The 55,833-nt window shown below is 62.8% G+C and carries 58 protein-coding genes and 1 tRNA gene (1 of these 59 only partly in view); 42 read left to right on the plus strand and 17 right to left on the minus strand.

From position 1 onward, the window contains the following. Window positions 1-284: 284 nt before the first annotated feature. Both AB4Z00_RS12725 and AB4Z00_RS12730 read right to left on the minus strand, forming a co-directional pair. Window positions 285-626, minus strand: coding sequence for a helix-turn-helix transcriptional regulator (locus tag AB4Z00_RS12725; protein WP_442046220.1), 342 nt, complete (start codon window positions 624-626; stop codon window positions 285-287). Between the two features lie 11 nt (window positions 627-637). Then, window positions 638-886 (minus strand): type II toxin-antitoxin system RelE family toxin, encoded by a 249-nt coding sequence (locus AB4Z00_RS12730; protein ID WP_442046221.1) that lies wholly within the window; start codon window positions 884-886, stop codon window positions 638-640. Window positions 887-1,161: 275 nt separating this feature from the next. On the opposite strand from AB4Z00_RS12730, the gene AB4Z00_RS12735 reads away from it, so the two are divergent. Both AB4Z00_RS12735 and AB4Z00_RS12740 read left to right on the plus strand, forming a co-directional pair. Further along, window positions 1,162-1,232 (plus strand) — tRNA-Gly (locus AB4Z00_RS12735). A gap of 32 nt (window positions 1,233-1,264) precedes the next feature. Continuing rightward, window positions 1,265-1,474, plus strand: coding sequence for a hypothetical protein (locus AB4Z00_RS12740; protein WP_442046222.1), 210 nt, complete (start codon window positions 1,265-1,267; stop codon window positions 1,472-1,474). Window positions 1,475-1,546: 72 nt separating this feature from the next. Here the strand turns inward: AB4Z00_RS12740 and AB4Z00_RS12745 are convergent, their stop codons facing one another. Continuing rightward, the gene (locus tag AB4Z00_RS12745) at window positions 1,547-2,026 is read right to left on the minus strand and encodes a hypothetical protein (protein WP_442046223.1); all 480 of its coding nucleotides are present in this window, start codon (window positions 2,024-2,026) and stop codon (window positions 1,547-1,549) included. 1 nt (window position 2,027) lies between these two features. On the opposite strand from AB4Z00_RS12745, the gene AB4Z00_RS12750 reads away from it, so the two are divergent. The 25 genes from AB4Z00_RS12750 to lysC all read left to right on the plus strand — a co-directional run bounded on the left by AB4Z00_RS12750 (window position 2,028) and on the right by lysC (window position 26,549). Further along, a complete protein-coding gene (locus AB4Z00_RS12750) occupies window positions 2,028-2,654 on the plus strand; it encodes a hypothetical protein (protein WP_442046224.1) in 627 nt (208 codons plus the stop codon). A 46-nt stretch (window positions 2,655-2,700) separates the two neighbouring features. Continuing rightward, complete coding sequence (locus AB4Z00_RS12755) at window positions 2,701-4,707, plus strand: phage terminase large subunit family protein (protein ID WP_442046507.1); 2,007 nt, start codon at window positions 2,701-2,703, stop codon at window positions 4,705-4,707. Further along, the gene (locus tag AB4Z00_RS12760) at window positions 4,707-4,922 is read left to right on the plus strand and encodes a phage head-tail joining protein (RefSeq protein WP_442046225.1); all 216 of its coding nucleotides are present in this window, start codon (window positions 4,707-4,709) and stop codon (window positions 4,920-4,922) included. The genes AB4Z00_RS12755 and AB4Z00_RS12760 overlap by 1 nt, the downstream gene beginning before the upstream one ends. Beyond that, complete coding sequence (locus AB4Z00_RS12765; RefSeq protein WP_442046226.1) at window positions 4,919-6,433, plus strand: phage portal protein; 1,515 nt, start codon at window positions 4,919-4,921, stop codon at window positions 6,431-6,433. The genes AB4Z00_RS12760 and AB4Z00_RS12765 overlap by 4 nt, the downstream gene beginning before the upstream one ends. Before the next feature lie 17 nt (window positions 6,434-6,450). Beyond that, complete coding sequence (locus AB4Z00_RS12770; RefSeq protein WP_442046227.1) at window positions 6,451-8,643, plus strand: prohead protease/major capsid protein fusion protein; 2,193 nt, start codon at window positions 6,451-6,453, stop codon at window positions 8,641-8,643. Window positions 8,644-8,720: 77 nt separating this feature from the next. Beyond that, a complete protein-coding gene (locus AB4Z00_RS12775) occupies window positions 8,721-9,050 on the plus strand; it encodes a hypothetical protein (protein WP_442046228.1) in 330 nt (109 codons plus the stop codon). 25 nt (window positions 9,051-9,075) lie between these two features. After that, entirely contained in the window at window positions 9,076-9,402 is a 327-nt protein-coding gene (locus AB4Z00_RS12780) for a DUF2190 family protein (RefSeq protein WP_442046229.1), read from the plus strand. Window position 9,403: 1 nt separating this feature from the next. Continuing rightward, window positions 9,404-10,024 carry a head-tail joining protein gene (locus tag AB4Z00_RS12785; RefSeq protein ID WP_442046230.1) on the plus strand — a complete coding sequence of 207 codons (621 nt, stop codon included), beginning with the start codon at window positions 9,404-9,406 and terminating at the stop codon, window positions 10,022-10,024. Beyond that, window positions 10,024-10,458: an HK97 gp10 family phage protein gene (locus AB4Z00_RS12790; RefSeq protein WP_442046231.1), complete on the plus strand. Its 435-nt coding sequence runs from the start codon at window positions 10,024-10,026 to the stop codon at window positions 10,456-10,458. Before AB4Z00_RS12785 ends, AB4Z00_RS12790 begins: the two co-directional genes overlap by 1 nt. 3 nt (window positions 10,459-10,461) lie before the next feature. Next, entirely contained in the window at window positions 10,462-10,866 is a 405-nt protein-coding gene (gene gp17, locus AB4Z00_RS12795; protein WP_442046232.1) for a tail completion protein gp17, read from the plus strand. A gap of 11 nt (window positions 10,867-10,877) precedes the next feature. Beyond that, window positions 10,878-11,324, plus strand: coding sequence for a phage tail tube protein (locus AB4Z00_RS12800; protein WP_442046233.1), 447 nt, complete (start codon window positions 10,878-10,880; stop codon window positions 11,322-11,324). Window positions 11,325-11,326: 2 nt separating this feature from the next. Beyond that, window positions 11,327-11,686 carry a hypothetical protein gene (locus AB4Z00_RS12805; RefSeq protein WP_442046234.1) on the plus strand — a complete coding sequence of 120 codons (360 nt, stop codon included), beginning with the start codon at window positions 11,327-11,329 and terminating at the stop codon, window positions 11,684-11,686. Window positions 11,687-11,748: 62 nt separating this feature from the next. Beyond that, window positions 11,749-11,991: a hypothetical protein gene (locus tag AB4Z00_RS12810; protein WP_442046235.1), complete on the plus strand. Its 243-nt coding sequence runs from the start codon at window positions 11,749-11,751 to the stop codon at window positions 11,989-11,991. Then, window positions 11,984-15,520 carry a phage tail tape measure protein gene (locus AB4Z00_RS12815; protein ID WP_442046236.1) on the plus strand — a complete coding sequence of 1,179 codons (3,537 nt, stop codon included), beginning with the start codon at window positions 11,984-11,986 and terminating at the stop codon, window positions 15,518-15,520. The genes AB4Z00_RS12810 and AB4Z00_RS12815 overlap by 8 nt, the downstream gene beginning before the upstream one ends. A 3-nt stretch (window positions 15,521-15,523) precedes the next feature. Further along, entirely contained in the window at window positions 15,524-16,123 is a 600-nt protein-coding gene (locus tag AB4Z00_RS12820) for a hypothetical protein (protein WP_442046237.1), read from the plus strand. A 3-nt stretch (window positions 16,124-16,126) separates the two neighbouring features. Further along, the gene (locus tag AB4Z00_RS12825; RefSeq protein WP_442046238.1) at window positions 16,127-16,765 is read left to right on the plus strand and encodes a hypothetical protein; all 639 of its coding nucleotides are present in this window, start codon (window positions 16,127-16,129) and stop codon (window positions 16,763-16,765) included. Next, window positions 16,762-17,187, plus strand: a complete 426-nt coding sequence (locus tag AB4Z00_RS12830) for a DUF6950 family protein (protein WP_442046239.1) — start codon at window positions 16,762-16,764, stop codon at window positions 17,185-17,187. The genes AB4Z00_RS12825 and AB4Z00_RS12830 overlap by 4 nt, the downstream gene beginning before the upstream one ends. Next, window positions 17,187-23,135, plus strand: a complete 5,949-nt coding sequence (locus tag AB4Z00_RS12835; protein ID WP_442046240.1) for a phage tail protein — start codon at window positions 17,187-17,189, stop codon at window positions 23,133-23,135. Before AB4Z00_RS12830 ends, AB4Z00_RS12835 begins: the two co-directional genes overlap by 1 nt. A gap of 1 nt (window position 23,136) precedes the next feature. Continuing rightward, on the plus strand, window positions 23,137-23,424 hold the full coding sequence (locus tag AB4Z00_RS12840) for a hypothetical protein (protein ID WP_442046241.1): 288 nt from the start codon (window positions 23,137-23,139) through the stop codon (window positions 23,422-23,424). Further along, on the plus strand, window positions 23,424-24,146 hold the full coding sequence (locus AB4Z00_RS12845) for a hypothetical protein (protein WP_442046242.1): 723 nt from the start codon (window positions 23,424-23,426) through the stop codon (window positions 24,144-24,146). The genes AB4Z00_RS12840 and AB4Z00_RS12845 overlap by 1 nt, the downstream gene beginning before the upstream one ends. Before the next feature lie 39 nt (window positions 24,147-24,185). Next, entirely contained in the window at window positions 24,186-24,866 is a 681-nt protein-coding gene (locus AB4Z00_RS12850; protein WP_442046243.1) for a DUF4376 domain-containing protein, read from the plus strand. 114 nt (window positions 24,867-24,980) lie between these two features. Continuing rightward, on the plus strand, window positions 24,981-25,568 hold the full coding sequence (locus tag AB4Z00_RS12855) for a hypothetical protein (protein ID WP_442046244.1): 588 nt from the start codon (window positions 24,981-24,983) through the stop codon (window positions 25,566-25,568). Between the two features lie 18 nt (window positions 25,569-25,586). After that, a complete protein-coding gene (locus tag AB4Z00_RS12860; protein ID WP_442046245.1) occupies window positions 25,587-25,952 on the plus strand; it encodes a phage holin family protein in 366 nt (121 codons plus the stop codon). Continuing rightward, complete coding sequence (locus AB4Z00_RS12865; protein ID WP_442046246.1) at window positions 25,949-26,341, plus strand: hypothetical protein; 393 nt, start codon at window positions 25,949-25,951, stop codon at window positions 26,339-26,341. Before AB4Z00_RS12860 ends, AB4Z00_RS12865 begins: the two co-directional genes overlap by 4 nt. After that, window positions 26,268-26,549, plus strand: a complete 282-nt coding sequence (gene lysC / locus AB4Z00_RS12870) for an Rz1-like lysis system protein LysC (RefSeq protein ID WP_442046247.1) — start codon at window positions 26,268-26,270, stop codon at window positions 26,547-26,549. Before AB4Z00_RS12865 ends, lysC begins: the two co-directional genes overlap by 74 nt. Window positions 26,550-27,342: 793 nt before the next feature. Here lysC and AB4Z00_RS12875 read toward each other — a convergent pair. Beyond that, window positions 27,343-27,837, minus strand: coding sequence for a hypothetical protein (locus tag AB4Z00_RS12875; protein ID WP_442046248.1), 495 nt, complete (start codon window positions 27,835-27,837; stop codon window positions 27,343-27,345). Window positions 27,838-28,124: 287 nt separating this feature from the next. Next, entirely contained in the window at window positions 28,125-28,343 is a 219-nt protein-coding gene (locus AB4Z00_RS12880; protein WP_442046249.1) for a hypothetical protein, read from the minus strand. Window positions 28,344-28,417: 74 nt separating this feature from the next. Between AB4Z00_RS12880 and AB4Z00_RS12885 the strand changes: the two genes are divergently transcribed. The 7 genes from AB4Z00_RS12885 (at window position 28,418) to AB4Z00_RS12915 (ending at window position 34,497) form a co-directional block, all read left to right on the plus strand. Beyond that, entirely contained in the window at window positions 28,418-28,564 is a 147-nt protein-coding gene (locus tag AB4Z00_RS12885; RefSeq protein ID WP_442046250.1) for a hypothetical protein, read from the plus strand. Window positions 28,565-28,614: 50 nt separating this feature from the next. Continuing rightward, window positions 28,615-28,782: a hypothetical protein gene (locus AB4Z00_RS12890; protein ID WP_442046251.1), complete on the plus strand. Its 168-nt coding sequence runs from the start codon at window positions 28,615-28,617 to the stop codon at window positions 28,780-28,782. A 35-nt stretch (window positions 28,783-28,817) separates the two neighbouring features. Beyond that, window positions 28,818-29,477 carry an SOS response-associated peptidase gene (locus tag AB4Z00_RS12895; protein ID WP_442046252.1) on the plus strand — a complete coding sequence of 220 codons (660 nt, stop codon included), beginning with the start codon at window positions 28,818-28,820 and terminating at the stop codon, window positions 29,475-29,477. 147 nt (window positions 29,478-29,624) lie between these two features. After that, entirely contained in the window at window positions 29,625-30,005 is a 381-nt protein-coding gene (locus AB4Z00_RS12900; protein WP_442046253.1) for a hypothetical protein, read from the plus strand. Between the two features lie 22 nt (window positions 30,006-30,027). Further along, the gene (locus AB4Z00_RS12905) at window positions 30,028-31,380 is read left to right on the plus strand and encodes a KGGVGR-motif variant AAA ATPase (protein WP_442046254.1); all 1,353 of its coding nucleotides are present in this window, start codon (window positions 30,028-30,030) and stop codon (window positions 31,378-31,380) included. Then, the gene (locus tag AB4Z00_RS12910; protein WP_442046255.1) at window positions 31,370-32,827 is read left to right on the plus strand and encodes a hypothetical protein; all 1,458 of its coding nucleotides are present in this window, start codon (window positions 31,370-31,372) and stop codon (window positions 32,825-32,827) included. Before AB4Z00_RS12905 ends, AB4Z00_RS12910 begins: the two co-directional genes overlap by 11 nt. A 446-nt stretch (window positions 32,828-33,273) precedes the next feature. Beyond that, complete coding sequence (locus AB4Z00_RS12915) at window positions 33,274-34,497, plus strand: NADP-dependent isocitrate dehydrogenase (protein WP_132263724.1); 1,224 nt, start codon at window positions 33,274-33,276, stop codon at window positions 34,495-34,497. A gap of 117 nt (window positions 34,498-34,614) precedes the next feature. Here the strand turns inward: AB4Z00_RS12915 and AB4Z00_RS12920 are convergent, their stop codons facing one another. Together AB4Z00_RS12920 and AB4Z00_RS12925 are read right to left on the minus strand one after the other, a co-directional pair. Then, entirely contained in the window at window positions 34,615-35,460 is an 846-nt protein-coding gene (locus AB4Z00_RS12920) for a TauD/TfdA dioxygenase family protein (RefSeq protein WP_442046256.1), read from the minus strand. 125 nt (window positions 35,461-35,585) lie between these two features. Next, on the minus strand, window positions 35,586-36,173 hold the full coding sequence (locus AB4Z00_RS12925; protein ID WP_442046257.1) for a TetR/AcrR family transcriptional regulator: 588 nt from the start codon (window positions 36,171-36,173) through the stop codon (window positions 35,586-35,588). Window positions 36,174-36,277: 104 nt separating this feature from the next. Between AB4Z00_RS12925 and AB4Z00_RS12930 the strand changes: the two genes are divergently transcribed. From AB4Z00_RS12930 to AB4Z00_RS12940, 3 genes are all read left to right on the plus strand, one after another. Then, window positions 36,278-37,360 (plus strand): PA0069 family radical SAM protein, encoded by a 1,083-nt coding sequence (locus AB4Z00_RS12930; RefSeq protein ID WP_442046258.1) that lies wholly within the window; start codon window positions 36,278-36,280, stop codon window positions 37,358-37,360. Between the two features lie 34 nt (window positions 37,361-37,394). Beyond that, window positions 37,395-37,928: a hypothetical protein gene (locus AB4Z00_RS12935; RefSeq protein ID WP_442046259.1), complete on the plus strand. Its 534-nt coding sequence runs from the start codon at window positions 37,395-37,397 to the stop codon at window positions 37,926-37,928. A gap of 69 nt (window positions 37,929-37,997) precedes the next feature. Continuing rightward, entirely contained in the window at window positions 37,998-38,288 is a 291-nt protein-coding gene (locus tag AB4Z00_RS12940; RefSeq protein ID WP_132263733.1) for a hypothetical protein, read from the plus strand. Window positions 38,289-38,305: 17 nt separating this feature from the next. Here the strand turns inward: AB4Z00_RS12940 and AB4Z00_RS12945 are convergent, their stop codons facing one another. Next, entirely contained in the window at window positions 38,306-39,940 is a 1,635-nt protein-coding gene (locus AB4Z00_RS12945; RefSeq protein WP_442046260.1) for a long-chain fatty acid--CoA ligase, read from the minus strand. 136 nt (window positions 39,941-40,076) lie between these two features. Further along, entirely contained in the window at window positions 40,077-43,676 is a 3,600-nt protein-coding gene (dnaE, locus tag AB4Z00_RS12950) for a DNA polymerase III subunit alpha (protein WP_134095355.1), read from the minus strand. Window positions 43,677-43,985: 309 nt separating this feature from the next. Between dnaE and AB4Z00_RS12955 the strand changes: the two genes are divergently transcribed. Then, window positions 43,986-44,729 (plus strand): RcnB family protein, encoded by a 744-nt coding sequence (locus tag AB4Z00_RS12955; protein WP_442046261.1) that lies wholly within the window; start codon window positions 43,986-43,988, stop codon window positions 44,727-44,729. Window positions 44,730-44,763: 34 nt separating this feature from the next. On the opposite strand, the gene AB4Z00_RS12960 is transcribed toward AB4Z00_RS12955, so the two are convergent. The 4 genes from AB4Z00_RS12960 to AB4Z00_RS12975 all read right to left on the minus strand — a co-directional run bounded on the left by AB4Z00_RS12960 (window position 44,764) and on the right by AB4Z00_RS12975 (window position 47,546). Continuing rightward, on the minus strand, window positions 44,764-45,261 hold the full coding sequence (locus AB4Z00_RS12960) for a glutathione peroxidase (protein WP_442046262.1): 498 nt from the start codon (window positions 45,259-45,261) through the stop codon (window positions 44,764-44,766). After that, window positions 45,245-45,529, minus strand: coding sequence for a hypothetical protein (locus AB4Z00_RS12965; RefSeq protein WP_132263740.1), 285 nt, complete (start codon window positions 45,527-45,529; stop codon window positions 45,245-45,247). Before AB4Z00_RS12965 ends, AB4Z00_RS12960 begins: the two co-directional genes overlap by 17 nt. 84 nt (window positions 45,530-45,613) lie before the next feature. Further along, on the minus strand, window positions 45,614-46,312 hold the full coding sequence (locus AB4Z00_RS12970; protein WP_134095353.1) for an ABC transporter ATP-binding protein: 699 nt from the start codon (window positions 46,310-46,312) through the stop codon (window positions 45,614-45,616). Beyond that, window positions 46,305-47,546, minus strand: a complete 1,242-nt coding sequence (locus tag AB4Z00_RS12975; protein WP_442046263.1) for a lipoprotein-releasing ABC transporter permease subunit — start codon at window positions 47,544-47,546, stop codon at window positions 46,305-46,307. The genes AB4Z00_RS12970 and AB4Z00_RS12975 overlap by 8 nt, the downstream gene beginning before the upstream one ends. Before the next feature lie 308 nt (window positions 47,547-47,854). Between AB4Z00_RS12975 and purF the strand changes: the two genes are divergently transcribed. From purF to AB4Z00_RS12990, 3 genes are all read left to right on the plus strand, one after another. Then, window positions 47,855-49,303: an amidophosphoribosyltransferase gene (gene purF, locus AB4Z00_RS12980; protein ID WP_132263746.1), complete on the plus strand. Its 1,449-nt coding sequence runs from the start codon at window positions 47,855-47,857 to the stop codon at window positions 49,301-49,303. Continuing rightward, complete coding sequence (locus AB4Z00_RS12985) at window positions 49,300-50,031, plus strand: SDR family NAD(P)-dependent oxidoreductase (RefSeq protein ID WP_134095351.1); 732 nt, start codon at window positions 49,300-49,302, stop codon at window positions 50,029-50,031. The genes purF and AB4Z00_RS12985 overlap by 4 nt, the downstream gene beginning before the upstream one ends. 92 nt (window positions 50,032-50,123) lie before the next feature. Then, window positions 50,124-50,462: a PilZ domain-containing protein gene (locus AB4Z00_RS12990; RefSeq protein WP_132263750.1), complete on the plus strand. Its 339-nt coding sequence runs from the start codon at window positions 50,124-50,126 to the stop codon at window positions 50,460-50,462. A gap of 8 nt (window positions 50,463-50,470) precedes the next feature. Here AB4Z00_RS12990 and AB4Z00_RS12995 read toward each other — a convergent pair whose 3' ends face one another. Then, window positions 50,471-51,775, minus strand: a complete 1,305-nt coding sequence (locus AB4Z00_RS12995; protein WP_442046264.1) for a class I SAM-dependent methyltransferase — start codon at window positions 51,773-51,775, stop codon at window positions 50,471-50,473. A gap of 53 nt (window positions 51,776-51,828) precedes the next feature. Further along, on the minus strand, window positions 51,829-53,205 hold the full coding sequence (locus AB4Z00_RS13000; RefSeq protein WP_442046508.1) for a cryptochrome/photolyase family protein: 1,377 nt from the start codon (window positions 53,203-53,205) through the stop codon (window positions 51,829-51,831). A 41-nt stretch (window positions 53,206-53,246) separates the two neighbouring features. Between AB4Z00_RS13000 and AB4Z00_RS13005 the strand changes: the two genes are divergently transcribed. Then, window positions 53,247-53,963: a phosphatase PAP2 family protein gene (locus tag AB4Z00_RS13005; protein WP_442046265.1), complete on the plus strand. Its 717-nt coding sequence runs from the start codon at window positions 53,247-53,249 to the stop codon at window positions 53,961-53,963. A gap of 10 nt (window positions 53,964-53,973) precedes the next feature. On the opposite strand, the gene AB4Z00_RS13010 is transcribed toward AB4Z00_RS13005, so the two are convergent. Continuing rightward, a complete protein-coding gene (locus AB4Z00_RS13010; RefSeq protein ID WP_442046266.1) occupies window positions 53,974-54,987 on the minus strand; it encodes a 2-oxoacid:ferredoxin oxidoreductase subunit beta in 1,014 nt (337 codons plus the stop codon). Window positions 54,988-55,010: 23 nt separating this feature from the next. Next, on the minus strand, window positions 55,011-55,833 hold the final stretch of the coding sequence (locus tag AB4Z00_RS13015) for a 2-oxoacid:acceptor oxidoreductase subunit alpha (protein ID WP_442046267.1). The gene runs 1,160 nt beyond the window's last position; the window shows 823 of its 1,983 coding nt (coding positions 1,161-1,983); its start codon lies off the right edge, out of view — the gene reads right to left on this strand; it ends in the stop codon at window positions 55,011-55,013.

Genomic DNA, 55,833 nt, shown 5'->3' on the forward strand with positions numbered 1-55,833 from the left:
CCAGACGTACCTTCAGATAGAGTTCCACGCTGACCAGACGTACCTTCAGATAGAGTTCCACGCTGAAAATCCCCAGTCCTCCCTGCCAAGCAGAAAGGCTTCAAGGTGGACGACTTTTACGCCGCCCGCAGCGGACCTATCCCGCCGCTACCGTGGCCGACTATTCCACCGCCGTTCTCAGGTCCCGAAGTCGGGCACTCACCGGCAGATCATCAAGGACGAGTTCTTCACCGGGCTGCGGCTGCTGATCGATGCTGCAGGGCCTTACCTGTCCCGGGCTGGAATCAGATCAGATCGTCAACCGTGACGCCCAGATGCTCGGCCAGGCTCTTGAAGGTCTGGACCGAGCCGCCGCTCCTACCACCTTCGATCTGTGCGATCTGGGCACGGGTCACGCCAGCCACCTTCGATAGCGTGAGCTGCGTTAGGCCGCGATATTCACGCCAGACCCGCAGCGGGTTTTCGCCAGCGAGGATGCGGTTGACCAGTTCGGCCGGCACATACTCATCGTCGCCGCGCTCGACGGCAGCTTTCACGCGCTCGGAAGCACGGATGTCTGCCAAGTCTTCGGCTGCCTCCTGGAGCGCTCTGTATTCTTCGATCGGTATCGAAACCATCTCACCCATGTGAGCCTCCATCATTCATAAATGCTGCCGCGAGGGCCAATTTTCGTCACCGTCAGAACGACGCCATCGTTCATAATGACCCGCCAGTCGCCGACCCGAAGGCGAATGTCGTCGCTGCCCTTGAGGGCTTTGACGTTGTTCGCCTGCGAAGCCGGGTCTGCGGCGTAGGCTTCGACCTTCGACACGATCCGCGCCGACGTATTTGCAGGCAACGAGCGGAGCGTCTTGAGGGCTGAGCGGGCGTACTGGATCGGCTTCATGAACGGGAATGTAACTCTGACTTACATCGGTGTCAATCAGAATGTTAGTCTCAGTAACATCGAAATACCGGTTGCACTGGGCACGGAAACAGGGCAAGTAGATACAGTTGGAATTTGATGCGCCCGCAGCCGAAAGGTGAGCGGGCCTTTTCATATCTGTCCCGCGTTGGTGTAGCTCAACTGGTCAGAGCGCCGGTCTCCAAAACCAGAGGCTGTAGGTTCGAGTCCTACCGCCCTCGCCAACAGTTCTCGCCAGATCGGGCGTAAACCTCCAAGCGGCCATCGTCTAACGGTAGGGCCTCAGCCTTCCAAGCTGATGATGCCGGTTCGATCCCGGCTGGCGGCTCTACCACTGCACCCTCGGAATAGGAGCCGCTGATGCTCGTGAAGTGCGGACCTGAGTGTCATGTCAACCCCGCACTGATCGCGTCCATCCACTGGGATCGCGGTCACACCTATACCAACCTAGTGGTCACGCTTGCCGATGCGCGAGAAATCCGCATCCCACACAACCCCCACCATCTCGGCGGCAACGACTGCTACGCGATCGAGCGGGAGTTGATTGCGGCCTCTGCCAACCCCGCCTGATGTGGTGCTGCCCCACTGACGCTTGGATCGAGTTGCTCTAAGGCAGGGGCAACTGCTCCTACGCTGGTTCAGTCAGCCACCTACTTTTCCCGAGCAATCCAGTTTGCCTCGCGTCTTCCCATCGTTCGACGGCAGCTCGTCCACCACTTTGCAACCAGTCGCTTCGACAACAGCCTTGCGCTGTCTGTCGCGTTCATACGGATCGTAGGCAACGACCAAAGACTTGTTCGCGACGAGAACTATTTCATTGTTGTAGACGGCCACACGATATCTTGTACCGTCAACTTCAACGAAATGATTGACCTTGGTCGCCTTCGCAGAACCAGGTGCGGATGCGACGATAGCGGCGAGAGCGGTGGCGACAAGAAAGGCTTTCATAAGCGTTTGATGCCAGTCGCCAGTTAAAAAGCCAATAATTGATCTTGCCAAGGGAGCCTGACGCTTGCTGCCGTCGACATCAGCGTTTTGGGTCCTTCCTGGCCTCTCTCTCACGCGGGTGTCCAACGCGCGATAAAAGCCCAGCTCCAGGTTGTAAAAGGTGTCCGCACCCAAAATGTCCGAACCACCTGTTCTAGTCAGCGTTCGCGAATTTGCCCGGCTTGACGGCTGCGACGACAAGCTGGTTCGGCGCGCCATAAAGGCCGGAAAACTGCCAATTTCCGCCGACGGAAAGCTGGATCCGTCGCTAGCGGGATCCGGGTGGCGGAAGAACAACAGAAGGTCTCCGAGGGCTGCGGACACAAGTGCGGACATTTCGAAAAGTGTCCGCACTAGAAAAAAGTCCGCACCGACCGCTGCCGAGACCGAGGAAGCCAGCGAGGAGCTGTTCTCCGAGGAGGTGGAAGGCTTCCTCGATAACGTCCTTGCCGGCACCTACGCCGACACGGCCACCGCCGAGCGGGTCAAAGAGAATGCGCTCGCAGCCAAGCACCTGCTCGCCGCGCGGCGCGATGCTGGCCACCTTGTTGAAATTGAACAGGCGGAAATGGTGCTGTTCGAAACACAGCGTTCCCAGCGAGACGCTTGGATGAACTTCCCGACCCGAATTGGACCTTTGCTGGCAGCGGAGATCGGCGTGGACGCGGACAAGGTCGTGGAGGCCCTCACGGTCCATGTTCACCAGCAACTCGACGATCTCGGCGAGCCAGAGGCAGACTTCAGCGCCAAACGCGAAGCTTGACCGGCTCCGCGCCGCCGCGCGCAAGGGGTGGACACCCCCGCCTAGAATCAGCGTCCCGGATTGGGCAGACAGGTACCGCAGGCTAGCCAAGGAAGCTGGCAGCACTTCAGGGAAGTGGCGGACATCGACGGTAGAGGTCGCGCGCGGCGCCATGTTGGCAGTGACCGAGCCCGGCGTTCACAAAATCAGCGTCATGGTCTGCACGCAGCTCATGAAGACCGCGCTGCTCGAGAATACGTTCGGGTACTTCGCCCACCTTGATCCCGGACCCATGCTTATCGTGCAGCCGAAGGAAGACGCTGCAGAGCAGTTTTCGAAGGAGCGCATCACTCCGCTGATCCGGGCAACACCCGTTCTCCGGGGCATTTTCGGCGGCAGTCGCACGCGAAACGCGGATGATACGCTGCTCTATAAGGCGTTTCCGGGCGGATTTGCCGCACTCGCCGGTGCCGGTAGTCCGGATAACCTTGCCCGCCGACCGATCCGGGTTGGCATGTGCGACGAGGTGGATAAGTACCCGATCACCAAGGAGGGTAACCCGCTCGACCTGGTCGACGAGCGCATGGCAACTTTTGCGAACTGGCTATCGGTGCGGGCCTGCTCGCCGACGATCGCCGACGAAAGTCTGATCGAGGCAAGCTACAACGAAGGTGACCAGCGCCAAGCCTCGGTTGAATGCCCGCATTGCGGCCACCGCAATTTTCTGGACTTTTTCAAGCACGTCCATTGGGAAAAGGACGAACATTCCGGCGATCACCGCCCCGCTACGGCTGCCATCCACTGTGAGGCTTGTGGCTCCGCCTGGTCGGAGGGGCAGCGGCTCATGTCCCTCCGCACCGTCCGCTGGCATCAGACCCGCCCGTTCAACTGCTGCGGCAAGCGCCACGAGCCGCTGCTGAGCTACGAGCAGGCATGGTCCAGTGATGATGTGGCCGATGCTGTTGCCGCTGTGTGGGAATGGTGGTCCGCTGACCGATGGGCCGTATATCGCGCCCGCTGTCCGGATTGCGGGCAATGGACGGTACCGAACGAACACGCATCGTTCACCGCGTCGAAGCTGTTCAGTCCATGGCCAAAGGATGCGCCGCCCAAGATCGCTGCAAAATGGCTCGCCGCGAAGGAAGATCCCGATAAGCGGGTCACCTTCGATAACACCCAGCTTGGGAGGCCCCACAAGCGGCAGGCAGCGAAGGACATCGCCGCAGAGGCGCTGATGCGCCGGGCGGAGAACTGGCCTGGCGAAGTGCCCGAGGGCGTGGGTATCATTACCGCCGGGCTCGATACCCAGGATGATCGCGTCGAGATCGAGTTTGTCGGGTGGGGTCGCGGGGAGGAAAGCTGGTCGATCGAACATGTTGCCGTGGAGGGTGACCCGGCTACGGATGAACTCTGGCAACGCGTCGACCGCGAGCTTTTACGCAGGTTTCAGCGCGCCGATGGACGCGTGTTCGTAGTTCAGGCTGCCTGCATCGATTCCGGAGGTCATCACACGCAGGCCGTCTACAAGTTTGCCAAAGCCCGCCTCGGCAGGCACGTCTGGGCGATCAAGGGTCAGAGCAGCCGCAACGGTGAGCGAACGCCTGTATGGCCCACCGCCCGCCCCAGCGCCGCGAACCGGTCTAAGTTCAAGCCGGTTATCATCGGCACGAACGCAGCTAAGGATTCGATCCGCTGGCGGCTCGGCCTCGAAGAGGCTGGCCCCGGATACATGCACTTCCCGGCCTCTCGCGATCTCGGCTGGTATGTTCAGCTGACAGCGGAACGCCTGATCACAAAGGTAGCAGCAGGAAGGCGCTACACCGTCTGGGATCTGCCGAAAGGCAAGGCGAACGAAGCTCTCGACTGCCGCGTCTATGCCTATGCTGCACTCGCTGGCTTGATGCAGCGGGGCATGAAACTCAACATGGTGACCGACGCCACATCGCCTGCGCCGGAACTCCTGCCGCCACAAGCGACGCCACCCACCCCTTCTCCGCCGAAGGTGTCCGCGAAGCCCAAACCGAAGAAGTTCGCGCCCCGCAAGGGATCGAGCTGGATGAAAAGGAGAGGCTGATGGCCTTCCAGCAAAGCGACCTCGACGGACTGGATGCGGCCATCGCCACCGGCGTACGCAAAGTCACGTTCGCCGATGGCCGCTCGACCGAGTATCAGAACCTCGACCAGATGCTTACCGCCCGCGACCTGATCGCGAACGAAGTGGCAGCACCCATCAATACCGCTGCGCGGCGTCGGCGCAGGGTCATTATCGGCCGGGTTGGCCGCCTGTGAAACTGATCGACCGCGCAGTCGCCTACGTTTCGCCGATGGCGGGACTGCGGCGGCAACAGGCCCGCCGCGTTCTCGAGCGCACCGAGGCTGTCGCAGCCGCGACAGATGGGCACCGCCGCTTCGCTGGCGGAAACCGGTTTGCCGACAAGAACTGGGACGTGAACACCGGCAACCCCAACGACGCCAGGCCGAGGCGCCACGTCAACCGCCAAGCCGTTTTGCGTCTGGTGGCGGAGAACCCGTTCGCACGCAAAGCCATGAACGCCCTGCTCAACAGCGTGGTCGGCTGGGGAATCAAGGGCGTTCCCGGAGGATCGAAGGCGTTAAAATCCGCTTGGTCGGAATGGTGCAGGACCTGCGATTTCTATGGCCGTCTCGATCTCTACGGCCTGCAAGAACTGTGGGCCCGCTGCATGTTCCGCGATGGCCGCGTGTTCGTGGTGAAGCGCTTCCTTACCAATGGCGGGAAGGACGGCCTGCGGTTGCAGACGTTTGATCGCGGCATGCTTGCCGTCAACAAGGTCGGAGACAGAATCGAGGGCGGTGTCGAATATGACGCTGACGGGCGTCCGGCGCGGTACCACTTCTACCGTACCCGGCCGGGACAGCGTTGGTGGACCGGCGAGACGGTGGACTTTCCAGCTTCGGACGTGATCGACCTGTTCCACGCCGAGTATGTGGGCCAGACCGACGGCGTGTCGATCTACGACAGCGTGATCAAGCGCCTGGGCGACGTTGAAGAGGGCATTGAAGCCGAGGTGGTCAAGGCCAACATCTCGGCGTGCATGGTCGGTTTTCGCTACCGCCCGCCGCCGAAGGACGGCGATGACGACCAGACGATCGGCCTCCCCGTCGATGGCAGCGAGAATGAACGCGCGCCGATCGAGGAATTCGTTCCTGGCATGATCGAGCAGTTGGAGGACGGGGAGCAAATCACCTTCTCCAATCCGCCCCGCTCGGGAGGTATCGCCGATCTTGCCCGCATCGCACTGCTCGCATCAGCAGCTGGAATCGGCATCACTTACGAACAGATGACCGGCGACCTCTCGAATGTGAACTATTCCAGCTATCGCGCCGGGCGGCTGGAATTCAACCGCACCGTCGGACGTGTCCAGTTCCTCACCATCATTCCGGTGTGCCTAGATCGCGTCTGGGCGTGGTTCCACAATTTCGGCGTCGAAGTCGGGCGCTTTCCCGCCCGGACAGTCCCGATCACATGGACGCCGCCACCGATCGAATCCATCGACCGTCTGGGTGATGCCGAAGCCGACGTCCTTGAGATGGAAGCCGGCCTAGAAAGCCGAGAAAACCTGCTCGCTGGACGTGGATACGACCAAGACGAACTGATCGCGCAGGTCAAAACCGGCCGCGAAAAGGCCGCTGCAGCTGGTCTCACCTTCAAGGGCGATGTGACGGAAGTCACCGAACCTGCGCCGGTCGACGGCGATCGCAGCCTACCGATCCTCGCCCGCATGGTGGGGCGGTACATGGAGCGCGCACGCTCGCGCTGACTGACAGGAGCTTAATGATGTCCGAAGATAAGTCCGCTTCTGGGCGCGATGGCGCGCGTCAGCGCCGCACTGAACCCCCGTTCGAGCCGGCGGCAACGCCGGCGCCACGGACTCCCGAAACGCCGGTGCGGACGCCCGAAGATCCGTCCGGCACGCCTCCCGGAATGTTCACCCGTGATGCGCCGGACTCCGGGGGTGAAATTGCCGAGCGCCGGCAGCCGCAGGTGGGTGGCCGCGGCACTCGCAGCCTCGCCATCACCCCGGCCAGCTATGACAGTTCCAGTCGATCTGTTGAGGCTGTCCTCTCGGTCGGTGCGCCAGTGCGCCGGCACTATTTCACTGAAGAGCTGGAGATCAGCGAAGAGGCCATCGACCTCAGCCGCGTCACTGCCGGCGTCTGCCCCCTTCTCGATACGCACAATCAGTACGAACTCGATGCCGTCCTTGGCCGCATCACCAATGTGCGGATCGAGAACAGCCAGCTGGTCGGGACCCTTAACTTTGCCGACACCGATGCTGGGCGCGCCGTTGAAGCGCGCGTCGCCGCTGGCGAATTGCGGGCAATCTCGATCGGTTACCGCGTCACCAAGTGGCAGATCACTGCCACCGATGAAAACGAACACGAGACTTGGCGCGCCGTCGCCTGGGAATTGCTGGAAGCCAGCCTCGTCCCCGTTCCCGCCGATCCGAACGCCGTGGTTCGATCTGCACCAGGGACCACCGCCCACGGAAATCAAGAGGAAGACGAAATGAACCGGAACCTGCCGGGCGGCGGTGTCGCCCACCCCAATGCCAACCGTGGGGCCGCACCGGCCGCAGCCGCTATCACTGTCGTCGTCGAAGAGGACGGCACCACCCGCACCGAACCCAACGCCTCGGCCGCGCCGGTCGCCCAGCGTAGCCCGACCGTCCCCGCATCACGCATTCTCGAGCTTTGCGGTCGATCCGACGAGCTTGGCTCGGCCTTCGCGACGGAGCTTATCCGCGACAGCGAAGCCGGAACGCTCACCGAAGCGTCGATGCAGGAGCGCATTGCCAACCGTCTCATCGATGCACGGCAAACCCCGACCATCGATGCCCGCGCGGCGTCTCATGGTACGGACGAAGCCAGCTACCGCCAGGCCCTCGCGGACTCGGTCACCTTGCGCGCTCACCCTTCGGACCAGCTGAACGACGACCCGAGCCGCCCGGCCGCGCAGCGCATCGCGGCGGCGCGCGACTTCCGCGGGATGACGCTTATGGAGCTCGCCCGCTTCCATCTTGGTCGCTCCGGCACCGATACGCGCGGGATGGGACGTCTTGAAATCGCAGGATCTGCTCTCGGTCTTCAGCGCTTCGGCGCGCTGACCACCAGCGATTTCGCTTACGCCCTGGCATCGGCCACCAACCGCCGCGTGCGTCAGGCCTTCGCTGCAGCCCCGCAGACTTTCCGCGCCTGGGTTGGCACGGACACCCTGCCAGACTTCAAGCCGACGCAGATCATCGGGCTTGGCGATGCCCCCGCCCTCTTGCTGGTGCCCGAGATGGGCGAATTCCAGCGCGGCGCGATCAGCGACACTGGCTTGAACTATCGCCTGCAGACCTACGGCCGCGTCATCCCGATCAGCCGCCAGGCGATCGTGAACGACGACAAGGGTCTGTTCGGTCGTATCCCAACCATGTTCGGCCGGAAGGCAGCGGACCTAGAATCCGATCTCGTCTATGGCACCCTGCTTTCCAACCCGACCATGGGCGACGGCAAGGCGCTGTTCCACGCCGATCACGGCAACTTGGCCGCGGCCGGTACCGCGATCACTGTGGCATCGGTGGCCGCCGGTGAAACGGCGATGCTCGAGCAGAAGAACGACGAAGGCGCTTCTCTGTCGATCCGCCCGGAATTCCTCATCGTCGGCCCGAAGCAGAAGGTGGCGGCGCAGATCTTCCTGACCGCCGTCAACGCAGCCGAAGCTGCCAACGTCAACCCTTACCCTGGCAACCTCACGCTGATCGTCGAGCCGCGCATCACGGGTTACCAGTGGTTCCTGTCGGCCTCTCCGGACGCATTTGACACCCTCGTCTTGGCCCATCTCGACGGTCAGGAGGAGCTGTTCACGGAAACCCGTGTAGGCTTCGATGTCGATGGCGTCGAAGAGAAGGCCCGCCTCGATGTTGGCGCGGCCGCCGTCGATTGGCGTGGCCTGTACCGGAACCCCGGCGCCGCCCCGGCCTGACGCTACGGGCGCCGTCGAGCGACGGCGCCCGACCGCTGACAACGCCTCGCGCCCAGCGCAGAGGCAGGAGACCTCACATGAAAACCATTCTTTTGCTGGCCACGGCCGTGATTGCCGGTGCCGTTCGCTATCCCACGGAAGGCGCCATCCCGGTTCGGGATGAGGAAGAGGCAGAACGCCTCATCGACATGGGACTGGCCGTCGATCCTGACGACGAAGGCGAAGACGACCAGGAAGGTCCCGATTACGAGCGGGACGGGCTCGCCAACCTCGACCTGAAGAAGGCCGACAAGGACCAGCTCTTGGCCATCGCCGAGCACGAGCAGGCGACTGTCTCCCAAGACAACCCCACCAAGGCCGATCTCGTCAAGGCGATCGAGGCCAAGCGCAGCGCTGCGGCCTCGTAAGCCCGGCATTCGAGGAAGATAGACCATGAAGAACTTCATCCAGCCCGGCGATAATCTCGCCTGCATCGCCCCGTATGACGTCAAGAGCGGCGAAGGCTTGCTCGACGGTGCCGAGTTCTCGGTTGCGTCGACCGATGCCGAAGCCGGTGCGCCGGTCATCGGTGTCACACGCGGCGTATTCTCGCTCAAGAAGGGCGCGGTATCGATCACCCGCAAGACGGTCGCCTACTGGGACAACACGGCGAAGGCCGCGACCAACGTCGCCACCGACAACACCAAGATCGGCATTTTCCAGGCTTCCGCCTTGAGCGCGGATGCCGAGGTTGCTGTGAAGCTGATCCCCGCGATCTGACATGAACCCGTTCGCCGCAGCGCTGGACGCGCTTTTCTATGCGCCTGGCTCTGCGGCGGCGGTCTACGTTTCCCCCAGCGGGGAGCAATCGGAAATCCGCGTCATTGAGCGGCAGCGGATTGGATCAGAGGGCACCGTCAGGAACCGCCCCGTCAGCGTGGGCAAAGTCTTCGACGTTCGTGTGAGTGATGTGGCTGCGCCGGAAGTCGGCGCCGTCTTCCTCCTCGACGGCCGGATTCTCGTCCTTACCCTGCCGCCTGAACTTGATGCTGAAGGGCTCACCTGGTTCTGCGACCTGCCCGGTCTCGATCGCGACTTGGAAATTCTCGGGCCTACGCGCGCGAAGAACGAATACGGCGACCTGGTGGACACGTTCGGCGTGATCATGACGCTGCCCGCCGCGCGCCTGGACCGCTCCGGCACCGAAAGCGACCAGACCGACGCCAATCAGGTTGCCGCTTGGCAGCAGGCCACATTTTTCATTCCTTGGAGCGAAGCGGCCGCAGCGATCACGCCGGCCTATCAGCTCCGTGAGGGCGGGCGGACTTTCGACATTCAGACGGTGGCTCAGGTCGGCACTCGTGCCGCCTTGGAAATCACCGGCATCGCAAAGGCAGCGTAATGCGCACCGGTTTCAGAATTGAAGGTCTCGACGACCTCGACGACAATCTCGCGCGCGCTGCGGAGCTTATGAACGATCCGGATGTCGTCCGACCTGTTCTCGAGGATGCTTTGGGACCTGTTTCTGATGCCGCTAAAGCAATCGTCCATGTTCGAACCGGACGCTTGCGCGATGCCATCGGGGTATCGGACCGGGCCGACGGCGGCAGCAGCGAGCGCGGTATAGCTGCCTACGTCGGCCCATCTGTCGACGCAGACTATGCCGTTGACGTCGAGATCGGCCGACTGCCCAGCGTTGGCGCCGACGGCCGGGAATACGATGCGACGCGTGCATATCCATACATGCGCCCGGCATGGAACCAGAACAGCGACGGCATCCTGCCTGCAACTGCCGATGGCCTTAGCAAGGTTCTCGCCCGCGAACTAAAGGGCTAACCCATGGCAATCTCCGCCGTCCTGCGCGACGTCCTGCGCGATGCGGACGCCGTGCAAAGCTTGGTGGCCGAACGAGTCTACCGCGACGAAAGGCCGCAATCAGATCCGCTGCCTGCGATCGTCGTTCAGCTGATCAGCGACCCGCGCCCTCTGACCTTCAGCGGCCCCCAATCCATTCGACGGGCTTGGCTCACCATTGAGTGCCTGGCGGCGAGCCGAGGCGAGGCGGATGCGATCGGCGAACGCATTGTCACCGAAATTGATGGCCGCGCCTTGGTCGAGCGACCCGAAGTCGAGAGCACGCGCATCATCGACGTGAGGAACGACAGCAGCCGTGCCAACGGCGGCCTGGCAACAACCTTCCGAACCGCCATCGATGTGATGGTCTGGCACTACCCAAGCAACTGAGGAGAATGAGCATGGCAGGAAACAGCCAGGCGATGACCGGTCTCGGCATCATCATCGAGATGAAGACGACGCCGACCGGCACCACCTATGAGCAGATTGGCGAACCGTTCGAAATTACGCCGCCTGAGCAGATGGACGATGAAGTCGAAGTCACCCATTTCCTGTCGCCGGACGGCGTCAAGGAATACATCGGAGGCCTCACCGATCCAGGCGAGTGCACCTTCAACATCAACTATATCCCCGGCGGCGCCACGGAGACGCTGATCCTCGGCGCCAAGGCTACTCGCCGCCCGCGCGGTTTCCGTATCACCTGGCCGAACGGCGCCACCTGGGAATTCGATCTGCTGATCCGAGGCTATCAGCCGACCGCTCCGCTCAATGATCGACTGACCTGTCAGGTCACTGGCCGTGTGAGCGGTTCCATCGTCCGCGCCGCACCGCCGGCCGGAGGCGCTTGACCATGGGTACGCAGATCAAAGGCGAAGTCGGCTTCCAGGTCGAAGGGCAGCCTTGGACGCTTGTTTTCGACTTCAACGCACTCTGCACGATTGAAGAGGATCTGGAGATCGACGTTGCGGACGTGGGTGATCGTCTCGGCAGCCCGACGATGATCAGGTCTATCTTCCGCATCGGGCTCGCGGCACACCACGGCGCCATGAGCGACCTGGAAGCGGGCCGCCTGATCCATGGCTTGGGCGTAAACGAAGCCGCTCAGCTGATTGCCCGAGCGTTTAAGGCGGCGTTCCCGGAATCCAAGGACGACGGGAGCCAGGCGGGAAACGCGAAGCCGAAGAGCCGTGGGACTGGGCGAAAGCCCTAACGACCTGGGTCGAGTTAGATCTGGGTTCTCACGAATCCTTCTTCCGCTCGACCCCCCGCCTCTTGTCCTTGCTGGTCGAGGGTAAAAAGCGCGCTGCTGAGGCAGACCACCATAATCGCGCTTGGCTGGCGTGGACCACGGCTGCGCTAGGCCGGGCGAAGAAAATGCCGCCTCTGAAAGATCTCGTCGGGACCAAAGCAAAGGCGAAGAAGCCGACGGCCATGTCCGCCGATCAGATGATGACGATGGCGCGGATGTGGTCGGCCGTTGCCGGACCGCCAATGGAAAAGGGCAGCCATGAATAACGTCGTTGTCGGCGCCCTTCGCGGTGTCCTGACGCTGGATACTGGCGATTGGACGCCTGCGGTCAGGGGTGCCAGGGGGGATTTGGCCTCCCTGCGCACCGCGTTCGAGCAGATCGGGCGAGTTCTCGATGACGTCTCGCAGAAGGCCCGCAACTGGGGTCTCGGCCTAACGGCTGGCGTCACCGTTCCGCTGGGGGCGCTCGCTGCGACGTCGAATAAGACCGCCAGCGGCTTCGAGGCGTCGATGAAGCGCGTCGAGGCAGCCTTGCGCGGTGTCACCGGCAAGGAACTGAAGCAGCTATCGGACCAAGCGCGCGAGCTTGGCCCGCGCGTTGGCAAAGGCGCCACCGAGGCTGCCGACGGGATCGAGGCATTGGGCCTCGCTGGCGTTTCGACCGCAAACATCATCGGCGGGGCGTTGAAATCGTCGCTCGACCTCGCGGCGGCTGGCGCGGCCCCGGTTGCCGACGCGGCCGCCCTCGTCACAGACGTCATGGGGCAGTTCAAGGTCGAGGCCTCTGCCTTGCCGACGGTGGTCAATGATGTGGTCGGTTCACTCGACGCATCGAAATTTGGCTTCATCGACTTTCAGCAGGCGATTGCCCAAGGCGGCGGCGTCGCAGCGTCGGCGGGCATCAACTTCCGTGACTTCGCCACGGCGATCGCGGCCACCAGCATGCAGTTCTCGAGTGGCTCCGATGCAGGAACCTCGTTCAAGACTTATATCCAGTCGCTAGTTCCGGTCTCAAAAGAGGCCGAATATGCCATGAAGACGCTCGGCATCGAGTTCTTCGACATGCAGACGGGCCGGATGAAGCCGCTTGCCGAACAGGCAGAAGTCCTGCGGAAAGCTTTCGACGGCCTGTCCGACCAGTCCAAGACGGACGCGCTCAAAACCATCTTCGGATCTGATGCTGCACGCACCGCCATCGGCCTCATGGAGCAAGGCGCCAAGGGCATTGCAGACCTGCAAAACGAGATCGCCCAAGGCGACGTCGGCGCGAAGATCGACAAGCGCCTGGAAGGTGAGGCGGCCGCTACAAACCGGATGGCGAACGCTTGGGAAAGCCTGAAAATCGCGATTGGCGAAGCGGGCCTAACGGCAATCATCACCAGCGTGAAAAACGCGGTCGCAGGCTTTCTGGAATCGCTCTCCCGCGCCAGCCCAGCATTACTGAAGGTGGGAGTGATCATCGGCGCCGTTGCCGCGGCACTGGGTCCGCTTGCCATTGCATTCGGCGCGATCGCGTCCTTCATCTTCGCGAAGCTTGCGCGCGGCTTCGGCGCGCTCGGCTGGGCGATCAGCGCTGTCATCGAACCGATCGGCACGCTGGGCGCGGCGCTGGCTCGATTGCTGGCGGGAGCCGGCATTAAGCAGGGCCTTGGCATCCTCGCCCGTGCTTTTCTCGGGATCACCGGCCCCATCGGGTGGGCGGTAACCGCCGTTATTACTTTCGCAGATTCGATCATTCCGGCGCTGCAACAGGTCTGGCAGATGGCGACCCAGACGCTCGGGCCGCCGCTCATCGCGCTGTTCGAGAAAGTTGGCGATGTAGTGTCCAAGATCGCCTCCGGTCCTATCGGGGCCGGCTTCGGCGCACTGATCGAGATCTTCGGCACGGTGCTGGATGTCGCAGGCACTTTCGTCGCCGGGATCGTTGAGCTTCTCGGCGCCGGGCTCGTGAATGCGCTTGAGATCGCCATCCGGGCTATCTCCGGAATCGTCGACGCCGTCAGCTCAGTCGTGGACGTGGTCAGCGCGTTGCTGTCGGGCGATTTTGCCGGAGCTTGGGAAGCCGCTGGCAACGTCGTTGACGCGGTCTGCCAGACCATCGTCGACATCATAGGCATGATGTACCCATCGATCGCAGGGCCGGTCAAAGCGATCTACGATGCTGTGAAGGCAGCCCTGGTCGACGGCTTCAGTGAGATCGCGACGGCATTCACCGCTATTGTGGCATCGGCGGTCACATGGGTCGCCACCGCCTTTCCTGGCATCACAGCTGCGGCGAAAGCCGTCTATGAAGGCGTGAAGGGCTGGCTGGTTGATAAGTTCGGCGGCCTGATGACGTGGATCGGTAACGCCGCGAAATGGATCGGCGACAAGTATGGAGCCCTGAAGGATCGCCTCGGGCTTGGCGGCGCCAAGGCAGACAGCACACCCGCGTCTCCGGAAGCCACTAAGCCCACCGCCGCGCCGCCAGCGTCGGGCGGCAGTCGTATCATCGACTTCACCCCGCCGAAGAACAGCCGGGCAAAGCGCACCCCCAAGGGCCGCGACTCCACTTACGACGCAGGAAACCGTGATCAGCTGCGCATCGAGGCCGAGCTGGATGCCGCTCGCGCCCGCAGCGACAAGGAAGCCGAGCAGCGCATCCAGGATCAGCTGGCCCTCTCCAAGCAAGTGGAAGCCTACCAGCGCACCGGCCTGACACTCGATCAGGCGCGCGTCGCGGCGCAGCGGGACATGACCGAAATCCATGCCGCGCGTGCCCAGGCCGCAGCGCGCGAGATCGCTGACGAGCAGGCGGCAAACGCCATCGACGTAGCGCGCCTCAACAATGACCGCGCGCTCGAAGAAAGTCTCGAACGTCAATCTGAACTGAAGCGCCGCATAGCCTTTTACTACGAGCAGACGAAGAACTTGGCCGAGGCTACCGCGCTCGCGGAGGCCGATCAGGCGCAGATCGACGACGCACGCGCGCAAGCACGGCAGCGTTGGTTTGCTGACGACGCCCAGGACCGGGAATTGCGGCTGGCACAGCAGCGCGGGGATAGCGAGGAGCACATCCGCCAGCTGCAGCGTGAGGTCGATATCCGGGAGCGAATCCGAGATCTACAGGACCAGGGCATGTCGGCCCCCGATGCTGCCGCGAAAGCCGTTTCAGAAGCGAGCGATGAGGAAAAGGCCCGCATCACCGGCGTCTGGCGCTCCACCATCCAGGACGGGATGCGGGCAGCGCTCGACGGGAACATCGGCGATTGGATGAAGAACTGGTGGAAAGACCGGATTGCGAAGGGGATGGAAGAGGCGATCAACAGCCTCGCTGATCTGATCTCGAAGCTGTTCTCGCGCGCTGGATCATCAAGCGGCGGTGGTGGCGGCCTGTTCGGGTCGATCGGGAGCATCGTCGGCGGCATCTTCGGCGGCAGCAAGGTGACCCTTGGAAGCAACGCAGCGGCGGGCGCCGCGGCGGCGGGGGTAAATTGGAATGACCTCCCCGGTTTCGCCACCGGCGGTTCCTTCAAGGTCGGCGGCATGTCCGGCATCGACAACAACCTGATCGCTTTCCGCGCGACGCGTGGGGAAATGGTCGACATTCGCAAGCCCGGCATGGACGGCGGCGCGCGACGCGGCGGTACCGTGCAGAACTTCTACGGACCAGGCGCCGACGTGTTCTGGGGCCAGGTCGACAATCGCGCAGCCGGTGTGGCCGCCCCGATGGCAGCCGCTTCCGGCGCGCATGCTCGTGCAGCAGCTGGTGGCGACATTATGCGGCAAGGCCGCCGGCGTATTCCGGGGAGATAATACTTGGCCGTAATCACCATGCCGGATTCGGCCGTTCCGAACTCGGTAACACCGTATCTCCGCGACTTCAGTACCATCCTGACGCCGTTCATGGGAGGCCCGGAACAGCGCATCATCCGCCTTGGCACAAGGTTCGGCTCGCGGGTCGCTTTGCCCCCCAAAGACGCGGATGACGCGCTTACGATCCAGTCCCGCTTGCTCCGCGCTCGGTACGACCGCCTTTTGATGCCGTGGTACCAGCCCGGGTTGGACACCGGCGCACCGGGAGCCCCGGTGGTGTCCGCCACCGTCGCCAGCGGGACCACTATCCCTCTATCCGGCGTCGCGGCGGGATACCGCATAAAAGAAGGTCAGTTTGCCTCCATCATCCACGCTGGGCGGCGGTATCTCCACATGTTCGCCGCTGATGTCGTGATTCCTTCGAGCGGTTCGGCGACCATATCCGTGTGGCCGATGCTCCGCGTCTCCCTTTCCGCCGGTGACGTCGTCGAAATCGCCAAGCCCATGATTGAGGGCTTCGTGAACCCGGGCGAGGAGCTCAGCTGGCAAACCGCAGTCGATCACCTGTCGGCCTTCAACTTCACCATAGCAGAGGCAGCCTGATCCATGGATCCGACCCTCAAGAATGCCTTGGCGCAATCGGCCGTCGTGCTGTTCGGCGCTGTCAACATCCAGCTCCCAAGCTATGATCTACGACTGCTGGACGGCGCGGCAGTCGTTGTTGCCGAAGGCCTGACCTATGCGGGCCTCGATCCTGCTTTCGGCTCTATCGCTGACCTGTCGGAGTTGAGCGAAGAAACTGGTGACGCCGCGCCGGAAATCACGGTCACCCTTAACCCGCCCGACCTCGCCGCCTCCGCAGCACTGGCCAATCCGCTGAATCAGGGCAGCACCATCCGGGTGCTTGCCGGAGCAGTAGACCCGGTCACGGGCCTGACGATCGGTCAACCCGAGACCCTCTTCCTGGGTGAAATCGACGTTCCGACCATCAATGTCGACCAAAGCGGCGCGCGCACGGTCGAAATTACGGCGGTGAGCGTCTTCGAGCGCCTGTTTGAGGTCGAGGAAGGCCAACGCGCCTCGAACGGCTGGCACCAGTCCATATGGCCCGGCGAAAAGGGCTTGGAGTTCATGACTGGTACCAACGTTAACCTGTACTGGGGCGTGAAGCCTCCCAAAAGCAGCGACCTCTCGAAAGGTGGTTCGCTATGGTCGCCCAACAGCGCAAACGTGTCAGTCGCATGACGCCGCTCGAGCGCCGGCACGCCGCCATTGAGGCGACCATGGCCAAGTTCCGTGCCGAGCCCTTTCAATGGGGCCAAGTCGATTGCGCACGCGTCGCGGCTTTCCACTTGAAGCAGCTCGGGCACAAAATCGCGATCAGCAAGGCAGGCCGGTACCGCACTGCGCTCGGCGCCGCAAAGGCGTTGAACCGGCTGGGATATGCAAGTCTCGCTGAAATGGCTGACGGGCTTGGCCTCATGCCGATCGCGCCGGCGCGCATGCTGATCGGCGACATCGCTGAGCTCGAAGGTGACAGCCCGGTCGGCACGATCGCCCTGTATGCTGGCTCCGGCAACGTCTTCGCCTTCCATGAAGATTATCCCGGATTGGTAACCGCCGCGCCGCACGCGGCTTCCATCCTGCGCGCCTGGAGTGTCCTGTAATGGCCAAGATGCTCAAGACCGCTGGCATAGTCGTGGCGGCCGTCGCGCTCGTGGCAATGACAGCTGGTGCCGCTGCTCCTGCTGTTGTTGGAAGCGCCACAGCGGCGGCTAGCGCTGGCGGTGTCGCCGGTGTCTCTGCCGCGACCCTTACCGCGATCGGTGCCTACGGAGGCTTGGCTGCGTCGGTGCTCACGGCCGCCGCATCTGCGACCGCACCGGGAGTCACTTCCCAAGGCACCGCGACTAAGTTCCAGACGAACCCGCAGAGCGGTTTGCCTTACGCAATGGGCCGCACCCGCATGTCGGGCCTGCGGTTCTTCGCCGCGACCAACACCCGGCCGGGCTACACCAAGTTCAACGACCTGCTCTGGTTTGGCGCCCTGCTGAGCATCGGCGGCCCGATCGGGGGCATCGAGGAGTTCAAGGCCGACGGGGAGGTCGTGACGTTCGACGCTAGCGGCAACGCTGTCGGCAACTTCCGAGACTACATGGCGCAGAAGGTCCACCTCGGCGGGCCTATGTCGACTGCGCTCAACCTTTCACTGGGCGGGGGCACGGCACCCGGCTGGACCGCGCAGCATAAGCTGTCCGGCATCACACATGCGATGTGGTGCCTGCGCTACAACAAGCAGGGCGAGATGTACGGTGCGGGCGCGCCGGAACCCGCCTGGATCGGTAAATGGGTCAAGGTCTACGACCCGCGCCTCGACAGCACATATCCCGGCGGCTCCGGGCCCTGTCGTGCTCTCGACGAATCGACTTACGTCTGGTCGGATAACCCAGGCCTCCACGCGCTCACCTGGGCGCTGGGCCGCTGGCAAAACGGCGAACGCACCTGCGGCATCGGCGCGCCGGTCGAGACGATCCGGATGGCGGAGTTCGTCGAGTGCGCCAACGTCTGCGAGGCAAATGGGTGGACGGTCGGCGGTGTCGAGTGGACCACGGACAGCAAGTGGGACTCGCTGAAGCGCATCCTTCAGGCGGGCGGTGCCCGGCCGACCCAGACCGCCGCGATGATCGGGTGCCTGGTCAACATGCCGCGCACTGCGATTGCGACGATCGAGAGCTGGCACCTCCATGACGGCCTGTCTCTCGCTGCGACGAAAAGCCGCCGCGAGCGTATCAGTTCGGTCATTCCGCGTTACGTGGATGAGGACAGCGACTGGGAGCTGATCAGCGGTACCGCGATCACGGTGGCCGAATACGCCACGGCGGATAAAGGCAAGCGCACCAAGGAAATCGACTTCCCGCTCGTGCAGGTGTTCTCCGGCCAGGAAGCCAAGCAGCCGGGCCAGCTAGCCGCCTACGAGATCGTCAACAGCCGCGAAGCCGGACCTTGGACCTTCACGACCGGACCCGAGTGGATCGGCCTGAAGACGGGCGACGTCGTTTACCTGAACGTCCCTGAAGAGGGATTGGTCAACCAGCCGGTGATGATTACGCGCCGGGCGATCGATCCTTCCACCGGCAAGGTTTCCTTCGCGGTCGAGACCGAGACCTATTCGAAGCACGCTTATGCGTTAGGACAGTCGACCACCCCACCCGCGCCTTTCACCCTATCTGCCCCAGACCTGAAGCCGCCTGCGCCCGTTGCCTCGGGCTGGACGGTCGCCGGCACCACATCAGGCGAGGGTTTCCCGGCCCTGCTCATTGCCGGTGAGAGCGAGATGCCCTCCGCCGACGCGGTCGTCATCGATTACCGCCTCCATCAAGGAAACGAAACGGCGACGGACGGCTGGACGAACTCGGCCATTCTCTCGGCTGTCGACACAGTGCGCCACGTCATATCGCCGCTTCAAAGCGAGACGCGATACGATGTCCGCATCAGCTACCGCGTCGAGGCCATAGATGGCGCCGCTACAATTTTTGAACAGGTGCTCACGGGCGTCGGCAAGATCACGACGATCGAGAACCAGATCGATGATATCGCTCAGGCCGGTAAGGTCACCGCTCACCTCAGCGTGCCCGCCGTCAGCCTCTATGCCTATGCCAACGGCGGCATCCTCGATTACTCGGCCGCCTCCGGMAAATTCTTGGTGCTCCGCGGTACCCAAGACATCAGTGCGAGCTTCTCTTTCGAGATCCTTTCTAACCCGGCGAATCTCGACGTCGCGTTAGATGGTAACGCCTATGCGGTGACGGGCGGTCTCGATGCGGACAGCGCCTCCCTCACTATGCGCGCCTCGGGAACGGGTGCGTATGCCGGGACCAGTTTCGATCTGGTGTTCACCGTCTCGCGCATCATGGGTGGCTACGAGATCGTTTCCGCCCTACCGACGGCGAACTTGTTCGAAGGCCGGATCGTCTACAATAGCGCGGACGGCAAGCTCTACACCTACACCAGCGGCGCCTGGAAGACGGGCGTGAATGCGGCGGACATCGCCGGCGACATCGTGGCGGATCAATTCGCCCCCACCATCGAGCCGGTCACGCTGGTGACCTCGGTCCCGACCGAGAAGAGCACGAACGTCGTCTTCAACACGGCCAACGGCAAGACCTACCGCTGGAACGGACAGGTCTATGTTGCGACGGTCGAGGCCAGCGACATCGCCGGTGGCATCACCGCATCGCAGTTCGCCTCGGGCATCGAGCCGATTACCAACGTCACCTCGCTGCCGTCGACCAAGGTGACGACGGTCGTCGCCTACAACGGCAAGCTCTATCGTTGGAACGGGTCCAGCTACACCGCCTCCGTCGCGACCACGGACCTTTCGGGCAGCATCGTCGCGGCGCAGTTTGCCTCCGGGATCGAGCCCGTCACGCTGGTGTCCGGCGCTCTGCCGACGTCGCGGGTCACCAACGTCATCACCTACGGCGGCAAGCTCTACCGCTGGAACGGCGCCGCCTACGTGGCGAGTGTCCCGACGACCGACCTCACGGGGACCATAACCGACGCTCAGATTGCGGCCATGAGCGCTGCAAAGCTCGCCGGGCAGATCACGTCTACGCAGATCACCGACGATGCGGTGACCACCCCCAAGATCGCGGCCGGGGCAGTGACTGCGGCTGAGATCGCCGCTGGCGCCGTCACCGCGTCTAAGATCGCTGTCGGGGACTTCAGCAACCTGATCCTCAACGGCGACCTTGTGTCCGGCGCCCTCGATGGTTGGTCGCGTGTCACCGCGTCCGCAGTGGGAGCGGCCGGATCGTCCATTATCTGTGACGGTCCAGCTAACGGATGGCCTACCACCTACGGCATCAACATGTACCGCGCCTCCGGCGCCACAGGCGAGATATCGATCGTCAACGGCAACGTGTCGTTCGACAATGCCAATTATATGAACGGCGGCGTGGACCTCGCGGCCGGAGAGCAGATCTACTTCGAATGCTATACGTGGGGCACCAACACCACGGCGGGCCTCCTCGTCGAAATGCTGATGCGCCTGCCCGGCAACGCGACCACTTACGGTAGCCAACCCGCCGCCGCCCTCTCCAATTGCACGGGGGGCTTCTACCTGGTGGCCAAGCCTGGTCAGAACGTGATCAAGATCTCGGGCTATTTCACCAACAACACCGGCGTGGCGGGTAAGGCCTACCTCCGCTTCGTGCACACCGGATTTTCGGGGGTAGCGGCCGGCGCGCAAAATACGAACGTCTACGTGTGGAGCGCCAAAGCGACCCGCCGTAATGCGGGCAAGCTGATCGTCGATGGGGCGATCACAGCGAACCAGATCGCCGGACAGACGATCACGGCTGCGCAGATTGCCACGGACACGATCACGGCCGCCCAGATTGCGGCCGGCGCTATCGCCGCTTCTGAGCTAGCTGCTGGCTCGGTTACCGCATCCAAGATGGCGATCCAGGGTGAGAACCTGTGGCCCGACCCCTTCGTGCAGGACCTTAGCTGGTGGAAAGGCCCTTCCCAAGGGTCGCCAGTCGACAGCGGGTACGTCAACCCGGCCAACAACTCCAATGGACAGTCTGCTGGTTGGCAACTCGTAGACTCGGGGCTAGCCGTATTCGCTGATCGCGTCGGCGGCTCCAAGGGCATGTGGCAGCTCTGGTCGGGTAACAACAACGACCAATTTACGAGCACGGCGATTGCTCAGGTGGTCCCGCCGTCCTTGTGGGCGAAATCCAATACGACATATGAGCTGGGGATTGGCTGCTACAACCAATCCAACCGAAGCCTTACCGTGCAGGTCCAGTATTTTGATACCTCGGGCGCCTATATCGGCGGTACGCAGCTGATCGTATTTGCGCCTGGGGATGTCTCCAGCAAGATCAAAAGGGCGAAGTTCACGACGCCTGCGAATTGTGTGACCGTCCGTATCTACTGGGATAGTCAGGCTGGGGTCGCCTTCAGCGGCGTCTGCAACGTCGGCAACATCACCCTGCGCGAGGCGGCGTCGGGTACGATGATCGTTGATGGGACGATCACCGCCGGGCACATAGCCTCGCAGACCATCACAGCCGCACAGATTGCCACGGACACGATCACGGCCGCCCAGATTGCGGCGGGTGCCATCAACGCGGCTGAACTCGCAGCGGGCTCGGTCACCACGGCAAAGCTGGCCGTAGTTCCAAACAACCTCATACCGGATCCCTACTTCGCCGATACCGCATGGTGGTCGGCGACGCGGCTGGACGCAGGCGGCTGGTATTTCGAGGGCAACAATGGGTCTTCCGGCGGCGCCTTCGAGATGGGTGTGCCAAAGTGCGTTGTGCTCGGGCCGCAGGCCAACTTGCGCAAGCACTGCTGGTCGGCCAGCGTCCCGTTCTCCGGTCAGGGCCAGGTGCTCCGCTTGCGAGCGATGGGCACTAACGGCTCGAACGACCGCATGTACCTTACCGTGCGTTTCCGCGGCGCGGCAGGAGACCTGGGCGATCTGGGCGTCAATTGGGAGCCGCTCGCAGGGAACAATATACTGCGCTCGGCGCAGATGGCGGTGCCCACCGGAACGACGCACTATCAGGTGATCGTCTTCAACGAAGGCAACACCGTATCAAACGGGTACATGTGGATCGGAGCGCCGAAGCTCGACATCGCCGCATCTGCTGACCTGCTGGTTGATGGGTCGATCACCGCAAGCAAGATCGCCGCCGACACCATCACCGCCGGACAGATCGCCGCCGGGGCTATCTCGGCCTCGGAGATCGCTACCGGCGCTGTCACTGCCGCCAAGATGACGGTCGCGGAATTCGAGAACTTGCTTCTCAACGGCGACCTCGCTTCCGGCAACCTCGACGGTTGGTCTCGCAGCTACAACGGCGTCGGGGGAATGATTGTTCAATGCGAGGATGGCGGGGTCGGTACTGGCTGGCCGAGCCGCTACGCGGTCCATATCCTGCGGAACGGCAACACGAGCGTGAGCGAGCTCAGCATCACGAATGGCGTGGGCAACTGGGACAACAACGACAAGCGTTACGGCATCCCCGTAAATCCGGGAGATGAGTTCGCCTTCGAAACCACATGCTGGTGCGCGAATGGGGCCACCGTTCAATTTGACATGATCATGCTGGATACCAGCGGCCAGCTTCAATGGATGGCGTGCGAGTCGGTCCAGAATACGTACCTAAACAGCACCACCAACCTCGGTGCCACGCCGGGAGAGGGATACGTCGTTCTCAAGGGCACGTTTAGAAATGTCAGCGGTAGGCAGGGCCGGGCAAACGTCCGATTCATTGGTCCGCTGGCATCCACGCCCAATGCGCACTGCTATTTCTGGAACAGCAAGATGCGCCGCCGCAACGCGGCCGAGCTGATCGTTGACGGCAACATCACGGCCACCAAGATCGCCTCCAGCGCGGTTACCACGGACAAGATCAGCGCCGGCGCGGTGACGGCGGCGAAAATCGCTGTGACTGAGCTGTCGGCTATCACCGCTAACCTCGGTCTGATGCGCACCGCGACCACCGGTAGGCGGACCGAGATCGATAGCAATGGCATGCGCGCTTACGATGCCAATGGGACCCTACGGGTTCGCGCCGGGGTCTGGGCGGTCTGACGTGGCCGAAGATGCAGGGTTTCTCGTCCAGAACGAGCTCGGGCAGATCGTCTTCAACAGCAACGACAAGATCCTTCGGGAGGCAGGATCGTTTGTTGTGACCGACAGCGGGTCGTTCAACGCCTCCGCCTGGCAGGCGCCCACGAATAACATCATCGCAGCTGTGACGGACGCGGGCCCGACCGAGAGCCCGCTGACCTTCACTTATACCGGCAACATCCAGGTCAATGCGGCGCGGGCTGACACAAGCCGGCCTGTCAACGCCACCGTTAGGGTCCAGCTTTTCTAATGGTCGATTTTGCAGGAGCTCAGACGTTTGCGGCCGACGGCCGGATTCAGTTCGACAGCGAAACGATGATGTTCGGCCTGGTCGGCAAGGGGCAGGTCGGCTTCACCTCCAACGCGGCCGTCGTGAATCCGAACAAGCACCCGATCTACTCGGCGTTCGTTGGCAGTCTGCCATACCATCAATTCGCTGTGCTGGCCTGTACTGCGCCTTGCTCGCTCCAGATCGCCAGCGCCGCCAACACGCCGGTCAACGGCTTCACCGCCAATGTGAAGGCGCTGAGCGGGGTCTCGTTCACGCTCAGCTATTGGCTCTTCAGCGCCTACGCTCTGCTTCCGGATCTCGGCTACGGGTTCCAGGCCTTCAACGCCAACAGCCAGAAGTGCCTCGATCTCGCTTATTCCCCGCTTCGGATAATCGCGAACACGCCGGTTTCCATCAACAACGGCCACAACACGAACCAGGACTATGCCGTGCCAGACACGGCCGGAAAGACCCTTGGTTATCTGCGCTACGGGACCGTCGAGAACCGGACGAGCGAGGTGCTGGTGTCACCCGGGCCCAACGATCCGGCAACCGCCCAGCGCAACTTCCGCGGAGTGCCCGTGGTCGCCGCGCGCTCCAACGGCTTCAACTTCCAGGAGGGCCAAGCGACCTGGCGCGACGGGAGCCCGATCAATGTGGCGGCCGGCGGCATCCTGACCTGCGACATGACGAACCTGTAGCCCGCGGGCTGCCCTACCTACTTCACCAGGAGACTGAAAATGTACATCATCCAGGACATCCCTGGGGCTACGCCCATGTTCCATAAGGTCGGCGCGGTGACGATCGACGGCCCCTCGATCACCGTGGCCGTGGAAACCACGTCCGCGGAGCCGCAGGCAGTCCCCGGCGGCGCGCCCACCACTTTCTATGGCGGCCGGGTCTACACGCTTCCGGAAGGCGCGATCCCCGCAGAGACGGTGTCGCAGCTCGCCGTGAGCCAGTGGATGGTCTCTGCTACCGGGTTCTTCCCGCGCTGCGAGCTCTCCACCGATGCTGCGTTCGCACACATCTCGAAGCGGGCGACTTTCGGCGCCAAGGTCCGCAACGAGCGGGACCAAGTCCGCGACGGAGGCTGTGTCGTTGAGGTCCAAAGCGAGAGCTACCGCGTCGAAACGGATGCCACGAGCCGCGTGAATATTTCCGGGTCTGTCGTGATGGCCATGCTCTCGATGCAGGCCAGCGAGGCATTCCTCACGGACTGGCGGATGGCCGATAACTCGATTGTCTCGCTCGATGCTGCCGAAATGATCCAGCTGGGCAAGACCGTCGCGAACTTCGTCGAGGCTGGTCAGCGTCGCAAGAACGAGCTCGATGCCCTGATCGCCACCATTTCCGAAGCGACTACGGACGAGGAGCTGGCTGAAATCGAGGCCCAGCTCCTCACCGGCTGGCCAGAATAACGGCCGCCCAGCTCACCTTCATCCCAGATCAGCGATCCGATGCCGCGCGGCTGCTGCCGTCGCGGACGAAGGCTGCTGCCTGATGCAGATCTCACCGTAACCAGCGAGGCCAGCATGACCGACCCCCGCGATACGATCTTCAATGCCGCCCGCGCCGCCAAGGGCAGCGGCTTCACTCAGGCACAGGTGGATGACCTCCACGGCGCCCTCGACCGGGCCGGAGTGCCAAGGGAGACGAAGTTGACGGACATCCCCGACGACTACTGGCCCATGCTTTCCAAGATCGAGAGCAATGACCGGCCATACGTGAAGGCGGCCAGCTCCAGCGGCTCCGGCCTTTACCAGTTCCTGAAAGCGACCTGGATCGGCGAAGGCGGCAAGTGGGGCTCGGACATGCGGCTGGCATTCGGCGGTCTGAAGCCGTCCGCCGAGGAACAGCTCACCAGGGCAAAGACCTTCACCGAGAAGAACGCCGCATCCCTGCGCCGCAAGAACATCCCGATCAACAAGGCCTCGCTCTACGCCGCCCACTTCTTCGGCGCCGGCACTGCGGCCGAAGTCATCTCGGCGGACGTCGATGCCCGCGCCGACCTGATCGCTGGCGAGGCCGCCACCAAAGCCAATCCTTCGATCCTGAAGGGCAAGACCGTGGGCGAGTTCCTCACCTGGCTACACGGCAAAACCGGCGCATGGGCCCGGTAAGAGGAGATAGGGGGCACAATGGAACACTTCTCGCTATCCGACTGGCTCACGTCGCTTGGCTATGCCCTGCTGTCCGCCTTCGCGGGCGGCCTCGGCTACGTCATGCGTGAGAACGACAAGGGCAACAAGCTGAACGGATGGCGGGCGCTCACCGAGATCGCTTCGTCAGGTCTGGTGGGCTTCCTGGTCATGCTCCTGTGCCAGGCGATGAAGGTCGACCCGCTGTGGACCGGTTTCATCGTCGGCATTTTCGGCTGGCTCGGGGCGAACGTCTCGATCCGCCTGTTGGAGCGCATCGTCTACGAACGCCTTGGGATCAAGCTTCGCGCGAACACAGACAAGCGTATCGAAGCCGCCAAGGCCCAAGAGGAGGAACGGCCATGAAATGGCTCATCAACCTGCTGACCCCGTTCAAATCCGAGCTCTTCGCCATGGTGGGGGTGCTGGCCGTCTGCGGCATTGGTGCCACGATCGCGGCCTACCTGCACATCCAGCGGCAGAACGACCAGATAGAGACCTTGGACGGACGGGTCGGGGATCTCGTGATCGCCAATAAAGGCTGGGCCGCGCGATACGCGGAGCAAGACCGTCTCCGCGTCCTAGAGCAAGAGAACGTCCTGCTGCTCCAAGACAAGCTCGACCTCATCGAACAGCAGGGCGTGGCTTCGGCCGCCCAGCTGAAGCAACTGGAGAAGACCAATGCGGAAGTTCGCGAACTCATGGCTCGGCGCCTGCCTCCTGAGCTGCGCCGCCTGCTCGAACAGCAAAAGTGATATCGCCTCGGCACCACCGCCCGCCTATCAGGGCATACCGGCCGGGCTGATGGAACGCTGCACCGTTCAGGACGTGCAGCAGGAGACAGTCGCATCGATCATCGAGAGCCGAGGAATCTACATCAAGGCGTTCAACAAGTGCGCGGCGAAAGTCGATGCAATCCGGGAGCACGACGCTAAAGCGAGGGCTCGACCCGTCACAAACTAGTGCGCCCAGCTTCAAGAAACCCTTCACCTGTATTCGCTATCCCTCGGACGATAGGCTGGCTGCGCGCTTCCTGCCGTGCCGCTGACCTCCCCTTGCGCGCTATTGCGCTTGGAACGCAACCTGGCCCCGGAGCGCGACCTCGAGTGCGCCCCGGGGCCTCTTCCGAACAGAGAGCGTAGGGAAGCGCCGTTGCGTGGACGCTGTGACGCCGTATAAGCCGGTTTGCAGCTCCGGCCTCTAAACAAGCGAGAGCGGCGAGCATTTCCCAGGGCCGTAATCTCTGGTGCAATGCGGAGGGACCGTCGTGACGGCAATCCAGGGCGGTCCCTCCAATTTTTTGGGACCCAAGCCTGTCGAATGCGTCGTAATCTTCACTACATCTTAAGTCCGAAGATCCAGGAGACGCCTTCGTTAGCGCGCGTCGTTGGTAGTCTCCACCAGTGCAGTCCGATGCGCCAAGGCGAAAGGGCCGCTTCCTATTGGGAGCGGCCCATCATATCGAAACGCTAGTTAGCCGCGGGCCGGGCTTGATACCGGCTATCAGATAGGGCTCTTCACCACCTGACCCGACCGCCTAAGCGGTTCTCAAGACGGGCACGACCTTCCGTGCTGCCGCGGCTCAGGAAAGGTACCATTCCAACGGCTTGGAACAACTACCCCATTGGGGCTATTATCCCGGTGCCATCTCGCGATGGCGCCACGGTGGCGGACCCTCCCCCGGCCACACCGTTTAGAGGCCGCCCTATCATGCGAGGGGCGGCCTCTTTCGTTTCAGCGGCCCGCGCGTGAGCCGCTAGCTCGGGATGTGCAGCAAACCTCCGACGGCCTTACCGTTCTGCACAGTCAGCAGCGTTTCCTTGTCCCTGCCTTCGCCGACGATCACCGACCACGCTTTGAAGCCGAAGTTGAAATTGCGCTTCGCAGGATCGGGGGCGTCGGCGCTTAAGGGTAGCCAGAGCGTTTCGCCATAAGTGTTCACAGCGCCCGCGGTCAGCAAGCTCAACACACCAGCTCGATAGGACACGTCCCCAGGGTTGATGTCAGCGGCATGTGCATGGACCATGAGGTTGATATCTACCGAAACCCCGATGTTCGGGATAATCACACCTTCCCAATGCTCGTTATTCTCGACCTCAAACCCTTGCCAAGGGCGCCGCATGTTATTCGCGAACGTCGCAATCCTAGAGGGTCCTAGGACAAATGCGATCTCATGCTTGCGCGTAACGAAAATCGAACCGGCGGGCGCTTCGCCGATATAGCCGGTCGTAAGTAGCTTAGAATCAATCATTGTTGGCCCCAAATTAAAATGCCGCGCTACCTTCCGCGGGGTTGTGGGGTTCGTCAACGCTCGCGACTATCTAACCCACCATGTGCCCTTCTATGCAGTGCCGGCAGCTTCCGCCTCACACCCTTGGCGGTCCATTCCCACGGGAACCGCGATGAACCACTCCCGTCGGCTGGCGTCCCAGGAAGCGAGGCCAAGCTCAATGGCATCATCCATCGCGTCCGTGATGCTGTCTCGCCAAGGGCCGCGCGGGCGGCCAAAGGTAGTAATCCGAAACCGATCGCCCGCCTTCAATAGCTCGACYAATCGAGTTCCGCATCGTCCACGGCGTCGAACATTTCCGGGTCAGCCCCGGTTTCGCCCAAGCGCTTGCGCACCGCATCCGGGGCGCCATTCTTCGGGAAACCTCGATCTGACTTGGCGATGGTTGCGAGTTGCCCGATGAAGCCTCCCTGCCCCGTCTGTTGGATGAGCCAGGCGCCGAAGCAAGGGCGCGTATCGATGTCCATCACAATGCTCCTTTTTCGAATCAGCGGAACGGCGCTATAGCATGTTCCCTATTCGTTCTCACAAGGAGTTTGTAGTGGAGCGCACCATCACCTTGCCTATCGAAATGGCAGAACGGCTAATCGAGACGGCTGCCCGCGCGAGCGGTGTGAATGACACACCGACGCTGATGATGTTCGCCGAGGTACGGAAACGGATCGAAGATGCGAGGAGGAAGCTGTGAGCCGGTGCCGGATCTGTAGCGCCAATGACGAGACGGCGCTGGTAGAGCAGATGGCAGAGGCGATGTGGCTGACGCAGGAGACGCGCGATCCTGACAACGAATGGCAGCCGTGGGATCAGGCCGGGCCGTACTGGCAACGGGTAATGCGCGAATTTGCAGCCGCGTCCCTCAACGTTCTCCGGGGTAACTTTGCCAATTCACCGCAGATCGAGGCTTAGTTGACCTTTCTCGCGACCCAGCGCAGCCTCGGCTGATGTGCAACTTGTACCGAATGACCAAGCCCGCCGATGCTGTGGCAGCCCTGTTCCGCGCTAAGAGCGCCGGGGCACCGAACTTCGCCGCCGAGGTCTATCCAAAATACACAGGACTCGTTGTCGCTGAAGGCAAGGTGCGCACCATGACGTGGGGGTTCCCTCGTCATGCGGTGAGTAAGAAGACCGGAAAGCCCCTGAAGCCCACCGCGACGAACAACGCCCGTGACGACAAGCTCCGCGGCAATCCGATGTGGCGGGACAGCTTTCGCGATCGGCGCTGCCTTATCCCCGTCACCGCTTGGGCGGAGGCCGAGGGTGCGGCTGGGAGCATGACGCGAACTTGGTACTCCCTGCCCGACCACGAGCTGTTCGCCGTCGCCGGAATATGGCGGCCAACCGACGAGTGGGGCGCCGCCTACTCCATGGTCATGGTCAATGGCTGCGAGCAAATGGCCGACGTCCACGACCGCATGCCGACCATTCTGAGGCCGGAGACTTGGGCGGTATGGACGGATGGGACGCCGGACGAGGCTTTTGCGCTGTGCCGGACCTGGAACCGCCCGCTCGTAGTGGACAGGACGGAAGAGCTTTGGTCCACGCATCCCATGCCTTCAACGACACTCCAACGCAGACTTCCTGACAATCCTGAGCTTTTTTAGCGTCAGCGCGAGAGCGAGTTTCGCTACCAAACGCCCCCTATGAGACAATTCCGATAAGAGGCTTTTCGGTGCTTACGGATTGACTGAGGCCGATTAACCGATATTCCGGCCAGACTGATGCGCCAAAGTTACGTGAGGGGGCTCCGTTTGGCAGACGACTATGCAGCTTCGGCTAAGAGGCACAGCGAGGCAGCGTCGGATCTCGCTGCCAACGCCAAATACGATAATGCAGGATATCTGATAGGGTATACCGCTGAATGTGCGATTAAACATAAGATGCGCCAAGTAAGCGGTCAGGCCACCGAACGTATAGAAGGCCATTGTCCTAATATTATGAACGCACTGCGCCTGCGTATCCAGCATCGAGGTCTTACCGGCCAATGGCTGCAAGTTGTAAGAGGCCCTAATCCGCTCTCGGATTGGGAGGTTGATCAGCGGTACGCCAGCAACGGTCACGTAACAAAAGAAAAATTTGAGGATTGGCAAAAATTTGCCAACCGATTGATGAGCTTAGCAGGTATTAAATAAGTCAATGCTTGGAAAGTCAACCATGCAGCCGAAACTAAGGTTCGATGATTCTTTTCCCTCTTTCGTGGGGCGAACCCTTGAGATCGTCGGGCGAGAAGCGCTTGAACGAGGGGCTATTGCATTTTTACGCGATGCGACCGGCGTAATCACCGCCATCGAGCGAGAAGCACTCAAACCCGAAATGAAGGAAAAGTTGGCTTCAGAACTACAAGGGCTAACCCCTTATGTTGATGCTGATTTTCCCGTACTTACGCCAGCAGCAGCCTTCGACGACGCGCTTGGCGACGAAAATAGTTATATAGCAACGCCCATAGCTCTGGGGGACGATGACTCCGTGCGCGTGTTGTTTCTCGACCGGCGTTACGTTGGCGCCGACTGGTTGCGACCCGCGCTAGAAAAATCAGTTGTTATCCCTCCAATTTTCTCCTTCGTGAGCATAAAGGGCGGGGTTGGCCGAACGACGGCCCTTGCAGTGGCAGCACAGGAGTTTGCTGCGAAGGGTCTCCGGGTCTTAGCCATCGATCTCGACTTGGAGGCCCCCGGTCTTGGCTCATTTTTGCTCCCAGCAGAAAATAGACCGCTGTACGGCGCTCTAGATTTTTACGTCGAGCGAGGGGCTTCCAGTTTTGACGGTCTCGAATTTCACGAACTGATGGAACCGTCTCCTGTCCTCACGGCAGGAGCCCCCGTCTTCGTAGTCCCCGCGTTCGGCCTCCGTTCTAACAGCCACCCTCAAAACGTAATGGCGAAGCTCTCACTAGCCTATACGGAAGAAATTGATGCCAATGGCACCGCTTGGACGTTTCTAGATCGCACCAAAAAGCTTATTCGCGGCCTTTGCGAAGCAAGAGACTTCGATATAGTACTTGTGGACGCTAGAGCTGGCTTGCACGAGACATTGGCCGCATCCCTCATCGGCCTTGGCGCAGAAATTCTTATGTTTGGAACGTTTCAAAGCCAAACATTTGAAGGATATTTGCCGTTGTTGAGCCAGCTGAGCTCTAATTCCGCAGATCGATCAACGTGGTCTAAACGCCTCCGAATGATTCATAGCAAGGCGGATGTGACCGACGGCAAAGAAATTCAAGGATTCCGGGACTCGGCTCACTCGTTATTCCGGGCAACTATCTATGACCAGCCTGCGCAAACACTTGAAGATTTTGAGGAAGCGAATCCTAATTGGTATAACGCTGACGATCCAGACGGACCTCATTATCCATGGATTATTGCAAATAGCGCGCAGCATCGGCTATTTGATCCGATTATTCGTCCTGCTCAGGTGGAGCCGGCCGTCTATAATGAGGCATTCGGCGAACTTCTTGCCAATCTATTAGATGCATATGAAGCGCGCATAGAGGCCATCGATGCAAATTGAGCAGATAATGCAGGCAATCCGCGAGGGTTTCGCAAGCATCCCAACGGACGTCTCACATGTCGTCGGGCGCCCCCCGGCAATTGAAGAGATATTCACACCTGTCCGTCACTCCTTAGCGCTCGACCCCGACCTCCCCATCGTTGTGGGCGCAAGGGGCACTGGCAAAAGTTTTTGGGCCTCGGTTTTTACCGATCAGGCAACTCGCAATGCTGTCGCCCCAGCATACCCTCGCTTGCACTTAGCAAATGTCGAGGCGCGACCTGGCTTCGTTGATCAGGCAATATCAACCGCCGTTTCTAAGGCGACGCTTGATGACTTGGCTCGCGATGATGAGGAAATCACACGCCGCCTCTGGCTGATTCTTGCCATTAGAGCAGCGGAAGATGTTTTGGCCGCCAAGACCTTCACCACCCTTGAAGAGGGCCTATCCCTTTACAAACGTTCTGAAACGACTGAATTACGGCTTCACGAGCTTGATACGATACTTGCGAACTCAAACAAGAGGCTGGTTGTCGTCTTTGATGCCCTCGATCGGCTTTCCAATAATTGGGATAGGATTCGAGTTAGAACAACAACTCTGCTGGAGACCTTACTCGCAATAAGAGCGTATAGGTCTATAAAGTTTAAGCTTTTTATGCGCCCAGAGCAGCTCAGCAGCGTTCCATCGGCATTCACTGACTTGTCAAAGCTAAAAGCGGGGTCGTACGATCTTAGATGGCATGCCACGGATCTTTACGCACTTGCATTCAGCAACCTCATCCGAAACCCGAGCGCATCACCAGCATTCAACGAACTCCTTATCTCAATGAATATATTCAGAGAGCCGCAAACTAACTTTTCTTCTGATCTTCCCTATTATTTGATGCGGAGCTCAGATGTTCAAGAACGGGTCTTTAATCGAATAGCTGGTGCTTACATGGGCGCAGACGCTCGTCGCGGGAAAACGTATAGTTGGCTACCAAAGCATCTTTCGGACACCAAAGGAAGGTTGACCCCACGTAGCTTTTTAACAGCGCTTGGAGCGGCAGCTAGACATGAACGCATGCCTACCGCGGAACACGCACTGACGATAGATGGCATCAAGCATGGCGTCAGCGAGGCTTCTGTGCTGCGTGTCGACCAACTGAAGGACGAATACGGCTGGATTGACTTGGCACTTCAACCACTGGCTGGGCAGGAAGTGCCGTGCGAATTTAGTGCCCTGTTCGATCGCTGGTCGGATGCAGACACGCTTGCACTGATTTCCAGCCAAGCAGCTTCCATCGGATACCTACCGCCTTTTACGGGAGACTTCCGGGAAAACGGCATGCGAGATTTGTTGGTTTCTCTTATGGACATCGGCGTCTTGGAAATAAGATCCGATAATCGAGTAAATATTCCCGATCTGTTCCGTATTGCTGCTCTAATGCTGCGCCGAGGGGGGCTACGTCCACTGCCGCCAAATTGAGGACGGCTGTCGATTCGTTATCAGAAATTGCCTAGCCCTAGCGTGTTGTTTTGCGTGAAACTTGCGTGAACTAGGCGCAAAAACCCGGTTTGTTCAAGTTCCGTTCTCATTGCCCTCAGCAGCAAACCTACGGTTTTCCGCCATTTCCCCTACGATGCACTGCGTTGACATCGTAGGGGTCGCAAGTTCAATCCTTGCTACGCCCACCATTCGGACAGTCGGCCAGAACTAGGGCCGACCTTCCCCAAATCTCTACAATTTGACGGAACGCGGATTGCCGCGGCAGCGGCCAGTCCGGTTCGCCCCGGACGATCGCCAGCGCGTAATGCGCGGCGCGCAACTCCGCCCCCGCGCAAAGCGGGTGCCCTGCCCGACAGCGCCTTGCCAGCCGTGCCCCGCCTGCCTAAGAGACCCCCAATTTCTCACCTCCAGGGGAGTTTTCCGGAATGGCAAAAATCAAGGTCAAGAATCCCATCGTCGAGATGGACGGCGATGAAATGACGCGGATCATTTGGGAATGGATCCGTGAACGACTGATCCTCCCCTACCTCGACGTCGACCTCAAGTACTACGACCTCTCGGTCGAAAAGCGCGACGAGACCGACGACCAGATCACCGTCGACGCCGCGAACGCCACCAAGGAACATGGCGTTGCCGTGAAGTGCGCGACCATCACCCCCGATGAAGCCCGCGTCACCGAATTCAGCCTCAAGAAGATGTGGAAGTCGCCCAACGGCACGATCCGCAACATCCTGGGCGGCGTCGTCTTCCGCGAACCGATCGTGATCTCGAACGTGCCCCGCCTGGTTCCGGGCTGGACCGACCCGATCGTCGTCGGCCGTCACGCTTTCGGCGACCAGTACAAGGCCACCGACACCCTGATCCCGGGCGCCGGCAAGCTGCGCCTCGTGTGGGACGGCGAAAACGGCGAGAAGATCGACCTCGACGTGTTCGATTTCCCGGCTCCGGGTGTCGCCATGGCGATGTACAACCTCGACGAATCGATCCGCGACTTCGCACGCGCCTCGTTCAACTACGGCCTCAATCTGGGCTGGCCGGTCTACCTCTCGACCAAGAACACGATCCTCAAGGCCTATGACGGCCGCTTCAAGGACCTGTTCCAGGAAGTCTTCGACAACGAAGGCTTTGCCGCCAAGTTCAAGGACGCCGGCATCACCTACGAGCACCGCCTGATCGACGACATGGTCGCCTCGGCGCTCAAGTGGTCGGGCAAGTTCGTCTGGGCCTGCAAGAACTACGACGGGGACGTCCAGTCGGACACCGTTGCACAGGGCTTCGGCTCGCTCGGCCTGATGACCTCGGTCCTCCTCTCGCCCGACGGCAAGACCGTGGAAGCGGAAGCCGCCCACGGCACCGTGACCCGTCACTACCGCCAGCACCAGCAGGGCAAGGCCACCTCGACCAACCCGATCGCTTCGATCTTCGCCTGGACGCGCGGCATCGCCTATCGCGGCAAGTTCGACGAGACCCCGGAAGTCGTGAAGTTCGCCGAGACGCTGGAACAGGTCTGCATCGAAACCGTCGAAAGCGGCAAGATGACCAAGGACCTCGCGCTGCTGATCGGTCCGGACCAGAACTGGATGACCACCGAGCAGTTCTTCGAGGCCATCGTGCAGAACCTCGAAACCAAGATGGCTGCCTGGGCCTGAGCCTTTCGCATCCAAGCCCCAGGTCTTCGGACCTGGGGTACAAAAAACCCTCCGCCTTCGCAGGTGGAGGGTTTTTTCTGTCCCGGGCAGGCGGCACCCTGCCTAATGGAGCGCGCCTTATTCGAAGGGTTCTTCGCCTTCGAGCTTGGTGCGATGCATCATGCGGCCGCAAGTGGGGTCATAGGCCTCGGCCCGGTGCATGGTGCCGGTGTTGTCCCACATGACGAGATCGCCCACTTCCCACTCGTGGCTATAAGTGAACTCCGGCCCCGTCGCCCATTCGCGCAGGCCATGGATGATCATCGCGCTCTCCAGCGCGGACTTGCCCACCACTTGCGCCGAAGTGCAGCCGATCACCAGGCTCTTGCGGCCGGACTTGTGCTTCCAGACGAGCGGCAGTTCCTGCTCACCGATCTGCGCATAGCCCTGCAACTTGGCGAGGCTGGGCTCGGGCTCGTAATAGAAGAGGCTGGCCCAGGGGCCGTGGATCATACGGTACTGCTCGTATTCGGTCTGCTTGTCCGCCGGCAGCTCCTCGAAAGCGGCGTAAGTGTTTGCGAAGCCGGTGTTGCCCGTGCCGCGGGGGCTGGGCACGCGGCAGGACAGCAGCGAGGCCAGGATGGGCACATCGTTGCGGGTGCCGTCGATGTGCCAATAGAGCGAGCCCTTGAGGTACTCGGCGCTCATCGGGTTTTCCTTGGCGTCAAGCGTGATCTTGGAAATCACCTCCTCGCCGCCCTTCCGCTCAGGCGCGAACGTGCCGAGCGTCTTGGTGAAGGCGACCTGTTCCTCGTCCGTGAAATTCACTTGCGGGAACACGAGCACGCCGCGCGCTTCCAGCAGCTCGCGGATTTCAGTGGCGACCGTTCCGGCGAGCAGGTCTTCCCTGCTGTTGAGCACGCGGCTGCCGATCTTCGGCTTGATCTCTTCGGCCTTCAGCCTGGTCTGGGTCTCGACCGACATCCTGGAATTCTCCCGTCATATTGGGCCCGCTGAATCAGCGGCTCACGAGAGTTCCAATATCACGGCCTGAACGCCTGTTCAAATCGGCGCGAGCGCGTCGCGGCGATGGATCGCCCTTGCGAAAGTCAGCCGGCGCCCTGCAGGCGATCGAGCCAGGATTCGACGATGCGGCGCGCCTGTTCGTGGCCCATCTCGGCGCCCAGCCCTTCCTCCATCACGATGCAACGGCCGATACCGGCAAGGATCACGGTGAGCCCGGCCGGGTCGAAGCCCTCCACGGCCTTCAGCCGATCGCCCAGCAGGCGCTCCAGGATCTCGACCTGGCGGCGGCGCATGGCGATGCTGTGCTCGGCCATCTTTTCGCGCACGGCCGGGCGATGGTTGGCCAGGGCCATGAATTCGACGGACATGGCCGTGCGGCTGGTATCCACGAAGAACCCCCAGAGCGCCCGAACGGGATCAACGGAGGCCAGGGCTTCCTCGATCATCTGGTCGCTGTCCGCCGCGCCCTGGCGGCACACTTCCAGAAGCAGATCGTCCGTGGTGGGGAAATAATAGTGCACCAGCGACGGCTTGAGCCCTGCGCGCGCGGCCACGCGGCGCGTGCTGGCGGCGGCATAGCCTTCGTCCCGGATCAATTCCACGGTCGCCGTGACGATGCGCGCTCGCGTCGCGGATGTCTCGGCCCCTATCCTGCGCGCTGCGCCTGCCATCGGATTTCCCTTCGCTTGTCGGGCCTGCCTAGGGGCTGGCCGGAGCAATATCAACCGAACGGCTTCGGGTTGCATTTTGTTCTCTTTTTGTTCATACGAATCACATGCGAGTTCCTGGGCCAATCCAAAAGGGAAGAGGTGCCGTCAGCGGCCAGGCCAGCCGGCGTTTCAACCTGCCGCAACGTGAGAGCGACGGAGACTGGATGGATGCCGCTGAAGAGATCGACGGTCCGGCGCGGCACCCGGCCACGACGGTTACCGAGGAGCATCCTCGCTCGATCCTGTCGTTCAACAAGTCTCCGGACATCCCTTTCGACCGCTCGATCAACGCTTACCGGGGATGCGAGCATGGCTGCATCTACTGCTTCGCGCGGCCGACCCACGCTTATCACGACCTTTCCCCGGGCCTCGATTTCGAAACGAAGCTCTTCGCCAAGCCGGATGCGGCACGGTTGCTGCGCCAGACCCTGGCGAAGCCTGGCTATCGCCCCGCTCCCATCGCCATGGGCACCAATACCGACCCCTACCAGCCGATCGAAAGCCGCTATCGGATCACCCGCAGTGTGCTCGAAGTCTGCCTGGAAACGCGGCATCCGGTAACGATCACCACCAAATCGGACCGGGTTCTGCAGGATCTCGACCTGATCGCGGAACTGGCCAGGCTGAAGCTAGTGGAAGTGGGCATATCGGTGACGAGCATGGATCCGAAGCTTTCGCGTCTGCTGGAACCGCGAGCGGCTGCGCCTGCCAAGCGCATCGCCGCGCTGGGGCGTCTGGCGGATGCGGGCGTGCCCGCCCACGTTTCGATTGCGCCGGTCATTCCCTCGATTACCGATCAGTTTCTCGAAGACATCCTTCATGCCGCGAAGGATAAAGGTATCGACCGCGCGACATGGATCATGGTCCGCCTGCCCCATGAAGTGGCGCCCCTGTTCCGCGAATGGCTGGATGTGCATTTTCCGGATCGGGCGGGCAAAGTCATGGCCACGATCCAATCTCTGCGCGGCGGCCGCGACAACGATCCCGACTTCTTCACCCGCATGCGCCCCACCGGCGTCTGGGCCGATCTGTTCCGCAGGCGATTCAAGGTGGCGATGACCCGCATGGGATTCTCGAAACCGGCGATCCTGCTGGACAGCACGGCCTTCCGCCGGCCGTCGCTGGACGGTCAACTTTCGCTGCTATAGCCTTCGTTTCGAAATACAGGTGGAGGCTGATTCCATGTTGCTGGCAACTCTCGCTCTTTTGGCCGCCACCGTCGCGCCGGCGGCTTCCACCCCAGCCGCCCCGCCTGCCTCTGCCCCCGCCGCCGCCAACCCTGTCGAGACAACTCGCACCGCAGCCGCACCGCCGGCCTTCCGCGCGCTTTCCTGCGCCCGGGGATGCCTTTCCGCCATCGAGGCGGTAACGTATGCCTCCTATCTCGGCGAAAAAGCCGGGGTGGCCGGCATGTTCGAAATGCCCGTCGTCGAAGTCGGGCAGCAGAACGGACTGTTCTACCTCAACTCCGAAGACGACTACCGCGACCGCAATTGCCTGACCGTGGCCATGACGCCTGCGGCTATGCAGGCCTTCATCGGCACGGTCGATCTCGATCAGGTCCGCAAGCGGCTTCAGAAGCGCCGGATCGTGGTGCGTGGGATTGCCCAGCAGGTGCGGATCAATTTTTCCTCCGACGGCAGGCCCTCCGGCAAGTACTATTACCAGGTCCATGTCCGCGTCGGTGAAGCGAGCCAGGTGCGCGTGACCGTCTGAGGCACTCCGCAACCGAAAACCATCCTCGCGCGTTCCCTGCCCAACGATAAAAATGGACAGGAGGCTGTCATGGCCGATGAAACCGTAACGACCGAACGCGCGCCCGAAGCTCCGACCACCACCACGACGATCATCCGCGAACGCGGATCATCGGGAGGAGCGACGGGCATCGTGATGGCGCTGATCCTGCTGATCGCGGTTGTCGGCGGCATCTACCTCTTCAGCAAGGGTACGCAGAGCGAAACCGCCAAGGACGATGCCATCACCGAAGCGGCCAACAATGTCGGCTCGGCCGCGAACAAGGTCGGCAACGCGGCAGAGAACGCTGCCGACAACGTCCAGAAGAACGACGGTAACTGAGCGGGCCTGCTGAACGGTCAATCCGGCAGGCGATAACCCCGGAAACGTTCGCGCAGGTCTTTCTTGCTGATCTTCCCGCTGCCGGTGTGGGGTATGTCGGTCACGAATTCGATCGCGTCCGGCAACCACCACCTGGCCACTCGGCCTGCCAGGAATGCCAATAGCTGACGCTCGTCGATCGCGCTTTCCGGTCTGCGGATGACGACCAGCAGCGGCCGCTCGTCCCATTTCGGATGCGAAATGCCGATGGCCGCCGCTTCCATCACATCGGGATGCGCCACGGCGGCATTTTCCAGTTCGACCGAACTGATCCACTCGCCGCCGGATTTTATGAGATCTTTGGTGCGATCCGTAATCCGCAAGGCGCCGTCGGGCTGGATTGCGGCCACGTCGCCGGTATCGAACCACTGATCGCTGTCTACGCAGTCCTCCTCGGCACCGAAATAGCGGCGTACGGTCCAGGCACCGCGCACTTGCAGGGCGCCGGACGATGCCCTGCCCTCCGCTCCGATGCCCCCTACCTCGATGCCGTCTGCCTCGCCGCCTGCCTTCTCCTCTCCGGCGAGAGGGACGATGCGGACTTCGCTGCCGTAGAGCGGGCGGCCCTGAAAGCTCTTGACCAGGACCTGCTCCTCGAAGGTCATCTCATCCCATCCGGCCGGTTCGTAAGTGACCGTTGCGATCGGCGAGGTTTCCGTCATGCCCCAAGCCTGGACCACGCGCACGCCGGCACGCATCAGCCGCTCGACCACGCTCGGCGGTACGGCGGCGCCGCCCGACAGGGCCTGGCGGATGGGCGGCATGTCCCTGCCCGTGCTGTCGAGGTGCGCGAACATCGAGAACCAGACGGTCGGTACCCCGGCCACATGGGTGACCGCTTCGTTTCGCAGGAGATCGCAGAGCGTCTCAGCCTCGCTGGTCTGGCACCAGACCATCTTCGCGCCGACCGCGGCGCAGGCCCAGGGCAGCCCCCAATCGTTCGCATGAAACATCGGCACCACCGGCAGGACGCAGGATCGCGGCTCCAGGGCCAGGCAGGACGGCGCGATGATCGCCAGGGTGTGGAGCACGTTGGAGCGGTGGGAATAGAGCACTCCCTTGGGATGCCCGGTCGTGCCGCTGGTATAGCACAGCATGCAGGCGTCGCGCTCGGCTCCCGGCGTCCAGAGCGCCCGGCCGTCCTCCAGCCCGATCCAGTCATCGAAACAGGGCCCGAATGCCGCCGAATCGAAGCAGATGGCATGGGCGATGGAGGGGCAGCGCGGCAGCAGGCGTTCGACGATGGACTGGAACGCCGCGTCGTAGATCAAGACGCGGTCGGATGCGTCGTTGACGATCCAGGCGAGCTGTTCCTCGAAAAGCCGAGGGTTGAGGGTGTGGAGCACACAGCCCGCGCCGGTCACCCCGAACCAGGCCGCAAGGTGCCGCCCGTGGTTCATCGCCAGCGTCGCCACGCGGTCTCCGGGATAGATGTCCAGCCGCCGCAGCGCCTGCACCATCTTCAGGGCATCGTGCCTGATGCCGGCCCAGTCCGTTCGGGTTTCGCTGCCGTCGACCCAGTGCGTGACGATCTCGCGCGTGCCGTGCTCGCGCGCGGCGTGATCGAGCAGTCCCGTCACGCGAAGGTCCCATTCCTGCATCGCCCCAAGCATCGGGTGCCTCCCCTCTTCCTGCAGCTGCCCCCGTGGAGGAAGGCCCGCTAAGGCAAAAGGTAGGTGCAGTTTGCCCCTTATAGCAAGCTGCCGCGACCGGCCGCGCGGCGGACGGACGGATCGAGGGGGTATGCCGTCAGGCCGCGCGGCGAAGGCCTTCCGGCCCCCTTCGTGCGATCAGCGACACGTTGGAGATCCCTGCCACACTGGCAAGGTGCTCGGCGAATTCGCCGTCGAGCGCGAAATCCCGTCCCAGCCGGACTTTCTGCCGGCGCCCCTCGCCCAGATCCAGCACTGCCACCACTTCACCGCAGCCCGGCGCTCCCGGCCGCATGAGCATCGCCAGTTCCTGCACGGCTTCCACCCGGTCTATGTCGAGCGTGAGCAGCATGCGGGCCCCCGCCTTCACTTCGTTGAGCGGCCGCGCGCCCCGCACCGTCACACGCGGCGGCTCGTCCGGGCTGGGGCTGTCGAGTTCGACGTTGAGCAGCACGCATGCGCCCTCTTTCGACCATCTGACGAAGTTCTCAACCAGGCTTTCCTCGAAGCAGGAGGCGGAGAAATTGCCCGACTGGTCCGAAAAGTCGGCCATGACGAAGTCCTTGCCGCGGCGCGTCTTCCGTTTCTGCACGTTCTCGACCATGGCCGCCATGACCGCGTCCGTGCGCCCTGCCCCGCCGCCGTTCATGAGGCTGGAATAGGTCCGCGCCCCGTTGGCCGAGGCCACGGCGCGGAACTGCTCCACCGGATGAGCGGCGAAGTAGAAGCCGAAAGTCTCCCGCTCCTTGGCCATCTGGTCCATGCGGTTCCAAGGGTCCGCATCCACGAAGCGCAAGCCCTGCTCGACATGATCGTCCCCGCCGAACAGGCCATGCTGGGCGCTGTTCCGCTCTCGCGAGGAGCGATCCGCTTCCGCCAGCAGGGTATCGGCATTGGCCAGGACTTTGGCGCGATTCGGCTCCAAGGCGTCGAAAGCGCCGGCAGCGGCCAGGCTTTCGAGCTGGCGGCGATTCATCGAGCCGGCAGGTGCCCGCCTGAACACATCGTCGAGGCTGACGAACTTGCCGTTCGCCTCGCGCTCGGCTACGATGGCGTCCATCGCCTTCTCGCCGACATTGCGAATACCCGCGAGGGCATAGCGCACCGCGTGGCTGTCCGGCGTTTCCTCCACGCAGAATTCGGCTTCCGACATGTTGATGTCGGGCGCTGCGAGCTGAATGCCGTTGCGCCGGGCGTCATCGACGAAGATCGCGAGCTTTTCCGACTGGTGCATGTCGAAGCACATCGAGGCGGCGTAGAATTCGTGCGGGTAATGCGCCTTGAACCAGGCGGTGTGATAGGCGAGCAGCGCATAGGCAGCGGCGTGCGACTTGTTGAAGCCGTAGCCGGCGAACTTGTCGATCAAGTCGAACAGTTCGTTGGCCTTGCCCGCCTCGATCCCGGAAACCTCCTTGCAGCCATCGACGAAGCGCTGGCGCTGCTTGTCCATCTCCGCCTGGACCTTCTTGCCCATGGCGCGGCGCAGAAGGTCGGCATCGCCGAGCGAATAGCCTGCCAGGATCTGCGCGGCCTGCATGACCTGTTCCTGATAGACGAAGATCCCGTAAGTCTCGCCCAGGATACCGGCCAGCTTGTCGTGCGGATACTCGATCGATTCGAGCCCGTTCTTGCGCCTGCCGAACAGCGGGATGTTGTCCATCGGGCCGGGACGGTAGAGCGAGACGAGCGCGATGATGTCACCGAAATTGGTGGGCTTCACGGCCGCCAGCGTGCGGCGCATACCTTCCGATTCCAGCTGGAACACGCCCACGGTGTCGCCGCGCTTCAGCAGTTCGTAAACGGCCGCATCGTCCCAGGCGAGCGTCGAGAGGTTGATCGTGATGCCGCGCCGTTCCAGCAGGTCGCAGGCCTTCTTCAGCACTGAAAGCGTCTTCAGGCCGAGGAAGTCGAACTTGACGAGGCCGGTATCCTCCACCGACTTCATGTCGAACTGCGTCACCGGCATGTCCGAGCGCGGGTCGCGGTAGAGCGGCACCAGTTGCGCCAGCGGACGGTCGCCGATGACGACGCCCGCCGCGTGAGTCGACGAGTTGCGCGGCAGACCCTCCAGCTGGACCGCCAGGTCGACCAGGCGCTTCACCTCGCGGTCGACATCGTATTCGCGGCGGAATTCCGCGACGGGCGGATCCTTGGTGACGCCATGCTGCTTGCGGCCATGCAGCGCATCGGTGAGCGTCCACGGGTCGGTCGGATGGTTCGGCACCATCTTGCAGAGACTGTCGACGCGGCCGTAGCCCATCTGAAGGATGCGACCGCAGTCGCGCAGCACGGCGCGGGCCTTCATCTTGCCGAAAGTGATGATCTGGGCGACGTGATCGTGCCCGTATTTGCGCTGGACGTAGCGGATCACCTCGCCGCGGCGGGTTTCGCAGAAGTCGATGTCGAAGTCCGGCATCGAGACGCGTTCCGGGTTCAGGAAGCGTTCGAACAGCAGGCCCAGCTTCAGGGGATCGAGGTCAGTGACGGTCAGCGCCCAGGCGACCAGCGAGCCCGCGCCCGAACCACGGCCCGGCCCCACCGGAATGTCGTTGTCCTTGGCCCACTTGATGAAGTCGGCAACGATCAGGAAGTAGCCGGGGAAGCCCATGCCGACGATGATTTGCACCTCGAAATCGAGGCGCTTGGCATAGTCTAGGAAATCCTCGGTGACGCCGCGCTCGGCCAGTTCGCGATAGGCGGCTTCGCGCTCTTCGCCCTGAAGGGCCATGGCGGCATCGAGTTCTTCCTCGGTAACGTCCGGCCAATAGGGCGCGAGACGGCTGGCAAGGCCGGCGCGGGAATTGTCCGCCAGCATCCGCGCCTCGCCCTCAAGGTCGCCGGCAAGGCTGGGCAGCAGCGGCTTGCGGCGCGGCGGCATGTAGGCGCAGCGCTGCGCGACGACGAGCGTGTTGGCCAGCGCCTCGGGCAGGTCCGCGAACAGCTCCTGCATCGTCTCCGCAGGCTTGACCCAGCGTTCGGATGAGGACCGGGGACGCTCCGGCGCGTCGACTTGCGTGGAATTGGCGATGCAGAGCATGGCATCGTGCGCGGCGTGGAACTGCGCTTCGGCATATTGCGCGGGGTTAGTGCCGACGAGGGGAATATCGCGCGCATAGGCCAGCGCGATCAGGTCTTCCTCGCTCTCGTCCTCGACTTGCTCGCCGGTGCGGGTGATCTCGATATAGAGCCGGTCGCCGAACAGGGCTTGCAGGCTGTCGCAATAGCTTTCCGCGGCTTCGAACTTGCCCGCCGCATAGAGCCGGGTCAGCGCGCCTTCGCTGCCTCCGGTCAGGCAGATCAGGCCATCGGTGTGGCCGCGCAGCGATTCCAGCGTGACATGCGGGTCGAGCTCCAGTGGACGCTCCAGGTGCGCGCGGCTGACGAGATCGCACAAGTTCAGCCAGCCGGCCTCGCTCTGGGCGAAAAGCGCGAGCCAGTCGATCGGCAGGTCCTGTCCCTGTGCCACCACCCCCGGCCGCGCGACGGCGAGGAAAGTGCCGACGATGGGCTGGACGCCGGCTCCCTTGCAGGCCTGCGCGTAAGTGGGGGCACCGTAGAGACCGTTACGATCGCAGATGGCGGCGGCCGGAAACTTGCGCTCCTTGGCCAGCTTTGCCGCGGCCTTGGGATCGATCGCGCCGTCCAGCATCGTGAAACTTGAGAAGATGCGCAGAGGTACGAAGGATGCATGGGCCATCCGGGGAATTTAGGCATTGCCCTATGCCCCGATCAAGGCGCGTCTGGGGATAAGCCGGGGGAAAGGGATCGCGATGGCTCCGAAACGGTCCGGTCTCGCGCCGGATGGCTGGATTCCGACGAGCGGGTACAGGCCTTGCTGCTGTCGGAGCGCCTTGAAAGTCGGGCGGAATCGCGTCATGTTCGGCCCGTTCCTGTCCTTGCCGGAAGTCCCGACCCGGTGTCTTCAAGAACCATTGATTCATGCACAACCCACGCCGTTTTCGGCGTTTTCGTCTTATGCCGGATCGGCCGTTCTGGAGACGTGTGAATGAAGTTCGCCTATCTCGCTTTCGTTCCCCTGCTGCTCGCACCGGAAGGCCTGCTGCCTCTGGAGTTCGCAGCCATGGCACAGCAGAATCGTCCCGGCGGATCGCAGGGCCAGGGCGCGCGGCCACCGTCGGGTGGTTCGAATAGCCCCTCCGGCCCCGGCCAGCCCGGCGCAGGAGGAAGCCGCCCGCAACCGCAGCCTACCCGCCCCGGCGGCAACCAGACACAGCCGAGTCGGCCCGGTGGCGGCAACGACAATCGGCCGGGACAACCGGGCGGCGGCAATCGACCGGGGCAACCCGGTGGAGACCATCGCCCCGGCCAGCCCGGCAATGGCAATCGCCCAGGGCAGCCGGGTGGCAACTACCGCCCGGGACAGCCGGGCAGCAACTATCGCCCGGGCCAGCCGGGCAGCGGCAACCGCCCCGGCCAACCGGGCTATCCGCGTCCGCCCGTCGTCTCTCAGCCCCATCGTCCGGGCGCAGGAAGGCCGAGCACGTTCCGCCCGATGCGCGCGCCGCCGTACCGCTATCCACGGGGCTACAGCTATCGGCGATGGACGGTGCGGATGGTCCTGCCGGCCATCTTCCTGTCCTCGGCCTATCTGTTCCAGGACTATTCGATGGTCGGCGTCGGCCCGCCGCCCCCGGGCTATTACTGGGTGCGCTACGGCCCCGACCTGCTGCTGGTGAACCGCACCACGCGCCGCGTGGTCGATGTGATCTACAACGCCTTCTACTATTGAGCCGGATGGCAGGACGAAAGAAGGCGCTGCTCGCTCAGAGCAGCGCCTCGATGTCCTTTTCCAGGCTCTCCGGCTTATCGGTGGGAGCGTAGCGACGCACGACCTTGCCGTCGCGGCCGATCAGGAACTTGGTGAAGTTCCATTTCACGGACTTGCTGCCGAGCAGACCCGGCGCTTCGCGCTTCAACCATGTCCAGATGGGCGCGGCATCGTCTCCATTGACGTCCACTTTGCCCATGAGCGGAAACGAGAGGCCGAAGTTCACTTCGCAGAACGAGGCGATGTCCTCGGCCGAGCCCGGTTCTTGCCCGCCAAACTGATTGCACGGGAAGGCGATGACCTCGAAGCCGCGGTCCCGATATCTCTGCCAAAGTGTTTCCAGTCCGGCATATTGCGGCGTGAAACCGCACTTGCTGGCCGTGTTGACCACAAGCAGCACTTGGCCGAGCCTGTCGGCGAGACTTACCGTCTCACCGCCGGGCAAGGCCACTTCGAAATCCGCAATCGTTCGGAGATCAGCTGGTGACGCCATGGGGGAAGTCCGTCCTTCGATAAAGACGGCGTATGTCCCCGATTTCCAGCAGCCTGTCACCGTCCTTCTGAACGGAATAATTCACCTGATCCGCCTCTGGGAGGTGCATCACATAGCGAATCAGATTGGCCACCGTATCTCGGCGTATCGCCTTGAATACGTTGAACAGACCGCTGCCATCAGTGGCCTTGTGCAGTTCCGCACCGTCGTTCCATCCGGGGCTGTCGCCAGCCGGAATGCCTTGGATGGTGGTGGGAAAGTCGCTCATATGTTGCTCCTTTCGCGCGTCTTGCCTCGGCCCATGAAACGCGCAGGAATCGCGCAATGTTCCCTGAGCTTTATCCCCGCCGGGTCAGGCCAGCACCCCTTCGTGGAGTCTTACCACCCGATCCATGGCTGCAGCCAGCCGCTCGTTGTGGGTAGCCACAAGCGCTGCGCTGCCCTGCCCGCGCACCAGTTCGAGGAACTGCGCGAACACAGTGTCGGCGGTGGTCTCGTCGAGATTGCCGGTCGGTTCGTCGGCGAGCACGAGGCGCGGCTTGTTGGCCAGGGCACGGGCCACGGCGACGCGCTGCTGCTCGCCGCCCGAGAGCTTGCTCGGCCGGTGTTCGAGGCGCTGCCCCAACCCCAGCGCGCTCAGCAATTCGCGCGCGCGCTCCTCGCACTCCTCGCGCGGCTTGCCGGTGATGAGCTGCGGCAGGACCACATTCTCGATCGCGTTGAAGTCCGGCAGGAGGTGGTGGAACTGGTAGACGAAGCCGATATGGTCGCGCCGAACCGCCGCGCGGCGGTCCTTGCCGAGCTTCGACGCATCGATGCCGGCGATCTCGATTCGCCCGCCGAAACCGCCTTCGAGAAGGCCGATGGCCTGGAGCATGGTCGACTTGCCCGAACCCGAAGGCCCGAGCAGGGCAACGATCTCTCCGGGGCGAACGTCGAGGTCCACGCCGCGCAGGACATCGATGGTCACGCCGCCTTGCTCGAAGCTGCGCGTCAGCTTGTCGAGGCGGACGACTGCTCCATTGGCGGAAGCATGGACAGTGTCATTCATAGCGCAGCACCTGCACGGGATCGGTGCTCGCCGCCTTGAAGGCGGGATAGAGCGTGGCGAGAAAACTGAAGATCAGGGCCATCACGCAGATCACCGCGATTTCCACGGGGTCCGGGCGCGAGGGCAGCTCGTTCAGGAACCGGATCGAGGGATCCCAGAGGTTCTGGCCGGTCACGATCTCCACGAAATGAACGATGGGTTGGCGGAAGTAGAGGAACACGATGCCCAGCAGCACGCCCGCCAGTGTTCCCAGCACGCCGATGCAGAAGCCGGTCGTCACGAAAACCTTGAGCAGCGAACGCCGGGTCGCTCCCATCGTCCGCAGGATCGCGATGTCGCGCGTCTTGGCGCGCACCAGCATGATCAGCGAGGACAGGATGTTGAACACGGCCACCAGCACGATGATCGAGAGCACGACGAACATCGCCACGCGCTCCACCGCCAGCGCCTCGAACAGGGAGGCGTTGATGGTCTTCCAGTCAGTGACAATGGCGCGGCCCTTCAACTGCCGTTCAAGCGGCGCGATGATCTCGCCCACGCGGTCCGGGTTGGTAGTCGTCACCTCGATCATGCCGATGGTGTCGCCCGTGAGCATCAGCGTCTGTGCGTCCTTCATCGGCATCACGACATAGGCCTTGTCGTAATCGTAGATGCCGATCTCGAAGATGGCAGCGACGCGATAGGCGATCTGGCGCGGGACGGTGCCGAACGGCGTCGAGCGGCCGAGCGGGTTCATCACGGTGATCGTATCGCCGACTTGCGCGCCGAGATTCTGCGCGAGCTGCGACCCGATCGCGACATTGTCGCTGCCGGGAACCAGTTCTCCGAGATTGCCCGCCTGCACCTTCTCGCGCAGGCGCGCGATATCCTCATTGGTGTTGCCTCGCACCAGCACGCCTTCGACGCGGCCGTTGAAGGTGGTCACCAGCGGCTGTTCGATCAGCGGCGAGGCCTTGACCACGCCCGGAGTCGCGCGGACATCCTTCAGCACGCTCTGCCAGTCGTCCAGCCGGCCGCCATAGGCCTGGATGATCGCATGGCCGTTCAGCCCCACGATCTTGTCGAACAGTTCCGCGCGGAAGCCGTTCATGACGCTCATGACGATAACCAGCGCAGCGACGCCCAGCATCACGGCCACCAGGCTGATGCCGGCAACCAGGGCAATGAAGCGCTCGCCCTTTCCGGGCAGCATGTAGCGCTTGGCGATGGTCCATTCGAAAGGGGATAGGATCAAGCGACGGGTCCGTCTGTGATCGGGCAGATGGCCCGGCATTAAGCAGAAGTAGGAAGACTGGCAAGCTGATCGCCTGCCCGAGGTGACGCGGTGCTGAACGCGCAGGCAAAAGTCCAGAGAGCCCCAACGGTCGATCACAATGCTTCTGAGAGGCGCCGGTTCCCGTGGATCGGGGCTGTCATTATGCCGTCACGAAGCTGGCGCAGACGCCCTTGCCGAACCGGAGGCGTTCGACCCCCTTGCATTTACGGGCAACACGCTCCAAATGCGCGGGCGATTTTGGCGCGCCAGCAGCCCGGACGACATCCATGAACATGACACATCCCTTTCGAGACGCCGACGGGGACAAGCTGCGCGAAGAGTGCGGCGTTTTCGGCGTAATCGGCTCCAAGGACGCGGCGAACATCGCCGCGGCCGGGCTTCACTCCTTGCAGCACCGCGGCCAGGAGGCCGTGGGCATTACCAGTTTCAGCGGCGAGGAGTTCCACTCCCACCGCGGCCTCGGCCACGTGGCGCAGGTGTTCTCCCAGCGCGAGCTGGATACCCTGCCCGGCACCATGGCTTCCGGCCATGTCCGCTATGCCACGACCGGCGGATCCGGGCTGCGCAACGTGCAGCCGCTCTTCGCCGATCTGGCCGCGGGCGGTTTCGCGATCGCCCATAACGGCAACATTTCCAACGCGATGACGCTGAAGCGCGATCTCGTGTCGAAAGGCTCGATCTTCCAGTCGACCTCCGACACCGAGGTGATCATCCACCTCGTCGCCACCAGCCGCTATCCCACGCTGCTCGACCGGTTCGTAGACGCGCTGCGCATGGTGGAAGGCGCCTATTCACTCATCTGCATGACGGCAGAGGGCATGATCGCCTGCCGCGATCCGCTGGGCATCCGCCCGCTGGTCATGGGCCGCATCGGTGACGCCACCGTGTTCGCCTCGGAAACCGTGGCCTTCGACGTGATCGGCGCCGAGTTCATCCGCTCGATCGAGCCGGGCGAACTGGTCCAGGTCGATCACAAGGGCACGATCTCCAGCCACCGCCCCTTCGGCAATCCGGCCCCGCGCCCCTGCATTTTCGAGCACGTCTACTTCAGCCGACCCGATTCGGTGATGGACGGCCGCTCGGTCTACCAGGTGCGCAAGCAGATCGGCATGGAACTCGCCAAGGAAGCGCCGGCCGCCGCCGATGTGGTGATCCCGGTTCCCGACAGCGGCGTGCCTGCCGCCATCGGTTATGCCCAGCAATCGGGCATTCCCTTTGAGCTCGGCATCATCCGCTCGCACTATGTCGGCCGTACCTTCATCCAGCCGGGTGACGCGGCCCGCCACGCGGACGTGAAGCGCAAGCACAATGCCAACCGCGCCATCGTCGAAGGCAAGCGCATCATCCTGATCGACGATTCGATCGTGCGCGGCACCACCTCGATGAAGATCGTCGAGATGATGCGCGACGCGGGCGCTGCCGAAGTGCACATGCGTATCGCCAGCCCGCCGACCGAGCATTCGTGCTTCTACGGCGTCGACACGCCGGAACGTTCGAAGCTGCTGGCCGCCAACATGGACATCCAGGCCATGGCGGACTTCATCAAGGCCGACAGCCTCGCCTTCGTCTCGATCGACGGTCTCTACCGTGCGGTCGGCGAGGAAAAGCGCAACAAGAAGCGCCCGCAATTCTGCGATGCCTGCTTCTCGGGCGAATATCCCACCAAGCTGACGGACTTCGCCGAGCGTTTCTCCGGGGAGCTCAACGCAGCGTGAGCGAAAGTATTGGCGGCAAGCCGTTCGAAGGTCAGGTCGCGCTCGTCACCGGCTCCAGCCGGGGGATCGGTGCGGCCACCGCGCTCGCACTCGCTTCGGCGGGCGCACACGTCCTGTTGACGGGGCGCGACACCAAGGCACTGGAAGCGATCGAGGACCGGATCTACCAGGCCGGCGGCGCGGCGACGATCGCGCCGGTCGACCTCGTCGAATCGGACGGCATCGCCCGCCTGGCCACCGCCGTCTCGCAGCGCTGGGGCAAGCTCGACATTCTCGTCGCCAATGCCGCGGTCCTGCCGGAACTGACGAGCGTGGCCGATATCGACCAGCGCGCCTTCAACAAGGCGCTCACCACGAATGTCCTCGCCACGCAGGCGCTGATCGCCAATTTCGATCCGCTGCTGCGCAAGAGCGACGATGCGCGCCTGATCGGCATGACCTCCACCGTCGCCACCGCACCCCGCGCGTTCTGGGGCGCCTATGCCGCTACCAAGGCCGCGTTCGAGGTTCTGCTGGATTGCTATGCGCAGGAAAGCCGCAATATCGCGAAGCTACGCGTGGCCATCGTCAACCCCGGTGCCACCCGCACGGCGATGCGTGCCCGTGCCTATCCGGGCGAAGCGCCGGCATCGGTGAAACCGCCCGAAGCCGTGGCCGAAAGGCTTGTCTCGCTGCTCGCGGAACCCTTTGAAAGCGGCCACCGCGAGACCATTCCCGCCGATTTTTAACCACATGATTTAATGCGGTGGTAACTCTTTCCTGATTTCTTCCCATTGACGGCGTATCATGCACGCCGCTCCAATGTACGGGTCTCGGGACAATGACGACAAAATCCCCGCAAGACATCTACGAACTCGCTGCCCAGGAAGACCGCAGCGCGATTCGCCTGCGAATCTCGATTCCGGCCGGTTTCCGGGCATCGGGCACCAAGGGTTTCCAGACGGCCGTGCGCGATCTCTCGCTTTCCGGCTTCTCGGCCACGGCGATCAGCCGCATCCACCCCGGCACGTACTGCTGGCTGACGCTGCCCGGAATGGAAGCCCTGCCCGCGCGAGTCATCTGGTGGGAAGACGGGCTGGTCGGCTGCGCGTTCGAACAGCTGCTAAACCCGATCATCCTGGAAAACGTGCTTGCGCGGTGGCGCGGCCAGGGAAGCTGAGCGCTTCTTCAGCCCGGCTTGACCAGGGTAACTTGCGCGACGTCGATGCCGCCGCCCATGAAGCCGCCCTCACAATACATCAGGTAGAAGCGCCATAGGCGCACGAACCGCTCGTCGAAGCCGGCGGGGAGCCGCCCTTCCGCAACGGCGGCCTCGAAGTTCCGGCGCCATTCGTGGAGCGTCCGGGCATAATCCAGCCCGAATCCCTGCCGGTCCTCCCACGAAAGTCCGCGCTCCTCGGCCAGGCGGCGGAATTCCGGTTCGTGAATCAACATGCCGCCGGGGAAGATGAAAGTCTGGATGAAGTCCGCGCTGCGGGCATAGGATTCGAAGATGTCGTCGCGAATCGCGATGTACTGGATCGCAGCGCGGCCGCCGGGCTTGAGGTTCCGCGCCACGCAGTCGAGGAAATCGGGCCAGAATTGCCGCCCTACCGCCTCCACCATCTCGACCGAGGCAATGGCGTCATAGGCGCCTGCGACATCGCGGTAGTCCTGCTTCAGGAAATCCACGCGCCCGCCTGCGCCTTTCACTCGCCCGGTCCAGCGATCCCGCGCATAGGCGAGCTGCGCGTCCGAAAGGCTGATGGCATCGACATGCGCGCCCTCGGTTTCAGCGAGGAAGGCAGACAGCGTGCCCCAGCCGCAGCCGATTTCCAGAACACGACCGTCCTCGGGAATGGCAAGCCGGTGGGCGATGGCGCCGATCTTGTTCGACTGCGCGAGGTCAAGCTCGGTGACGAACTGGCTGAGCGCATTGGGGCCGCCCCCGGCGCGCGGATAGATCCCGCTGGAATAGAGCATCGTCTCGCCCAGCCATTGTTCGTAGAAGTCGTTGCCGAGGTCGTAGTGGACGTGGATGTTCCGCAGTGAGCCGGAACGCGTATTGCGGTTCAGCCAATGCAAGGCCTTGGCCGCGATCCGCCAGGGTCCGCGCGCGCGGCCGACATTTCCCAGGCCCGCGGCATTGTCCATGAACAGCGCGAAGATCGGCACTGGATCGGGGCTTTCCCATTCCCCTTCGTCCCAGGCCTGATACCAGCCGACCGAGCCCGCCGTGGCGAGGCGCAGCAGCGCGCGCCAGCTATTGATCTGAACCACGGCTTCGAATCCCGGCGCCCTTCCGCCGAGAAGGCGAGTCTCGCCGCCGGGAAGGGTCGCCTCTATCGATCCGCGCTGGAGACCCTGGTCGATCTTGTCGAGAACCCTCGACACACCGCCAGACCAGAGTTTTGCCAGCCACTGCGGGCCGACGCCAATGGAGCGGCCGCCGTCGACCAGTTCCTCACCCCTGCCTGGCGCCTGTGCGTTCATATCCGGGATATTATCCGGAAATTGGCCGCGGGCAATTGCTTAGAAACCCGCTCTCACCGGTCTTTCGCCTTCGCCCAGGCGGCCAGGGCCCGCTCGCGTCCCGCCCGGTGCTCGACGAGCTTGGCAGGATAGCCGCGAGGGCGCTTGTCCGACGCGGGATCATGGATATCCGCGTCGTCCAGGTCCGCAAGCTCGGGCACCCACTCGCGAATATAGGCGCCCGCGTCGAACTTCTCCGATTGGCTGAGCGGGGCCATGATCCGCACGAACATCTGCGCATCCACGCCCGAACCGGCGGCCCACTGCCAGTTCACCGCGTTGGAGCCGTAGTCCGCATCCACCAGGGTATCCCAGAACCATTTCTCGCCTTCCCGCCAATCGAGCAGGAGATGCTTGATCAGGAAACTGGCGACGATCATCCGCACCCGATTGTGCATCCAGCCGGTGTGCCAGAGCTGGCGCATGCCGGCATCGACGATCGGATAGCCGGTCCTGCCCCGCTGCCAGGCAGCAAGATCCGATTCGGCCTGCTTCCCGGTCCGCCAGTGCAAGTGCGAAAAATCCTCCTTCGCGGAACGGCTCCCATATTCGGGGAACTGCAGGATCACGTTCTGCGCATAATCGCGCCAGCCCAGCTCGCCGAGGAAGGTCTCCACCGAGCCGCCGGCATCGGCCACGGCATGCCAGACTTGCCCCGGAGAGATTTCGCCGAAGTGAAGATGCGGCGAAAGGAAGGAAGTGCCGTCGACCGATGGCAGGTTCCGCTGCGCTTCATAGGCGGAGGCTTCCTCTACGAAAGCATGGAGCCGCTTCTTCGCGCCATCCTCGCCCGGTTCCCACATCTCGCGCATGCCGCCCGCCCAATCGGGCTTCGCCGGAAGCAGCTTCCAGTCCGCGAGCCGATCAGACTTCGGCCAGTGCGCCGGTGCCTCGATCCTGGCGGGCCGGGGATGCGGTTCGACCGGCGGCAGGCGTTCGTGCAGCGCCCGCCAGAACGGCGTGTAGATCTTGTAGGGCCGTCCCGAACCATTGATCACCGACCCGGCCGGCGCCAGGTAATTGCCATGATGAAGGTGCAGGTCCAGCACTTGCCCCACGGCCTTTTCGGCATTGCGCCACCAGGGTTCGTAGTGGTGCAGCGCGTGGACCGACACGGCCCCCACTTCCTCGGCCACTTCCTTCAGCACGTTCTCGCAGCGCCCCTTGCGCAGGATCAGACGCGAGCCCTTTTCCCGCAGCGCAGCGTCCAGGCTTTTCAGCGAATGATGCAGCCACCAACGCGATGCACCGCCCATGCTGCGATGCCTGGGCGTCTCGTCATCCAGGACATAGACCGGGACGACGGGGCCTTGGCTGGCCGCTTCTGCGATGGCAGGCTGGTCGGACAGGCGCAAGTCGCGCCGCAGCCACACGATGATGGGGGGATTCATGCTGCCGGAACGCTTGTCTGCCATGGGCGTTCCCTAAGCCAATGACTGCCTCTTCCGAAAGACCGAACCTGCTGCGGCATCGCATCGATCCGCGCAAATCCCTCATCGCCGCCGCGACCTGCTGGACGGCTTTCGCCTTCTTCGCATGGGCGGTGCCGGCCGGACGTACGACGCATTTCGACAGGATCGGTGTGATGTTCTGGCGCGCGCAGGATTTACGGCCGCTCGGCCCGACCTGGCTGCTGGAATGGGTGCGGGATCTCACCGCAATGGGCGGATTCCTGCAACTGAAGCTCTACACGATCATGGCGGTCGTGGCGCTGTTCTGGCTCCGTTGCCGGCGCGAAGGCGTTCTCTTGGCATTGACCGTCATCAGCGCCAGCCTGGTCAATCTGGGGTTCAAGGCGCTGTTCGGCCGCCCTCGCCCCGAGATCGTGCCGCACCTGACCTCGGCCGGCGGGGCTAGCTTTCCCAGCGGGCACAGCTTCAATGCCGCTTCTTCGTATATCGCGTTTGCCCTGGCTTTTGCCGCACTGAGTCCGCGAGCCTCGCTGCGCCATGCGCTCATCGCCTGCGCCATGATCCTGAGCCTTGCGATCGCCTGGAGCCGCGTATGGCTGGGCGTCCACTGGCCGAGCGACGTCATGGCTGGGTGGCTGGGCGGCGCAGGCTGGGCCTTCCTGGCCAGCGCGCTCCTCTATCGACCAGCCGTCACCGTGATCCATGCCGCCGACGATCTCGCTGACCCCAAGAGCTGAGTTCCTGGTTTCAAGCCACGGTCCAGGTCTGCCCCCGGGCCAGCAATTTGCCGAGATCCGCCGTCTTGCCCGCGATCAGCCCCTGCCTTTCGGCCACGACCGCGCTCTCGAACGTGGGCGCGGGATCGTCGAGAATCACGCCCAGCGCCATCGGGAACGGACCGAAGGGCATTTCCACCAGCATGTGGGCCAGCGTGCGGTTGCGCACATTATGCCGCAAGACCCCGGCTCCCTGCCAATCGCCGTCAACCACGTCGACAGCGTGCAGCGACAGCGTCTCGGGATCGAGCGCAAGGCCGCGGGTCTCCTTTGCATAGAGCAAGGGCTCTCCATCCCGGCACTGGACCTGCATATCCGCAGCTACGGCCTTGTCGGTGAAGTCGTCGAAACGGTCCTTGTTGTAGACGATGCAGTTCTGGAAAATCTCCATGAAGGCCGCACCTTTGTGGCGATAGGCGGCCATGAGCACCTCGGGGAGATCCTTGGAGACATCGTAGCTGCGCGCCACGAAACGCGCCCCCGAACCCAGCGCGAAGGCGCAGGGGCTGGCGGGCCGATCCACCGATCCCGCTGGCGAGGTCGGCGAAGGTGTGCCGGGACGACTGGTCGGAGAATATTGGCCTTTCGTCAGGCCGTAGATCTCGTTGTTGAACAGCATGATCTGGCAATCGAGATTACGGCGCAGCACATGCATGGTGTGGTTGCCCCCTATCGACATGCCGTCGCCGTCGCCGGTGACCAGCCAGACGTCGAGCTGCGGATTGGCCAGCTTGATGCCGGTTGCCACGGCGGGTGCGCGGCCGTGGATCGAATGGAAGCCATAGCTCTCGACGTAGTAGGGAAAGCGACTGGAACAGCCGATGCCCGAGACGAAGACCGTGTTCTTCGGGTCTGCTCCCAGCATCGGCAAGGTCCGTTGCACGGCCTTCAGGATGGCATAGTCGCCGCAGCCGGGGCACCAGCGCACTTCCTGGTCGGTCTCCCAGTCCTTGAGCGTGGTCTCGATCGGGGTCATGTCGTTCATGAGGGCATCTCCGTTCGAAAGTCTCAGGGCTGCTCGATCTCGGGAGCGGGAAGCTGGGTCTCGTTGACCTCCACTTCGCCGCCTTCGTTGCCGGCGATGCCGTCGAAGAACCGGGCGATGGCCGCCTCCAGTTCGGCGATGGCAAAAGGCTGGCCGCTGGTCTTGTTCAGCGGCACGGCGTCGACCAGAAACCGGTCCCGCAGCAAGGTCTTGAACTGACCCGTGTTCATTTCCGGCACGAGCACATGGTCGAAGCCCGCCAGCAGTTCGCCGAGATTGCCGGGCAGCGGCCAGATGTGGCGAACCTGGGCATGGCTGACGGCGTACCCTTTCTTCCGCGCGCGGCGCACGGCCTGATGGATCGGCCCGAACGTGGAGCCCCAGCCGATGACGAGCAGCGTGCCCTGCGCTTCGCCCAGGCAGATTTCCTGAGGGGGAATGTCATCCACAATACCGTCGATCCGGGCCTTTCGCGCATCGGTCTGCGCCTGATGGACATCGGGAGCGTAATCGATGTTGCCGGTATCGACGGCCTTCTCGATGCCGCCGATGCGGTGCATGAGACCGGGCGTGCCCGGCCTGATCCACGGCCGCACGCCGCGCTCGTCGCGCTTGTAGGGCAGCACCCGCGACTCGCCGTTGGGCTCTTCCAGAAACGCCACGGGGAAAGACGTAAAGCCAGCCGGATCGGGGACTTTCCAAGGTTCGGAAGCATTGCCGATATAGCCGTCCGTCAGCAGGATGACCGGCGTCATGTAGCCGGTGGCGATGCGGCAGGCCTCGATCGCACATTCGAACGCGTCGGCCGGGGAGCAGGCCGCGATCACCGGCAGCGGCGCATCGCCG

The organism is Novosphingobium sp. YAF33 (genome assembly GCF_052113265.1).
In the GTDB taxonomy this organism is placed as follows: domain Bacteria; phylum Pseudomonadota; class Alphaproteobacteria; order Sphingomonadales; family Sphingomonadaceae; genus Novosphingobium.

Excerpts from the sequence above, each read along its gene's own strand:
- AB4Z00_RS12725 (WP_442046220.1), bottom strand. The coding sequence starts at position 626 with ATGGGTGAGATGGTTTCGATACCGATCGAAGAATACAGAGCGCTCCAG.
- AB4Z00_RS12730 (WP_442046221.1), bottom strand. The coding sequence starts at position 886 with ATGAAGCCGATCCAGTACGCCCGCTCAGCCCTCAAGACGCTCCGCTCG.
- AB4Z00_RS12740 (WP_442046222.1), top strand. The coding sequence starts at position 1,265 with ATGCTCGTGAAGTGCGGACCTGAGTGTCATGTCAACCCCGCACTGATC.
- AB4Z00_RS12750 (WP_442046224.1), top strand. The coding sequence starts at position 2,028 with ATGTCCGAACCACCTGTTCTAGTCAGCGTTCGCGAATTTGCCCGGCTT.
- AB4Z00_RS12760 (WP_442046225.1), top strand. The coding sequence starts at position 4,707 with ATGGCCTTCCAGCAAAGCGACCTCGACGGACTGGATGCGGCCATCGCC.
- AB4Z00_RS12770 (WP_442046227.1), top strand. The coding sequence starts at position 6,451 with ATGTCCGAAGATAAGTCCGCTTCTGGGCGCGATGGCGCGCGTCAGCGC.
- AB4Z00_RS12775 (WP_442046228.1), top strand. The coding sequence starts at position 8,721 with ATGAAAACCATTCTTTTGCTGGCCACGGCCGTGATTGCCGGTGCCGTT.
- AB4Z00_RS12780 (WP_442046229.1), top strand. The coding sequence starts at position 9,076 with ATGAAGAACTTCATCCAGCCCGGCGATAATCTCGCCTGCATCGCCCCG.
- AB4Z00_RS12785 (WP_442046230.1), top strand. The coding sequence starts at position 9,404 with ATGAACCCGTTCGCCGCAGCGCTGGACGCGCTTTTCTATGCGCCTGGC.
- AB4Z00_RS12790 (WP_442046231.1), top strand. The coding sequence starts at position 10,024 with ATGCGCACCGGTTTCAGAATTGAAGGTCTCGACGACCTCGACGACAAT.
- gp17 (WP_442046232.1), top strand. The coding sequence starts at position 10,462 with ATGGCAATCTCCGCCGTCCTGCGCGACGTCCTGCGCGATGCGGACGCC.
- AB4Z00_RS12800 (WP_442046233.1), top strand. The coding sequence starts at position 10,878 with ATGGCAGGAAACAGCCAGGCGATGACCGGTCTCGGCATCATCATCGAG.
- AB4Z00_RS12805 (WP_442046234.1), top strand. The coding sequence starts at position 11,327 with ATGGGTACGCAGATCAAAGGCGAAGTCGGCTTCCAGGTCGAAGGGCAG.
- AB4Z00_RS12815 (WP_442046236.1), top strand. The coding sequence starts at position 11,984 with ATGAATAACGTCGTTGTCGGCGCCCTTCGCGGTGTCCTGACGCTGGAT.
- AB4Z00_RS12825 (WP_442046238.1), top strand. The coding sequence starts at position 16,127 with ATGGATCCGACCCTCAAGAATGCCTTGGCGCAATCGGCCGTCGTGCTG.
- AB4Z00_RS12830 (WP_442046239.1), top strand. The coding sequence starts at position 16,762 with ATGACGCCGCTCGAGCGCCGGCACGCCGCCATTGAGGCGACCATGGCC.
- AB4Z00_RS12845 (WP_442046242.1), top strand. The coding sequence starts at position 23,424 with ATGGTCGATTTTGCAGGAGCTCAGACGTTTGCGGCCGACGGCCGGATT.
- AB4Z00_RS12850 (WP_442046243.1), top strand. The coding sequence starts at position 24,186 with ATGTACATCATCCAGGACATCCCTGGGGCTACGCCCATGTTCCATAAG.
- AB4Z00_RS12855 (WP_442046244.1), top strand. The coding sequence starts at position 24,981 with ATGACCGACCCCCGCGATACGATCTTCAATGCCGCCCGCGCCGCCAAG.
- AB4Z00_RS12860 (WP_442046245.1), top strand. The coding sequence starts at position 25,587 with ATGGAACACTTCTCGCTATCCGACTGGCTCACGTCGCTTGGCTATGCC.
- AB4Z00_RS12865 (WP_442046246.1), top strand. The coding sequence starts at position 25,949 with ATGAAATGGCTCATCAACCTGCTGACCCCGTTCAAATCCGAGCTCTTC.
- lysC (WP_442046247.1), top strand. The coding sequence starts at position 26,268 with ATGCGGAAGTTCGCGAACTCATGGCTCGGCGCCTGCCTCCTGAGCTGC.
- AB4Z00_RS12875 (WP_442046248.1), bottom strand. The coding sequence starts at position 27,837 with ATGATTGATTCTAAGCTACTTACGACCGGCTATATCGGCGAAGCGCCC.
- AB4Z00_RS12890 (WP_442046251.1), top strand. The coding sequence starts at position 28,615 with ATGGCAGAGGCGATGTGGCTGACGCAGGAGACGCGCGATCCTGACAAC.
- AB4Z00_RS12895 (WP_442046252.1), top strand. The coding sequence starts at position 28,818 with ATGTGCAACTTGTACCGAATGACCAAGCCCGCCGATGCTGTGGCAGCC.
- AB4Z00_RS12905 (WP_442046254.1), top strand. The coding sequence starts at position 30,028 with ATGCAGCCGAAACTAAGGTTCGATGATTCTTTTCCCTCTTTCGTGGGG.
- AB4Z00_RS12910 (WP_442046255.1), top strand. The coding sequence starts at position 31,370 with ATGCAAATTGAGCAGATAATGCAGGCAATCCGCGAGGGTTTCGCAAGC.
- AB4Z00_RS12915 (WP_132263724.1), top strand. The coding sequence starts at position 33,274 with ATGGCAAAAATCAAGGTCAAGAATCCCATCGTCGAGATGGACGGCGAT.
- AB4Z00_RS12920 (WP_442046256.1), bottom strand. The coding sequence starts at position 35,460 with ATGTCGGTCGAGACCCAGACCAGGCTGAAGGCCGAAGAGATCAAGCCG.
- AB4Z00_RS12925 (WP_442046257.1), bottom strand. The coding sequence starts at position 36,173 with ATGGCAGGCGCAGCGCGCAGGATAGGGGCCGAGACATCCGCGACGCGA.
- AB4Z00_RS12930 (WP_442046258.1), top strand. The coding sequence starts at position 36,278 with ATGCGAGTTCCTGGGCCAATCCAAAAGGGAAGAGGTGCCGTCAGCGGC.
- AB4Z00_RS12935 (WP_442046259.1), top strand. The coding sequence starts at position 37,395 with ATGTTGCTGGCAACTCTCGCTCTTTTGGCCGCCACCGTCGCGCCGGCG.
- AB4Z00_RS12940 (WP_132263733.1), top strand. The coding sequence starts at position 37,998 with ATGGCCGATGAAACCGTAACGACCGAACGCGCGCCCGAAGCTCCGACC.
- AB4Z00_RS12945 (WP_442046260.1), bottom strand. The coding sequence starts at position 39,940 with ATGCTTGGGGCGATGCAGGAATGGGACCTTCGCGTGACGGGACTGCTC.
- dnaE (WP_134095355.1), bottom strand. The coding sequence starts at position 43,676 with ATGGCCCATGCATCCTTCGTACCTCTGCGCATCTTCTCAAGTTTCACG.
- AB4Z00_RS12955 (WP_442046261.1), top strand. The coding sequence starts at position 43,986 with ATGAAGTTCGCCTATCTCGCTTTCGTTCCCCTGCTGCTCGCACCGGAA.
- AB4Z00_RS12960 (WP_442046262.1), bottom strand. The coding sequence starts at position 45,261 with ATGGCGTCACCAGCTGATCTCCGAACGATTGCGGATTTCGAAGTGGCC.
- AB4Z00_RS12965 (WP_132263740.1), bottom strand. The coding sequence starts at position 45,529 with ATGAGCGACTTTCCCACCACCATCCAAGGCATTCCGGCTGGCGACAGC.
- AB4Z00_RS12970 (WP_134095353.1), bottom strand. The coding sequence starts at position 46,312 with ATGAATGACACTGTCCATGCTTCCGCCAATGGAGCAGTCGTCCGCCTC.
- purF (WP_132263746.1), top strand. The coding sequence starts at position 47,855 with ATGAACATGACACATCCCTTTCGAGACGCCGACGGGGACAAGCTGCGC.
- AB4Z00_RS12990 (WP_132263750.1), top strand. The coding sequence starts at position 50,124 with ATGACGACAAAATCCCCGCAAGACATCTACGAACTCGCTGCCCAGGAA.
- AB4Z00_RS12995 (WP_442046264.1), bottom strand. The coding sequence starts at position 51,775 with ATGAACGCACAGGCGCCAGGCAGGGGTGAGGAACTGGTCGACGGCGGC.
- AB4Z00_RS13000 (WP_442046508.1), bottom strand. The coding sequence starts at position 53,205 with ATGAATCCCCCCATCATCGTGTGGCTGCGGCGCGACTTGCGCCTGTCC.
- AB4Z00_RS13005 (WP_442046265.1), top strand. The coding sequence starts at position 53,247 with ATGACTGCCTCTTCCGAAAGACCGAACCTGCTGCGGCATCGCATCGAT.
- AB4Z00_RS13010 (WP_442046266.1), bottom strand. The coding sequence starts at position 54,987 with ATGAACGACATGACCCCGATCGAGACCACGCTCAAGGACTGGGAGACC.